Origin of the sequence: Streptomyces siamensis, assembly GCF_039543605.1 — a bacterium.
Lineage (GTDB): Bacteria > Actinomycetota > Actinomycetes > Streptomycetales > Streptomycetaceae > Streptomyces > Streptomyces siamensis.
Window position 1 is genome coordinate 512,754 of the sequence record NZ_BAABKB010000016.1, and the last position, 57,671, is coordinate 570,424.

General features: G+C 73.2%; 45 protein-coding genes and 1 pseudogene (2 of these 46 cut by a window edge). 28 read left to right on the forward strand and 18 right to left on the reverse strand.

All coding sequences use genetic code 11. From position 1 onward, the window contains the following. Positions 1–126 carry the final stretch of a hypothetical protein gene (locus ABEB03_RS22885; protein ID WP_345652710.1) on the forward strand. The gene continues 225 nt to the left of window position 1, outside the view, so 126 of the gene's 351 nt are visible here — the last part of the coding sequence; its start codon lies beyond the left edge, outside the window; the stop codon is at positions 124–126. On the opposite strand, the gene ABEB03_RS22890 is transcribed toward ABEB03_RS22885, so the two are convergent. Continuing rightward, a complete protein-coding gene (locus ABEB03_RS22890; protein WP_345652357.1) occupies positions 123–1,127 on the reverse strand; it encodes a polyprenyl synthetase family protein in 1,005 nt (334 codons plus the stop codon). The two genes, ABEB03_RS22885 and ABEB03_RS22890, sit on opposite strands and share 4 nt — an antisense overlap. Before the next feature lie 303 nt (positions 1,128–1,430). On the opposite strand from ABEB03_RS22890, the gene ABEB03_RS22895 reads away from it, so the two are divergent. Then, the gene (locus ABEB03_RS22895; RefSeq protein WP_345652713.1) at positions 1,431–2,663 is read left to right on the forward strand and encodes a glycosyltransferase; all 1,233 of its coding nucleotides are present in this window, start codon (positions 1,431–1,433) and stop codon (positions 2,661–2,663) included. Between the two features lie 284 nt (positions 2,664–2,947). Here the strand turns inward: ABEB03_RS22895 and ABEB03_RS22900 are convergent, their stop codons facing one another. Beyond that, positions 2,948–3,607 carry a TetR/AcrR family transcriptional regulator gene (locus ABEB03_RS22900; protein WP_345652360.1) on the reverse strand — a complete coding sequence of 220 codons (660 nt, stop codon included), beginning with the start codon at positions 3,605–3,607 and terminating at the stop codon, positions 2,948–2,950. Between the two features lie 239 nt (positions 3,608–3,846). On the opposite strand from ABEB03_RS22900, the gene ABEB03_RS22905 reads away from it, so the two are divergent. Beyond that, a complete protein-coding gene (locus ABEB03_RS22905) occupies positions 3,847–5,112 on the forward strand; it encodes a YncE family protein (RefSeq protein WP_345652363.1) in 1,266 nt (421 codons plus the stop codon). 61 nt (positions 5,113–5,173) lie between these two features. Here ABEB03_RS22905 and ABEB03_RS22910 read toward each other — a convergent pair whose 3' ends face one another. Then, positions 5,174–7,156: a translation factor GTPase family protein gene (locus ABEB03_RS22910; RefSeq protein ID WP_345652366.1), complete on the reverse strand. Its 1,983-nt coding sequence runs from the start codon at positions 7,154–7,156 to the stop codon at positions 5,174–5,176. A 276-nt stretch (positions 7,157–7,432) separates the two neighbouring features. Here ABEB03_RS22910 and ABEB03_RS22915 point away from each other — a divergent pair, with 276 nt between their 5' ends. From ABEB03_RS22915 to ABEB03_RS22945, 7 genes are read left to right on the forward strand one after another with little or no spacing between them, the layout of a single operon-like run. After that, positions 7,433–7,903, forward strand: a complete 471-nt coding sequence (locus ABEB03_RS22915) for a (2Fe-2S)-binding protein (protein WP_095938229.1) — start codon at positions 7,433–7,435, stop codon at positions 7,901–7,903. Continuing rightward, positions 7,900–10,314: a xanthine dehydrogenase family protein molybdopterin-binding subunit gene (locus ABEB03_RS22920; protein ID WP_345652371.1), complete on the forward strand. Its 2,415-nt coding sequence runs from the start codon at positions 7,900–7,902 to the stop codon at positions 10,312–10,314. The genes ABEB03_RS22915 and ABEB03_RS22920 overlap by 4 nt, the downstream gene beginning before the upstream one ends. Further along, positions 10,311–11,165, forward strand: a complete 855-nt coding sequence (locus ABEB03_RS22925; protein WP_345652374.1) for an FAD binding domain-containing protein — start codon at positions 10,311–10,313, stop codon at positions 11,163–11,165. Before ABEB03_RS22920 ends, ABEB03_RS22925 begins: the two co-directional genes overlap by 4 nt. 16 nt (positions 11,166–11,181) lie before the next feature. Continuing rightward, a complete protein-coding gene (locus ABEB03_RS22930) occupies positions 11,182–12,072 on the forward strand; it encodes an AAA family ATPase (RefSeq protein WP_345652377.1) in 891 nt (296 codons plus the stop codon). Between the two features lie 6 nt (positions 12,073–12,078). Further along, a complete protein-coding gene (locus ABEB03_RS22935; RefSeq protein ID WP_425589282.1) occupies positions 12,079–13,326 on the forward strand; it encodes a vWA domain-containing protein in 1,248 nt (415 codons plus the stop codon). Positions 13,327–13,359: 33 nt separating this feature from the next. After that, entirely contained in the window at positions 13,360–14,745 is a 1,386-nt protein-coding gene (locus ABEB03_RS22940; RefSeq protein WP_345652380.1) for an XdhC family protein, read from the forward strand. Between the two features lie 45 nt (positions 14,746–14,790). Continuing rightward, positions 14,791–15,486, forward strand: a complete 696-nt coding sequence (locus ABEB03_RS22945; RefSeq protein WP_345652384.1) for an SRPBCC family protein — start codon at positions 14,791–14,793, stop codon at positions 15,484–15,486. Between the two features lie 59 nt (positions 15,487–15,545). Here the strand turns inward: ABEB03_RS22945 and ABEB03_RS22950 are convergent, their stop codons facing one another. Continuing rightward, positions 15,546–16,064 carry a metallophosphoesterase family protein gene (locus ABEB03_RS22950; protein WP_345652388.1) on the reverse strand — a complete coding sequence of 173 codons (519 nt, stop codon included), beginning with the start codon at positions 16,062–16,064 and terminating at the stop codon, positions 15,546–15,548. A 212-nt stretch (positions 16,065–16,276) separates the two neighbouring features. Next, positions 16,277–18,721 carry a SpoIIE family protein phosphatase gene (locus ABEB03_RS22955; RefSeq protein WP_345652391.1) on the reverse strand — a complete coding sequence of 815 codons (2,445 nt, stop codon included), beginning with the start codon at positions 18,719–18,721 and terminating at the stop codon, positions 16,277–16,279. 198 nt (positions 18,722–18,919) lie between these two features. On the opposite strand from ABEB03_RS22955, the gene lanKC reads away from it, so the two are divergent. The 4 genes and pseudogenes from lanKC to ABEB03_RS22975 form a co-directional block, all read left to right on the forward strand. Further along, positions 18,920–21,688: a class III lanthionine synthetase LanKC gene (lanKC, locus tag ABEB03_RS22960; protein ID WP_345652394.1), complete on the forward strand. Its 2,769-nt coding sequence runs from the start codon at positions 18,920–18,922 to the stop codon at positions 21,686–21,688. A 73-nt stretch (positions 21,689–21,761) separates the two neighbouring features. Further along, on the forward strand, positions 21,762–21,878 hold the full coding sequence (locus tag ABEB03_RS22965) for a SapB/AmfS family lanthipeptide (protein ID WP_010988897.1): 117 nt from the start codon (positions 21,762–21,764) through the stop codon (positions 21,876–21,878). A 100-nt stretch (positions 21,879–21,978) separates the two neighbouring features. Next, positions 21,979–23,751 (forward strand): ABC transporter ATP-binding protein, encoded by a 1,773-nt coding sequence (locus ABEB03_RS22970; RefSeq protein WP_345652407.1) that lies wholly within the window; start codon positions 21,979–21,981, stop codon positions 23,749–23,751. 377 nt (positions 23,752–24,128) lie between these two features. After that, positions 24,129–25,376: pseudogene (locus ABEB03_RS22975) on the forward strand (ATP-binding cassette domain-containing protein); the annotation flags it as partial. A gap of 228 nt (positions 25,377–25,604) precedes the next feature. Here the strand turns inward: ABEB03_RS22975 and ABEB03_RS22980 are convergent. Next, positions 25,605–26,213, reverse strand: a complete 609-nt coding sequence (locus ABEB03_RS22980; protein WP_345652410.1) for a response regulator transcription factor — start codon at positions 26,211–26,213, stop codon at positions 25,605–25,607. A 275-nt stretch (positions 26,214–26,488) separates the two neighbouring features. Here ABEB03_RS22980 and ABEB03_RS22985 point away from each other — a divergent pair, with 275 nt between their 5' ends. Further along, positions 26,489–28,642, forward strand: coding sequence for a SpoIIE family protein phosphatase (locus ABEB03_RS22985; protein WP_345652721.1), 2,154 nt, complete (start codon positions 26,489–26,491; stop codon positions 28,640–28,642). Positions 28,643–28,876: 234 nt separating this feature from the next. Here ABEB03_RS22985 and ABEB03_RS22990 read toward each other — a convergent pair whose 3' ends face one another. Then, complete coding sequence (locus tag ABEB03_RS22990) at positions 28,877–30,271, reverse strand: S1 family peptidase (RefSeq protein ID WP_345652413.1); 1,395 nt, start codon at positions 30,269–30,271, stop codon at positions 28,877–28,879. 195 nt (positions 30,272–30,466) lie between these two features. Here ABEB03_RS22990 and ABEB03_RS22995 point away from each other — a divergent pair, with 195 nt between their 5' ends. The 5 genes from ABEB03_RS22995 (at position 30,467) to ABEB03_RS23015 (ending at position 37,772) form a co-directional block, all read left to right on the forward strand. Further along, on the forward strand, positions 30,467–30,880 hold the full coding sequence (locus tag ABEB03_RS22995; protein WP_028798595.1) for a PaaI family thioesterase: 414 nt from the start codon (positions 30,467–30,469) through the stop codon (positions 30,878–30,880). Positions 30,881–31,592: 712 nt separating this feature from the next. Next, positions 31,593–31,808, forward strand: a complete 216-nt coding sequence (locus tag ABEB03_RS23000) for a type A2 lantipeptide (RefSeq protein ID WP_345652421.1) — start codon at positions 31,593–31,595, stop codon at positions 31,806–31,808. A 90-nt stretch (positions 31,809–31,898) separates the two neighbouring features. Further along, positions 31,899–32,708, forward strand: a complete 810-nt coding sequence (locus ABEB03_RS23005) for an HlyD family efflux transporter periplasmic adaptor subunit (RefSeq protein WP_345652424.1) — start codon at positions 31,899–31,901, stop codon at positions 32,706–32,708. Continuing rightward, entirely contained in the window at positions 32,705–34,942 is a 2,238-nt protein-coding gene (locus ABEB03_RS23010) for an NHLP family bacteriocin export ABC transporter peptidase/permease/ATPase subunit (protein WP_425589283.1), read from the forward strand. The genes ABEB03_RS23005 and ABEB03_RS23010 overlap by 4 nt, the downstream gene beginning before the upstream one ends. A 1-nt stretch (position 34,943) precedes the next feature. Further along, the gene (locus tag ABEB03_RS23015; protein WP_345652427.1) at positions 34,944–37,772 is read left to right on the forward strand and encodes an NHLP bacteriocin export ABC transporter permease/ATPase subunit; all 2,829 of its coding nucleotides are present in this window, start codon (positions 34,944–34,946) and stop codon (positions 37,770–37,772) included. Positions 37,773–37,807: 35 nt separating this feature from the next. Here the strand turns inward: ABEB03_RS23015 and ABEB03_RS23020 are convergent, their stop codons facing one another. Together ABEB03_RS23020 and ABEB03_RS23025 are read right to left on the reverse strand one after the other, a co-directional pair. Continuing rightward, the gene (locus ABEB03_RS23020) at positions 37,808–38,344 is read right to left on the reverse strand and encodes an SRPBCC family protein (RefSeq protein WP_345652430.1); all 537 of its coding nucleotides are present in this window, start codon (positions 38,342–38,344) and stop codon (positions 37,808–37,810) included. A gap of 5 nt (positions 38,345–38,349) precedes the next feature. Continuing rightward, positions 38,350–38,703, reverse strand: coding sequence for an ArsR/SmtB family transcription factor (locus ABEB03_RS23025; RefSeq protein ID WP_345652433.1), 354 nt, complete (start codon positions 38,701–38,703; stop codon positions 38,350–38,352). A gap of 176 nt (positions 38,704–38,879) precedes the next feature. On the opposite strand from ABEB03_RS23025, the gene ABEB03_RS23030 reads away from it, so the two are divergent. Next, positions 38,880–40,382, forward strand: a complete 1,503-nt coding sequence (locus ABEB03_RS23030) for an MFS transporter (RefSeq protein ID WP_345652436.1) — start codon at positions 38,880–38,882, stop codon at positions 40,380–40,382. Between the two features lie 15 nt (positions 40,383–40,397). Here ABEB03_RS23030 and ABEB03_RS23035 read toward each other — a convergent pair whose 3' ends face one another. Then, positions 40,398–41,981 carry a bifunctional phosphatase PAP2/diacylglycerol kinase family protein gene (locus ABEB03_RS23035; protein WP_345652439.1) on the reverse strand — a complete coding sequence of 528 codons (1,584 nt, stop codon included), beginning with the start codon at positions 41,979–41,981 and terminating at the stop codon, positions 40,398–40,400. Between the two features lie 119 nt (positions 41,982–42,100). Here ABEB03_RS23035 and ABEB03_RS23040 point away from each other — a divergent pair, with 119 nt between their 5' ends. After that, entirely contained in the window at positions 42,101–42,598 is a 498-nt protein-coding gene (locus tag ABEB03_RS23040) for a methyltransferase family protein (RefSeq protein ID WP_345652442.1), read from the forward strand. Positions 42,599–42,830: 232 nt separating this feature from the next. Here the strand turns inward: ABEB03_RS23040 and ABEB03_RS23045 are convergent, their stop codons facing one another. After that, a complete protein-coding gene (locus tag ABEB03_RS23045) occupies positions 42,831–43,265 on the reverse strand; it encodes a protease inhibitor (protein WP_345652445.1) in 435 nt (144 codons plus the stop codon). A gap of 389 nt (positions 43,266–43,654) precedes the next feature. Here ABEB03_RS23045 and ABEB03_RS23050 point away from each other — a divergent pair, with 389 nt between their 5' ends. From ABEB03_RS23050 to ABEB03_RS23065, 4 genes are all read left to right on the forward strand, one after another. Further along, positions 43,655–44,206, forward strand: a complete 552-nt coding sequence (locus ABEB03_RS23050; RefSeq protein WP_345652448.1) for a hypothetical protein — start codon at positions 43,655–43,657, stop codon at positions 44,204–44,206. A gap of 264 nt (positions 44,207–44,470) precedes the next feature. Next, on the forward strand, positions 44,471–44,932 hold the full coding sequence (locus ABEB03_RS23055) for a TIGR03668 family PPOX class F420-dependent oxidoreductase (RefSeq protein WP_425589284.1): 462 nt from the start codon (positions 44,471–44,473) through the stop codon (positions 44,930–44,932). Positions 44,933–45,189: 257 nt separating this feature from the next. After that, positions 45,190–46,773, forward strand: coding sequence for a purine-cytosine permease family protein (locus ABEB03_RS23060; protein ID WP_345652454.1), 1,584 nt, complete (start codon positions 45,190–45,192; stop codon positions 46,771–46,773). Further along, positions 46,773–47,444, forward strand: a complete 672-nt coding sequence (locus tag ABEB03_RS23065; protein ID WP_345652457.1) for a cyclase family protein — start codon at positions 46,773–46,775, stop codon at positions 47,442–47,444. Before ABEB03_RS23060 ends, ABEB03_RS23065 begins: the two co-directional genes overlap by 1 nt. Before the next feature lie 51 nt (positions 47,445–47,495). Here ABEB03_RS23065 and ABEB03_RS23070 read toward each other — a convergent pair whose 3' ends face one another. Then, positions 47,496–48,746 (reverse strand): PucR family transcriptional regulator, encoded by a 1,251-nt coding sequence (locus ABEB03_RS23070; RefSeq protein WP_345652461.1) that lies wholly within the window; start codon positions 48,744–48,746, stop codon positions 47,496–47,498. A gap of 113 nt (positions 48,747–48,859) precedes the next feature. Here ABEB03_RS23070 and ABEB03_RS23075 point away from each other — a divergent pair, with 113 nt between their 5' ends. After that, on the forward strand, positions 48,860–50,029 hold the full coding sequence (locus ABEB03_RS23075; RefSeq protein ID WP_345652464.1) for a lactate 2-monooxygenase: 1,170 nt from the start codon (positions 48,860–48,862) through the stop codon (positions 50,027–50,029). Beyond that, positions 50,026–51,003 carry a 2-hydroxyacid dehydrogenase gene (locus ABEB03_RS23080; protein ID WP_345652467.1) on the forward strand — a complete coding sequence of 326 codons (978 nt, stop codon included), beginning with the start codon at positions 50,026–50,028 and terminating at the stop codon, positions 51,001–51,003. Before ABEB03_RS23075 ends, ABEB03_RS23080 begins: the two co-directional genes overlap by 4 nt. A 137-nt stretch (positions 51,004–51,140) precedes the next feature. On the opposite strand, the gene ABEB03_RS23085 is transcribed toward ABEB03_RS23080, so the two are convergent. The 6 genes from ABEB03_RS23085 to ABEB03_RS23110 all read right to left on the reverse strand — a co-directional run. After that, positions 51,141–53,096, reverse strand: coding sequence for an RICIN domain-containing protein (locus ABEB03_RS23085; RefSeq protein WP_345652470.1), 1,956 nt, complete (start codon positions 53,094–53,096; stop codon positions 51,141–51,143). Between the two features lie 561 nt (positions 53,097–53,657). Beyond that, the gene (locus ABEB03_RS23090) at positions 53,658–54,035 is read right to left on the reverse strand and encodes a toxin Doc (protein ID WP_345652473.1); all 378 of its coding nucleotides are present in this window, start codon (positions 54,033–54,035) and stop codon (positions 53,658–53,660) included. A gap of 3 nt (positions 54,036–54,038) precedes the next feature. Beyond that, on the reverse strand, positions 54,039–54,284 hold the full coding sequence (locus ABEB03_RS23095) for a hypothetical protein (protein ID WP_345652476.1): 246 nt from the start codon (positions 54,282–54,284) through the stop codon (positions 54,039–54,041). Positions 54,285–54,488: 204 nt separating this feature from the next. Next, positions 54,489–55,061: a TIGR03086 family metal-binding protein gene (locus tag ABEB03_RS23100; protein ID WP_345652479.1), complete on the reverse strand. Its 573-nt coding sequence runs from the start codon at positions 55,059–55,061 to the stop codon at positions 54,489–54,491. An 879-nt stretch (positions 55,062–55,940) separates the two neighbouring features. Then, entirely contained in the window at positions 55,941–56,549 is a 609-nt protein-coding gene (locus tag ABEB03_RS23105; RefSeq protein WP_345652482.1) for a hemerythrin domain-containing protein, read from the reverse strand. After that, positions 56,546–57,671 carry the 3' portion of an MFS transporter gene (locus ABEB03_RS23110; RefSeq protein ID WP_345652485.1) on the reverse strand. 488 nt of this gene lie beyond the right edge of the window, so 1,126 of the gene's 1,614 nt are visible here — the last part of the coding sequence; its start codon lies beyond the right edge, outside the window; it ends in the stop codon at positions 56,546–56,548. The genes ABEB03_RS23105 and ABEB03_RS23110 overlap by 4 nt, the downstream gene beginning before the upstream one ends.

Consider the following 57,671-nt stretch of genomic DNA (forward strand, 5'->3'; position numbering starts at 1 on the left):
CTGCGGGCCGAGTACGAGGACAGGTACCGCCGCCTGCGGCGGCGCTGGTGCGCCGGCGTCCTGATCTGCACGGCCCTCGCCCTGGTGTCGCCGGCCGTGCTGCTGCTGACGGGGACGAGAGGTTAGAGCGCCATCGCGGTCTCGGTGACGGCACGCGGCTGGAGATGCATGACGGACGACCGGTCCACGAGGTCGCGCAGAACGGGCACGAAGGCCTGGTCGCCGCCGAGTTCGTCCAGAATGCGCTGGGCCCGGTGGCGGAACTCGTCGATGTCCTGCGCGAAGCGACGCAGCACGGCGGGCGCGAGCAGCACGTCGGTCAGTTCCGTCCGGGCCTGCGGCGATGTCCGCGCGGCGGTGTGCAACCCGAGGACGCCGGCGGTGGAATGCGGGGCGGTCTCCTCCAGCGCGCAGGCGAGCAGATACGTCACGGTGCCGTTCAGGAGGTCCTCGTCGCGACCGGACAGGATGTCCTCCTGGTCGTTGAAGATCTGCCAGAGGACCCCGAACACGTCACCGAATTCGCGCCAGAGCTCCACACGCGGCTTCGCGGCACCGGCCAGCTCCGCGGCCATGGTGGTGATCATGCTGTACGGGGCGCCGGACTTCCCCAGGTACGCGGCGGCCACCGACGCGCGGGTGGCGGTGGCCGCGTCTCCGTGGAGGTCTCTCAACTGGCCCTCGGTCGCGCCGATCCAGCACCGCACGACCTCCGCCGACAGGGCGGCGCGCACCTGCTCCGGGATCCGCTCCGACTGGACGACCAGCAGGGGCAGGGGCGTTCCGCCGATGACGGTGGCGAGCAGCGCGTCGCTCTCGTCGAGGTCGCCGACGGCGAAGGTTCCCTGACCGTCGGCGAGGTCGTCGAGGCAGCAGGCCGAGGTCCACCACAGGTCATGGACGACGGTCAGCGGAAGGGCCGGTTCGAGAGCGCCGGTCTCGGCGGCGTGGACGATCAACGGCAGCACCGACAGGGGGTACTTGAAGGTGCGGTGCCGCAGGAGCGCGGCCACGACGGCCCGGACGGACGGGGCCGACGCGCCGAGCAGGCCGAGCGCGGCCTCCCGCTCGGCCTCGATCGCCGCGGCCATCTGCCGATGCACATCCACGTACGACACCGCAGTCACGCAAGCCCACCCCACCACTCTGTTCAATCGAGGACCGATTCGATCACCCGGTTCACAGGGGAGCTAGAGCGATTTTGCGCCATGGCCGAATCAATTCATCATGCGATGGGCCGACCGGACCCGGCCGGCGGGCCGCACCGAGGCCCTCCCGTTCGGCGTGCGTCGCGCTCGGACAGCCGCGCGCCGGGGCGCGTCGGGCGGCGCGCGGCGCCGCATCGGGCGGGAAACGCCGCATAGCGGCCGGGAAGTGAGGGTCCATCGGTCTCGGACCCCGCCATACTGGCCGTCGTGCGAGTAGCGATCATGACCGCGGGGTCGCGGGGCGACGTGGCACCGTACACCGGGCTCGGGCACGGACTGGCGCGCGCCGGACACGAGGTCACCTTGGTGACGCACGGGTGCTTCGAGTATCTGGTGGCCGGCTCCGGTGTGGGCTTCCACGCCCTGCCCGTCGATCCCCGCGCCGAACTGGAGTCCACCCGCGGACGGGGGCTGCACCGCAGCGCCACGGGGGCCGGAAAGCTGATCCGGCTCGTCGGGATGGCGCGGGCGCTGGTCGGGCGGATGGCCGACGACCTCGTAGAGGCGGCCCACGCCAGCGACGTGCTCCTGCTGTCCGGTTCGCTGGGTCCGCTCGGACACACCGTCGCCGAGGGGCTGTCTCTGCCGAGCATGGGTGTCTACCTCCAGCCGCTGGCCCCCACCGGCGACTTCGCGCCTCCCGTGACCGGGGTCCGCTCGTGGGGCCCCGCGGTGAACCGGGCCGCGGGACACGGGGTGAACATGGCCGTGGAACGGGTCTTCGCCGAGACCGTGCGCACCCTGCGGGGCCGGCTCGGCCTGCCGCCCCTCGGCCCCGGCGCCGTGCGCCGCGCCCGCGAACGGCAGAGCTGGCCCGTGCACCACGGTTTCAGCCCACACGTGGTGCGCCGCCCGCGCGACTGGCGGGCCGGGCTCGACGTCGCCGGATACTGGTGGCCGTACGACGGCGCCGACGCGCAACTGCCCGCCGCGCTGCGGGACTTCCTGGACGCCGGCCCTCCGCCGGTCTTCGTCGGCCTCGGCAGCGCGACGGTGCCCGACCCCGGCCGGCTGAGCGCACACGTCGTCCGCGCCCTGCGGGCGGCCGGGCTGCGCGGGGTGATCCAGCGGGGCTGGGGCGAACTGCACGCCACGGGCGACGACATGTTCACGGTCGGAGAGGTCCCGCACTCACGGCTCTTCCCCCGGATGGCCGCGGTGGTGCATCACGCCGGGGCGGGCACGACGGCGGCCGGTCTGCGGGCCGGGGTCCCGGCCGTGCCCGTGCCGATCCAGTTCGACGAGGGGTTCTGGGCCACGCGGCTCGTCTCGCTCGGCGTGTCACCGGGCGCCGTGCCGCTGCGCGGTTTCAGCGCGGCCCGGCTCACGGCCGCGTTGGTGCGGGCCACCGGTGACCCGTCGTACCGGCGGCGCGCCACCGCGCTGGCCGCGCGCATCGGCGCGGAGGACGGGGTGAGGCCGGTCGCCGACGCGATCGGCCGGTTGGCGGACTGAACGCCGGGTACGGCGACCGGCCCGCCTTCTCTTTCGACCGGCGGGTTCCTGGGGCCCGCCCCGGGGACGACGGGCCGCGCGCAAGCGGCCTCCGGCACGGAAGGGACGCCCAGCGCCTGTCTGACAATGCGCGGCGTCGCCCGAAGGGCGGCTCGGCGACTTCAGGTACGTGTGCTCGGCGCGCCGGACGCAGCCTCTCGTGCTGGATGCACTTGGGGCTGTGTCCGGTGCGGCGAGCGTGCGTGCATGGTGTCGCCGGGCAGGCGGGAATGGTCAGACAGGGCCTATGGGGTCGGCGGCCAGCCCGCCGGACGCAGGATGGCGAGGAGCTGTCGGACCAGTTCCTCGACCACCTCGTCGAGCGTCGCGTCCACCCAGCCCGCGCGCCAGTCGTGGAGCAGGCCGTTGACGCTTCCGATGAAGGCGGTGGCGGCGATGCGGTAGTCCCGCGCGGCCGCCTCCCCGCGGGCCGCGGCGCCGGCGGCCTCCGCGCAGATGAAGTCCACCCAGCGGGCGCGGCGGGCCAGCCGCTGCTCCTCCAGCCGCGGGCTCACACCGATGATCTCGACGAAGGTGATGCGGATGCGGCGCGGATCGCCCGTCACGTTCGCCGCGTACGCACGGAAGATCGCGGTGGCCCGCTCGGCGAGCGGCAGGTCCCGGGCCTCGGCCAGCGCGGCCAGCGCCGCTTCCTCCGCCCAGTCGTTGACCTGGAGATGCAGAGCCGCCAGCACGTCCTCCAGGGTGCGGAACTCCTCGTAGAACTGGCGCGTGGACAGTCCCGCCGCCTCGCTCAGCGCGGCGACGGTGGTGGACCGGAAGCCGGGGCTGTCACCGAACAGCCGAAGCGCGGCGTCCATGAAGCGGAGGCGCCGCTCGGCCTGCCGCTCCGCGGCGGTCCTGCCCCCGTAGCGGCCGGTCGGCGCTCTGAGCCTGCCCGTCATGCCCGCCTCCCCAGCCGCTGCGGCACTCACCGCTCCAGCGTCCCCGCTCTCCGGCGCGCGGGTGCTCCTCTGTGCCGACGCGTCGTTCACTCTTGACGATTTTGTCGTGTACGGACCCTTGTGGAGAGACCCACCCCCTCCTTACTTTCCAGTAAGTCAACTCTGAACGCGGGCGTGTTCAGATTTTCCCTTGTCATGCCCAAGCCACCCGCACTCCCCACAACGACAAGGACCCACCCATGTCTGTCCTCAGACCCGGACACCTCTGTTCTCTGGCCGCCGCCCTCACACTCACCTTCACGCTCGGCGGCACGGCGACCGCCGCCGGCACGGACTCGGCGCGAACGTCGGCCGCCGACCTGCGTGAGGTGATGTTCGTCGGCAACAACTGGGACGGCACCGCCGACGTCATCCGCTCCACCGGCGACTTCGCGAAGATCGGACGTGTCGACGTCATCCCGGACAAGGCCGAGCGGCTCGCGGCGATCAACGCCGACCCCATCAGGTGGATCTACTTCATGGCGATCCGCAACGGCGTCGGCGAGGGCCACGACCAGTTCGTCGACGACATGTACTCGACGCCCGACGGCAGGTCCGTGGTGGTCTCCCGCCCGAGCTTCGCCGACGTCGTCTCGATCGACCTGTCCAGCGGCCGGATCAACTGGCGTTTCCCCGTGGCCGGTTACCGCTCCGACCACATGGCCGTCTCCCCCGACGGCACGCGCGTGGCGGTCTCGGCGTCGACCGCGAACACCGTGCACGTCCTCGACATCACCACCGGCAGACAGCTCGGCTCCTTCGCCACCGGGGACAAGCCGCACGAGAACATCTTCACGCGCGACGGCAAGTACATCTGGAACATGGCCATCGGCGACGTCAACACCGCTCTCGACGACCCGTGGCTGGACTGGACGAAGGGCGACCGGCGGATCACCGTCGTCGACGCGACCACGTTCCGGCAGGTCAAGGTGATCGACATGCGCGAGCGGCTCGACGCGATCGGGCTCAAGGACTACTCGGACGCGGTCCGCCCCGCCGTCTTCTCGCCCGACGAGTCCAAGCTCTACTTCCAGGTGTCGTTCTTCAACGGCTTCCTGGAGTACGACGTCGCCTCCGACCGGATCACCCGGGTGAAGACCCTCCCCAAGAACCCCGCCACCAGCGCCGACCGTACGACGTGGGTGAACGACTCCCGCCACCACGGCATCTCGATGAACCCCTCCGGCACCAAGCTGTGCGTCGCGGGCACGATGGACGACTACGCCACCGTCGTCGACCGCGACACCCTCCAGGAGGGCCCGCTCGTCACCGCGTCCAAGCCGTACTGGGCGACCGTCAGCGGCGACGGCAAGGACTGTGTCGTCTCCGAGAGCGGTGCCGATCAGGTCACCGCCATCGACTTCGCCACCGGACAGAAGAGGGTGTCGGTAGCGGTCGGCGACCACCCGCAGCGCGTGCGCCTCGGCCATGTGGAGGTGAACTGGACGGGGCCATCGGCCGGTTGACCGATCCGCCGGCCCGGTGCGGGGCACGGCCGGCCGCGTGACCGGCCGCGCCCCGCACACCTCATCCACCGACCCGGCGCGTCAGGTTCAGCAGGTACTCCTTCCGGTCCAGCGGGTTGAGGTCGATGCGCGGCCGGTCCGGGACCGCGCCGCGGGCGACGGGCGCGTAGTGGTCGAAGGCTGCTTCCAGCTCGCCCTCGCCCCGTGTCAGCCCCGGCAGTTGCTGCTCCAGTCCATGCACCCGGGCGGCCGGGACCACGCCCTCCAGGACGCAGGCCGTGCCGCGCACCTCCGTGGTCCGCGGCACGGCACGCCCGCTCGCCAACAGGGGCAGCACCGCCGCGAGCGTGTCCGCCGGGACCTCCAGGACGAACCGGTGCATCGGCTCGTACACCTGACTGCCGGCCCGGCGCAGCGCGTTCATCACCACCAGCGGGGTCACCCCGCGGAAGTCGGCGCCCGTGCTGGACATGCTCTTGTCGAAGCCCTGGTGGGCGTGGCTCTGCCGGGGCGAGTAGCCGCAGTGCGTCATGGTCACCGTGCAGTCGGTGACCTCCCAGCCGTGCAGTCCCTGCCCCAGCGTCTCGCGGACGGTGTCCTCGACCGCCTTGAAGAACGCGTAGGGCATGGCGCCGAGCTCGACCTCCAGGCCGAACGAGACGCCGGAACCGACCGGCGCGGCGTCGATGCGCAGTCCGACGGTCGCGAGGAACGGATTGGGGTCCTTCTTGTTGAACTCGACCGCCGTGCCCGAGCCCACGGGCCGTTCGATGCACAGCGGCGTGGTCTCACGGAATGTGACGTCGAGACCGAACTCGTCGGCCAGCGTGGCCTGGACGACCTCCTTCTGCACCTCCCCGTAGAGCGACACGGAGACCTCTGATCGCACCTCGTCGTGCCGCACGTCGATCAGCGGGTCCTGTTCGGCCAGCCGAGTGAGGGCGAGATGCAGTGCGCCGCGGTCGGCCGGGCTCGCCGGGACGACGACGGTCTCGAGCGTCGGCGGCGAGAAGTGGTGTCCGGCCGCCGTAGTGCGCGGCACACCGATGGCGTCGCCGATCCGGACGCCACCGAGCCCCCACAGTTTGCCGATCCGGCCGGCGGCCACGGCGTCCTCACGGACGGCGGTCCCGTGGTCGAAGACGCTGATGGCGGTGACCTTCGCCTCCTCGCCGCCGCCGATGGTCAGCCGGTCGCGGGTGCGCAGCGTCCCGGAGAACATCCGCGCGTACGCGATCTTCTCCCCGGCCGCTCCGCGTTCGACCTTGAAGACGGTCCCCGAGACCGGGCCCCCGCCGTCGGCTTCGGCGGCGGGCAGCAACTCCTTGATCCCGCTGATCAGTTCGCCGATTCCCGCGCCCGTCACGGCCGAGCCGAGGAACACCGGGTGGACCTGGGCCCGCCCGGTCTGCCGAACGAGGTCGTCGCGCAGCCGACCGGCCGTGACGTCGCCCTCGACGTAGGCCGCGAGCAGTTCGTCGTCGTGCCGCGCCAGCAGGTCGAGCAGCGGGGTGCGCAGCCGGTCGTCGTCGAAAGGGGTGAAGCGAGCCGCGCGCGTGCCCGGGGCGACGGCCTCGCCCATCGGGACGATCGCCGGGGTGAGCCGCTCGGCGATCTGCTCCAGGACGTGGGCGCACCGTGCGCCGCTCCGGTCGATCTTGTTCACGAGGATCAGCGTCGGGATGCGCAGCCGCCGCAGCGTCCGCATCAGGACACGGGTCTGCGCCTGGACGCCCTCCACCGCCGAGACGACGAGGACGGCGCCGTCGAGGACGCCGAGCACCCGCTCCACCTCGGCGATGAAGTCCGGGTGACCCGGGGTGTCGATGAGATTGACGGTGACGTCGTCGATCGCGAAGGAGACGACGGCGGATCTGATGGTGATGCCGCGCTGTCGCTCCAGCGCGAGGGAATCGGTCTGGGTGCTGCCGTCGTCGACGCTGCCGATCTCGTCGATGACTCCGACCGAGTGCAGCAGCCGCTCGGTCAGGCTCGTCTTACCGGCGTCTACGTGCGCCAGAATTCCCAGGTTCAGCAAGTGCACCGGGTGTCATGTCCTTCGAAGTGGGAGTGGTTCCTTCCTGGGTGGACATGAACGGTGTGCGCATTGCTGCTCCTCGATCCTGTGGACGCGTCCCGAGCAGTGCAGCAGGCGGCCGTGTGCGACGGCAACGGATTAACGCTCAACAAATGCCTGCCGCGACACTCCCCCGACCCGGAACACGGCCCTAGAGTGACGCCCATCACGTCGGCGGCCGCTGTCCGCTCGGGCGGCTGCCGCCCCGTACCCATTCCCTCGCACGGTTCCCTGGGAGGGCACATGACCCGTATCTCGGTGAAGGTGGACGGCACGACGTACGAGGACGAGGTGGAACCCCGTCTCCTGCTGATCCACTATCTGCGTGACCGGCTGGGCCTCACCGGCACCCCGATCGGCTGCGACACCTCCAACTGCGGGGCGTGCACGGTGGACCTCGACGGGGAGACGGTGAAGAGCTGCTCCGTGCTCGCGGTCCAGGCCGACTCGGGCGAGGTGACCACCGTCCAGGGCCTGGCCCGGGACGGTGAGTGGCATCCGCTGCAGAAGGCGTTCCACGAGCGGCACGCGCTCCAGTGCGGCTACTGCACCCCCGGGATGATCATGGCCGCCCGCGATCTCCTGCGCGAGAACCCGGCGCCGGACCCGCAGGAGGTGCGGGAGGCCCTGGAGGGCAACCTCTGCCGGTGCACCGGCTACCAGAACATCGTGCGCGCGGTCCTCGCCGCCTCCGGACAGGAGGCAACGACATGAGCGACCAGGTCACCGAACGCGAGGTCGGCCGGTCCCGGCCGCGCAAGGAGGACGCCCACCTCGTCACCGGCCAGACCACCTGGACCGACAACATCGACGTCCACGGGCTGCTGCACCTGGCGATCCTGCGCAGCCCGATGGCACACGCCCGCATCCGACGGATCGACGTGTCCCCCGCGCTCGAACAGCCCGGCGTCGTGGCCGCGTTCAGCGGCCGCGACCTCGCCGCGGGCCTCGGCTCGCTGCCCTGCGCCTGGCCCGTCACCGAGGACATGGTGCTGCCCGACCACCCGCCGATCGCGGTCGACGAGGTCCGCTACGCCGGTGACCCGGTGGCGGTCGTCGTGGCCCGGGACCGGTACGCCGCCGCCGACGCGTTGGAGGCCGTCGAGGTCGACTACGAGCAACTGCCGCCCGTCCTCGACCTGGAGGCCGCGCTCGCCGACGACGCGCCGCTGGTCCACTCCGACAAGGGCACCAACCGCTGCTACGTGTGGCCGCTGGCCACCGGCGAGGAGTACCCGGCGGTGCGGCACCGCGCCGACGTCGTCCTTCGCCGGCGCTATGTGCAGCAGCGGCTCATCCCCAACGCGATGGAACCGCGGTCGGTCGTCGTCACGCCGCTCGCCGCGTCCGGCGAGTACACCGTCCACTCCGCCACCCAGATCCCGCACATTCTGCGGATCATGCTGGCCACGGTCACCGGGGTCCCCGAGCACAAGCTGCGCGTGATCGCCCCGGACGTGGGCGGCGGCTTCGGCTCCAAACTCCAGGTGTACGGCGAGGAGGCGCTCGCCCTCGCCGTCGCCCGTCGTCTCGGACGGCCGGTGAAGTGGACCGAGTCGCGATCCGAGGGCTATCTCGCGACCCACCACGGCCGCGGCATGATCCAGGACGTGGAGATCGCCGCCACCCGGGAGGGCAGGCTGCTCGGCCTCAAGGTCGACCTGCTCGCCGACATGGGCGCCTACCTGATGCTCGTCACCCCTGGCATCCCGATCCTCGGCGCGTTCATGTACCCCGCCATCTACAAGATGGACGCGTACGACTTCACGTGCACCGGCGTGTTCACCACCCGCACGCCGACGGACGCCTACCGCGGCGCGGGACGCCCCGAGGCGACGTACGCCATCGAACGGATCATGGACGAGCTGGCCGTGGAACTCGGCCTGGACCCGGTCGAGTTGCGGCGCCGCAACTGGATCGGCCACGAGGAGTTCCCCTACACGGCGATCGCGGGGCTGACGTACGACAGCGGCAACTACGAAGCGGCCACGGACAAGGCACTCGCGCTCTTCGGGTACGACGAGCTGCGCGCCGAGCAGCGCAAGCGCAACGAGAGCGGCGAGACGGTGCGGCTGGGCATCGGAGTGTCCACCTACACCGAGATGTGCGGGCTCGCGCCGAGCCGGGTGCTCCGCGATCTGCGGTACGCGGCCGGGGGCTGGGAGGCGGCGAGCATCCGTATGCTGCCGACCGGCAAGGTCGAGGTGGTCACCGGCACCAGCCCGCACGGGCAGGGGCACGTGACCTGCTGGAGCCAGATCGCCTCCGACGTGCTGGGGGTGCCCTTCGAGGACGTCGAGGTGGTGCACGGCGACACCAGGGCGGCTCCGCAGGGCATGGACACCTACGGATCGCGATCGCTCGTGGTGGGCGGGGCCGCCGTCCACCACGCCGCCGAGAAGGTGGTGGAGAAGGCGCGGAAGGTGGCAGCGCACCTGCTCGAGGCGAGCGAGGACGACCTCGATTTCACGCACGGCGTGTTCTCGGTGAAGGGATCGCCCGAGGCGCGCAGGTCCATCCAGGAGATCGCCTTCGAGACGTTCTCCTCGCACGACCTGCCCGACGGCATGGAACCCACCATCAACGCCGAGCACCTCGTCGACCCGGACAACTTCTCCTACCCGCACGGCACGCACCTGTGCGCCGTAGAGGTCGACACCGAGACCGGGCGGACCACCATCCGCTCGTACGTCAGCGTCGACGACGTCGGGCGGGTCGTCAACCCGATGATCGTCGAAGGCCAGGTGCACGGAGGGGTCGCGCAGGGCATCGCGCAGGCCCTGTACGAGGAGGCCGTCTACGACGACGAGGGCAACCTCGTCTCCGGCACGATGGCCGACTACCTCGTGCCCTCCGCGGCCGACCTGCCCGCCTTCGTGACGGACCGGACGGAGACGCCCGCGACGTCCAACCCCCTGGGCGCCAAGGGAGTCGGCGAGGCGGGCACCATCGCCTCGACGCCCGCCGTCGTCAACGCGATCGTGGACGCGCTGCGTCCGCTCGGGGTGAGCGAGGTGGCCATGCCCTGCACCCCGCAGCGGGTCTGGGAGGCCCTTCGCGCCGCACGGTCCGACGGGCACTCCTCCGGAGGTCCCACAGCGTCCGCGAAGGAGGCGTCGGCATGATTCCCCCGGCATTCGAGTACACGAGGCCCACGAGCGTCGACGAGGCGGTGCGCACGCTCGCCGACGCGGGCGAGGACGCCAAGGTGCTGGCCGGCGGGCAGAGCCTGCTGCCGCTGCTGCGTCTGCGGCTGGCGTTCCCCGAACTCGTCGTCGACGTGGGGCGGATACCGGAACTGCGCGGGATCCGCGAGGACGAGGGCACCCTGGTCATCGGAGCGATGACCACCCACCACGACGTCGTCCGCCACCCCCTGGTGCGCCGGCACGCCGGGCTGCTCGCCGCGGCCACCGCCACCGTCGCGGACCCGGCCGTACGCCATCGCGGCACGCTCGGCGGATCCCTCGCGCACGCCGACCCGGCCGGCGACCTGCCCGCCGTGATCCTCGCGCTGGACGCGACCCTCGTCGCCGTGGGACCGGACGGGCAGCGGTCCATCCCGGCCCGCGAGTTCTTCGTCGACTACCTCCAGACCGCGCTGCGACCCGACGAACTGCTGGTGCAGGTGGAGATTCCGGCCCGCGACGGCTGGGGCTTCCACTACGAGAAGTTCCAGCGCGTCGCGCAGGCGTGGGCGGTCGTCGGGGTGGCGGCACTCGTGCGGCGCGACGACGGGCGGATCGCCGAGGCGCGGATCGGCCTCACCAACATGGGCTCGACTCCGCTGCGCGCCGAGGCCGCCGAGGAGGCGCTGGAGGGCGCCACCGCGGTGGGTGCGGTGCGTCGGGCGGCCGAGACGGCGGCGGACGGCACCCGTCCCTCGTCCGACCCGTCGGCGTCCCCCGAGTACCGTGCGCACCTCGCCCGGGTGCTCACCCGGCGCGCGGTGCTCGCCGCCGCCGGGATGGGGTGAGGAGCCCATCGCCGCCATGACCACGGACGGCCCGAGCGGTCCGGACGAGGTGCGGGCCCGCCTGGAGAAGACGGGGTACCTCGTCGACGACGGGCTGGCCGTGGCCTGCTTCCTGGCACTGCGGCTGCACCGGCCGCTGTTCTGCGAGGGCGACGCGGGCGTGGGCAAGACCGCGCTCGCGTCCGCCCTCGCCGAGGCGACCGGCGCCCCACTGATCCGGCTCCAGTGCTACGAGGGCATCGACGCGTCCCAGGCGCTGTACGACTGGGACTTCCCGCGCCAGCTCCTGCATCTGCGGGCCGCCGAGACGGCGGGTGTCACGGACGCGGACCGGCTCGAAGCCGAGCTGTACGACCGGCGGTTCCTCCTCGCGCGGCCCCTCCTGCGGGCGCTGGAGACACAGCCGTCCGTGCTGCTCGTCGACGAAGTCGACCGCGCGGACGACGAGTTCGAGGCGTTCCTGCTGGAGCTGCTGTCCGAGTACACGGTCACCATCCCCGAACTGGGCACGCTGCGCGCCGAGTCGCCGCCCGTCGTGGTCCTGACCTCCAACCGCACCCGCGAGGTGCACGACGCCCTGAAACGACGGTGCCTGTACCACTGGTTCGACCATCCCGGGTTCGCCCGCGAACTCTCCATCGTCAGGAGGAGACTGCCGGAGGTCACCGACCGGCTCGCCGAGCAGGTCACCGCGCTGGTGCAGGCGCTGCGCTCCGAGGATCTCGTCAAACCGCCCGGGGTCGCGGAGACGATCGACTGGGCACGGGCCCTGCACGCGCTCGGCGCGACCGAGGTGGACGCCGAACTGGCGGTCGTCACACTGGGCTCCGCCCTCAAGTACCGCGAGGACGCGGACCGGGCCCGGGGACTGGACCTCTCGGCGATCCTCGCGGCACGGGAGGGGTGAGACGGCGTGGACGGCACCGACCCGCGCGCCGGCCGCGCCGGGACCTGGCGGCAGGCCGTACCGGGCGGCGATGCGGGCCCGCGGCGTCCGTCCGTTCCCGGAGGCGGCGCCGGTGCCCCGCCGCCGGGCGCACCGGTCGGCGCTGCCGACGGCACCGCGGTGCTCGTGGGCTTCGCACGGGCTCTGCGCGCGGCCGGGGTCGACGCGGGACCCGACCGTGTGCAGGCCCTGCTCGGCGCGCTCGCCCTCCTCGACCCGGCCGGACGGTTCGACGTGTACTGGGCGGGACGGCTCACCCTGTGCGGAAGCCGGGACGACCTGGAGCGCTACGACCGGGTCTTCGCCGCGTACTTCGCCGAGCGGGACACCAGCGGCCGGCCGCCGCGCCCCGTCCCGCCGCCCCGGCGACGGACGGTCGTCCGGGCCGCCGGGGCCCTCTCGCGCGGGGCGACGCGGTCCGGCCCGGACGCCGCCGTGCCCACGCCCGTGCGGGCCGACCCGGCCGATGTACTGCGCCATCGTGACATCGCCGGGCTGACGGCGGCCGAGCGGGAGCAACTGCGCAGGCTGCTGGCCGCGTTCCGGCCGCGCGGCGAGACGCGGCGCTCCGCCCGGCGGCACCCGTCACGGCGCGGCGACGTGGATCCGCGGCGCACGGTCCGGGAGCTGCTGCGGCGCGGCGGTGAACCGGCCCGGCTGCTGCGGCACACCCGGGTGGAGCGGCCGCGGCGGATCGTCCTGCTCGTGGACGTCAGCGGTTCGATGGGCCCCTACGCGGACGCGCTGCTGAGGTTCGCGCACGCCGCCTCGCGCGGCACCCGCACCGAGGTGTTCACGATCGGCACCCGGCTGACCCGGGTGACACGGGAACTCGGGCACCGCGATCCCGACACGGCGATGGCGGCCCTCGCCACGGCCGTGCCCGACTGGCGCGGCGGCACCCGGCTCGGCGAACTGCTGCGGGGCTTCCTCGATCGCTGGGGTGGCCGCGGCATGGCGCGCGGGGCGGTGGTGGTGCTGCTCTCGGACGGCTGGGAGCGTGGCGATCCGGCCCTGCTCGCGGGGCAGATGCGACGCTTGCACCGGCTCGCGCACCGGGTGATCTGGGCCAATCCGCGCAAGGCCCGCCCCGGTTACGCACCCCTGGCCGCCGGGATGGCGGCCGCGCTGCCGAGCGTGGACGCGTTCGTCGAGGGGCACAGCCTGGCCGCGCTGGAGCGTCTGGCGGCGGTGGTGAGAGGAGCGGACCCTTGAGGGAGACGTGTCCCACGGCGGAGGGAGCGCACGATGCGTGAGATCCTCCCGGCGCTGCACGAGTGGTACGCGGCCGGGTCCCCCTTCGGACTCGCCACGGTGGTCGCGGTCAGCCGGAGCGCGCCCCGCGATCCCGGCGCGGCCATGGCGGTCGGTCCCGGCGACGAGGTCGTGGGCAGTGTGTCCGGCGGATGTGTGGAGGGCGCGGTCTTCGAACTCGCGCGGGAGGTCGTCGCGTCGGGCGAGGCGCGGCTGGAGACCTTCGGATACAGCGACGAGGACGCGTTCGCCGTCGGGCTCACCTGCGGCGGCGAGATCACGGTGCTCGTACGCCGGGTCTCGCCGGCCGACGACCCGGCCTTCGCGGCGGTGGCCGAGTCGGTGGCCGCGGGCCGCCCGGTGACCGTCGCGACGGTGATCGACGGACCGGCGCCGCGCGGCGCCACGCTCGCCGTGTGGCCGGACACCGAATCCGAACCGGGCCCGGCGTCGGACTCGGGGGCGGGGACGAGTACGACGCAGGACTCGGGCGCGGGTGCGGGCAGTGTGTCAGGGATCGACACGGCGGCGGGCACCGGCACCGTGTCCGGGCGCGGCCCGGCGGTCACACCCGGCACGGCCGCGGCGGCGGGTACGGCCGCGACGACGGGTACGGCCGCGACGACGGGCGCGGACGCGACGACAGGCGCCGGCGGGGCAGCGGACGCTGCTACGCGGTCCGGCGCGGCGACAGCGGGGGCCGTCGGGGTGGCCGGGGTGGCCGGCTCGCTCGGCACGACCGGCCTGGACGTCGCCGTCACCGCCGACGCGCGGGGCGAACTGGCCCTCGGCGCCACCGGACAGCGGCACTACGGCCCGCACGGCGAGCGCCGCGAGGACGCGGTGAGCGTCTTCCTCCACTCCTTCGCGCCGCCGCCGCGCATGCTGGTCTTCGGCGCGATCGACTACGCGGCGGCGGTCGCCCGCATCGGTGACTTCCTCGGCTACCGCGTCACCGTGTGCGACGCCCGCCCGGTCTTCGCCACGCCGAAGCGGTTCCCGCCGGGGGTCGAGGTCGTGGTCGACTGGCCGCACCGCTATCTGGGCGGGACGACGACCGACGCACGCACCGTGATCTGTGTCCTCACCCACGACCCGAAGTTCGACGTGCCCCTGCTGGAGGTGGCCCTGCGCAGGCCGGCCGCGTACATCGGCGCGATGGGCAGCCGTCGTACGCACGACGAACGCATGGAACGGCTGGCCGAGGCGGGCCTGACCGAGCGTGAACTGTCCCGGCTGCGCTCACCCGTCGGTCTCGACCTCGGCGCGCGCACGCCCGAGGAAGTGGCCGTGTCCGTCGCCGCGGAGATCGTCGCGCTGCGCTGGGGCGGCACCGGGACGCCCCTCACGGCGACGGCCGGGGCGATTCATCCGAGGTAGCCGGCTCCCGGCGGGCTCCGCGCGATTCCGGTCCAGGAGGAAATGATGGATCTGCACCACGAGTTCACGGTCCCCGTTCCGGTCGAGGAGGCGTGGCACGTGCTCCTCGACATCGAGCGCGTCGCCCCCTGCATGCCGGGCACGACGGTGGAGGAGTACGACGGCAAGACCGTGACCGGCTCGGTGAAGGTCAAGGTCGGGCCGATCACCCTGACGTACCGGGGCAGCGCGGTCTTCGAGGAACAGGACGAGGAGGCCCACCGGTTGGTGCTGGTCGCCACCGGCAAGGAGACCCGCGGCCAGGGCACGGCACGGGCCCGGGTCACGGGCACGCTCGACGGACGGGCGGACGGCACGCTCGTGTCGGTCCGTACCGATCTCACGGTGACGGGACGGCCTGCGCAGTTCGGGCGGGGTGTGATGGCGGACGTGGGCGACAGGCTGGTCGGGCGGTTCGCCGACTGTCTCGCGGAACGGCTGGGCGGTGCGCAGCGATCGCCGAGCCCGCGGCCGGCGGCATCGGAGGCCGGGCACGGCGCCGACGCCGGATCCGGGGTCGAGCCGCCCGCCGAGGCCGGACGGCTCGACGGGCCGGCGGTGACGGCGCGTCCGGAGGCGGAGCCGATCGACCTGTTCGGCACGGCCGGGGTACCGGTCGTCAAACGTCTCGCGCCCGTCGCCGCTGCCGTCGTGGCGGTCCTGGTGCTCCTGCGCATACGACGGCGGGTGCGGCGCCGCTGACCGGTTGCCGTGCCGGCCCAGGGCGGTGCCGTCGATCGCGCCACGCTCCCCCGGACCGCTCAGCTCCCGGAGCCCGGCGTGCGCGGCGGCAGCCGGTGCAGGGTCACCTCGGACAGCCGCCCGTCCGTGACCGTCGCGGTCATGTACGTGCAGTCGGGCTGGCGGCGGCGGTCGGTCGGGGAGCCCGGGTTGAGCAGGCGCAGACCCGTCGCCGCGGTCGTGTCCCAGGGGATGTGGCTGTGCCCGAAGACCAGGACGTCGAGGTCGGGAAAGCGGTCCGCGCAGCGCTGCTCGCGGCCCTTGGCGGCGCCGGTCTCGTGGACCACTCCGAGGCGCAGGCCGCCCAGATCGGCGCGGGCGACCTCGGGGAGGCGGGCGCGCAGGGCGGGTCCGTCGTTGTTGCCGTACACGCCGATGAGGGTGCGGGAGCGGTCCTCCAGCAGGTCCAGGGTGGCGGTGTCCACCCAGTCGCCCGCGTGCACGACGACGTCGGCGCGCGGGAGTTCGGCCAGGAGCGCGGCGGGAAGCTGTCTCGCCCGCTTGGGGAGGTGGGTGTCGGACATCAGCAGGAGGCGCACGCGGCCAGGGTGTCACCCGCGGCAGGCAGGCGCACCGTCCGCGGGCCACCGCGCCCGCGTCGGACGGCGGACCCGCCGAACGGCAGGCGCACGCCCGCCACGTGTCCCCACCAGGCATCAGGCGCACGCCCGCCACATGCCCCCACCAGGAATCAGGCGCACACCGTCCGCGGGCCACCCGCCCACAGACAGGCGCACTCCCTCCGCGCCCGTCACTCGCCGAGCAGGATCTCGCTCCACACCTGCTTGCCGCCGCTCACCGGCACCGTCCCCCACGCCGCCGACATCGCCTCGACCAGGAGGATGCCGCGGCCTCCGGTGGCCTCCCAGCCGATGCTGGTGGGCTTGATCGGGGTACGCGGCGAGTTGTCGGCGACGGCGATCCGCAGCCGGTGGTTGATGAGGGTGAGGTCGAGTCTGACCTGACCGCCGGTGTGGACGAGCGCGTTGGTGACGAGTTCGGAGACGACGAGGAGCACGGCGTCGACCTCGTCGTCGACGCCCCACGACCGCAGCGTCCGCTTGGTGAAGCGCCGGGCGTGCCGGACGGCTTCGGGGACGCGCCAGATGGTCCAGCTCTCGCGGAGCGGGCGCCGGGCCATGCCGTCGTAGCGCATCAGGAGCAGGGCGACGTCGTCGCTGCGGTTGGCGTGGGCCAGCAGTCCGTCGGCGACGAGCCCGAGGTGGCCGGGGTCGGACGCCGCGAGGCCCCTGGCCAGTCGGTCGAGGCCGTCCTCGATGTCGATCTCGACGGACTCCACGAGCCCGTCGGTGGTCAGCGCGACGATCGTGCCGGGCTGGAAGCGCAGCGGGCTCATCGGGAAGTCGGCCTGCGCGACGACGCCCAGCGGGGGCCCGGTCTCCGATTCGGGGACCTCGGTGCTGCCGTCCGGGTGACGCAGCACCGGCGGGAGGTGCCCGGCGCGGACGTACCAGGCGGAGCCCTCCTCCATGTCGACGTCGACGTAGCAGCAGGTGGCGAAGAGGTCGGTCTCCAGGTCCATCAGGAGCCGGTTGGCGTGCGAGACCACCACGTCGGGGGGATGGCCCTCGACGGCGTAGGCGCGCAGGGCCGTGCGCATCTGGCCCATCAGGGTCGCGGCGGACGCGTTGTGCCCCTGGACGTCGCCGATGACCAGGGCGACGTGGTTGTCGGGCAGCGGGATCACGTCGTACCAGTCGCCGCCCACCTCCAGGCCCGCCGTGGTCGGCAGGTAGCGGGCGACGGCGACCGCGCCCGGAAGCCGTGGCAGACGACGCGGGAGCAGGGTGCGCTGGAGCATGCCGATCAGTTCGTGCTCGGCGTCGAAGGCGTGGGCGCGCACCAGGGCCTGGCCGGCGAGGCCCGCGGACGCGGTGAGCAGGGCGCGCTCCTCGGGGCTGAACTCGTGCGGGGTGTCCCAGCCGATGAGGCAGGCTCCGGCCATGCGGCCGCCCGCGGGGAGCGGCAGCACGGCGAGGCCGCCGGGTCCGACCTCGGCGAGCGCGGGTTCCAGGGGTGCCCCGGCGGGCCAGACGGCGGGCCGGCCCTCGTTGAGGGCGGTCGCGAGCGTCGGCATCGCGCGGACCGGGGCGTCGGGCCACTCCGTGCGCCATTCGGTTCGCCACAGCTCGGGCCAGTACTCGGGCTCGGGCGGGTCCAGGACGGTGACGACTAGGCGGTCGCCCTCCAGCTCCGCGAGGGCGATCCGGTCGGCCTGGAGGGGTTTGCGCAGGGCCGCGACCACGGCCTTGCCGACGTCCCGGACGGTGCCGGCGGTCGCCAGGGCGGCGGCGAGCCGCTGGACGCGCGTCACGTCGTTGACGCCGGCCCGCAGTTTCGAGGCGTCGGAGACGGTGCCGACGAGGCGGGCGGAGCCGCCCTCGGCCGCGGGCAGGAGCCGTGCGCGCATCCGGAGCCACTTGTGCCCGCCGGAGGGCTGGAGGATGCGGAACTCCAGCTCCCGGTCGCCGATGGACATGTGGTCCGCCTCCACCGTGGACATCAGTGAGGGCAGGTCCTCGGGCACGGTCATCGACAGGAGTGTCTCGACCTTGCCGTCGAAGTCGGCGGGGTCCAGTCCGAACAGGTGCAGTACGTCGTCGTCGACCTCGACGTGCCCGGTGTCCATGGAGAGGCTGAACTGGCTGGCCTGCAGTTCCTCGGCGCCCTCGGCCTCGGCGGGCGGCGGACAGACGGCGGCGTCCGCGACCAGGCCCAGGCAGTCGCGGTCCTCGCCGCCGAAGCCGTCCTGGTCCTCGGTGACGGCGATCAGACAGCCGCCGCCCCGCAGGGGGTGCGCGGCGAGCGAGACGTCCTGGGACGACAGCCGCGGGGCGTCGGCGCAGCGGGCGAGTTCCCCGGGCCCGAGGAGACGGGGCCGCCCCGAGCGCAGTGCCTCGGCGGCCGGGGATCCGCCGGACAGGGGATAGCGGTCGCGCAGCCCGTACAGCGTTCTGGGCACTCCGGCGGACTCGGCGAGGTGCAGTTCGTCACCGCCCGGCCCTGGCGCGTAGACGGCGACGAAGGTCGCGGGGGTGAAGACGAGCGCCTGTTCGAGGACGCGGCGCAGCCGCTCCCGCGGGTCCAGGTCGGCGGCGAGCGTCTTGAGGGCAAGTTCGGCACGCGGCGTTCGCGTTCTGCGTCCCGTAGCGCCCTCACTGACCACGTCCGTCATTACAGCGCTTCCGGAGCGCTCGCGCAGCCCCTGTGACCGTTCCGGACCTGTCGGGCCTGCACGGGAACCCGGATGTCCGAACGCAGTCGAACAGATCTTGACGCGTGCGTTCCGCACGGTGATCTGGTGACAGGCGTGACTGTCGGTGCCCCCGGACGGCTGGAAGGCTCGGTGACACACGGCCGAGGGGGACATGGCATGGACAAGCGGTACGAGGTCTACGCGCTGGCCGACAGACACTTCTATGAGACTCCGGACCGGATGGCCGGCGGTGTCGGGAGCGCTCCTCCCGCCTACCGGACGGCGCTGCGCGAGGTGCCGGAGGGCTGGCGCGCGGCGCGGATCGGCGACTGGCTGACGCTGACGCCCGTCGACCGGGACGGCGTTCCGCTGCCGGGGCCGGCCCAGGGCTGGAAGGTCCACGTCTCGGCCACCCGGGACAACGCGGAGAAGATCGCCCGGATCGTGTGGGACTACTGCGTGCCCCGGCTGATCCCCTTCAAGTTCGTGCCGGGTCCGCATCTGCTGCATCTGCGCAACGCCAAGTACGCCGCCCGCGACACGAGCGGGAAGTTCGTGACGGTCTATCCGGCGGACGACGAGCAGCTCCACCGGGTGCTGCGCGAACTCGGCGACCTGCTGGAGGGCTTCGAGGGGCCGTACGTCCTGACCGATCTGCGCTGGAACGAGGGGCCGCTCTACGTGCGGTACGGCGCCTTCGCGCGCTCCTTCGTCGTCGACGAGCGCGGCACGCTCGTCCCGGCCGTGCGCGACGGCGGGGGACGGCTCGTGCCGGACCGGCGGCAGCCCTCGTTCCAGGTACCGGAGTGGGTGACCCTGCCCGCCTTCCTGGAGCCGCAGCTGGCGGCCCGGAACACGACGACCGTCGGCGAACTGCCGTACCGCATCGAGAAGGCACTGCACTTCTCCAACGGCGGCGGGGTGTACGCCGGCACGGACACCCGTGACGGGCGCAGGGTCGTCCTGAAGGAGGGCCGGCCGCACGCCGGGCTCGCCTCGGACGGCGCCGACGCGATCGCCCGCCTGGAGCGGGAGAAGTACGCGCTGGAGCGGGTGTCCGGGCTGGGCGTGGTGCCGGAGGTACGGGACTGGTTCACGCTGGGCGACCACCGCTTCCTCGTCATGGACTTCGTCGAGGGGCGCCCCCTCAACGCGTACTTCGCCGAGCGGCACCCGCTGCTCACCCCGGAACCCGATCCGACGGCCGTCGCCTCGTACACCGCGTGGGCGCTGCGCATCCACCGTGCCGTCGAGGAGGCCGTCGAGGCGGTGCACGGGCGCGGGATCGTCTTCAACGACCTGCACGTCTTCAACATCATGGTCGCGCCCGACGAGGAGTCCGTGTGCCTGCTGGACTTCGAGGCCGCGGCGCCCGTCGAGGAGAACGGCCGTCAGGTGGTCGCGCACCCGGGCTTCTTCGCGCCGCCGGACCGGACGGGCGCCGCCGTCGACCGGTACGCGCTGGCGTGCCTGCGGCTCGCGCTGTTCATGCCGGTCACCACGCTCTTCGTGGTCGACCGTCACAAGGCCGCCCATCTGGCGGAGGTGATCGCCGGGCAGTTCCCGGACGTGCCCGAGGAGTTCCTGGCCGAGGCCGTCCGCGAGATCACGGGCGACGGTCGCGGCCGTCGGGTCCCCGCGGAGGCCGTCTCCGGGACGACGGACGACGATCGTGGCCGGCGCGCGCCGGGCGCGGGGAGCGGCGGTGACCACGCCGGCCTGTCCACGCCGGTCCCCGGGGAGCGAGGGGCGGGCGCGCCTCCGTCCGCGGCTTCCCTCCGGGGACCGGTCTCCTCGCTTCCCGACCCCGGCGACTGGCCCCGCAGCCGTGACTCGATGGCCGCGGCGATCCTGGCGTCGGCCACTCCGGAGCGCGACGACCGGCTCTTCCCCGGGGACATCGCACAGTTCTCCGACGGCGGCGGGCTGGGGCTCGCGCACGGGGCCGCGGGCGTGCTGTACGCGCTGGCCGTGACAGGGGCAGGCCGCTACGAGGCGGGCGAGCGCTGGCTGCTCGACCACACCGATCCCCCGCCGGTCGGCACACCACTCGGCCTGTACGACGGGCTCGCGGGCGTCGCGTACGTCCTCGATGAGCTCGGCCACCGGCGGCGCGCGCTCGACCTGGTCGAGCGGATCCTCGCGGAGCGGTGGCAGAACCTGTCGTCCGGCCTGCACGGCGGACTCGCCGGACTCGGCCTGGTCCTCGGCCGTCTGGCCCGCACGGCCGGCGAACCGGAGCTGGAACGGCACGCCGCCACGGCCGCGGACCTGCTCGTCGGACGGCTCGCCGAGGCACGGCCCGACGCTCCCCGTCGGCGCGCCGGACTGCTGCGCGGCGCGAGCGGCCCCGCGCTGTTCCTGTTGCGGCGCTACGAGGCCACCGGCGACCCCGGGCTCCTCGATGCGGCCGCCGCTGCGCTGCGGCTCGACCTGGACTGCTGTGTCGTCCAGAAGGGCGGCGGCCTGGAGGTCGACGAGGGCTGGCGCACGCTCCCCTATCTCGGGGACGGCAGCGCCGGATTGGGGATGGTCCTCGACGACTACGCGACGCTCGCGCCCGGCGGCGCGCCGCCGGAGTTCGAGCGGGCGCGCGCCGCCGTCCTGACCACCGCGACCTCGCGGTTCTACGCGCAGCCGGGTCTCTTCCAGGGCCGCGCCGGGATGATCCTGCACCTCAGCCGCACCGGCGTTCCGGGAGCCCGCCCCGAGCGGCTCGCCGAACAGGTGGCCGGGCTCGGCTGGTTCGCGATGGCGTACCGAGACCGGCTGGCCTTCCCCGGACACCAGATGATGCGGCTCTCCATGGACCTGGGCACCGGAACGGCAGGGTGCCTGCTCGCACTGGGCGCGGCCCTGGGCGACGAGGTCCCCTCCGGACTGCCGTTCCTGCCGCCGCTCGACGGCGGCCCCCGCACGCGGCTCCGCGACACGACGGAGTCGTGAACCACACACGGCTGCGCGACGTGGCGGAGCCGTGGCCCGACACCCCGTCCCCGACCAAGGGAAAGGACACGAGATGGCACTTCTCGACCTGCAGACGATGGAGTCCGACGAGCACACGGGCGGCGGCGGCGCGAGCACGGTGAGCCTGCTCTCCTGCGTCTCCGCCGCGAGCGTGCTGCTCTGTCTCTGACGTCACTGCGCGGGCACGGCCCCGGGCGGCGCTCTCCCCTCTGCGGGGAGGGCCCGTCCGGGGTCCTTCGCCGCGCCGGGAATGCGAGGGGCTCCGCCGCGTGACCACTCCGGACGACATCCGCACGACTCCCCCGGCCCGGCTGCCGCGCGCGACGGTCCGGCAGAGCCGAGCCCGCTGCACGGTCCTCTTCCTCACGACCACGGCCGCCGCGGCCGCGAGCCTGCTGCTGCCGGCCGCGCTGGGCCGGGCCGTCGATCTCCTGCTCGCCGGACCCGGCGGCGGCCGACCCACCCCGTGGGTACTCGCGTGTGCCGCCCTCGTCCTGCTGCTCGCCGTGCTCGACGCCGTCGAGACGGTCCTCTCGGCGACCACGAACGCCCGCGGCACCGCATGGCTGCGCAAACTGCTCGCAGGGCACGTGCTGGCCGTCGGACCACGGGCCGCGGGCCGGTTCGGTACGGGTGACCTCGTGGCACGCCTGGTCGGCAACGCCGCCCACGCCGGGACGGCGCCCGCCACCGCCGCCGCGCTGCTGGCCGCACTGGCCGCCCCCCTCGGTGCCGTCGTGGCGCTCTGGCTCGTCGATCCCCTGCTCGCCGCGGTGTTCCTCGCGGGAGCCCCGCTGCTCACGCTGCTCCTGCGCGCCTTCGCCCGCGACGCGTCGCGCTGTGTGGCGCGTTACCAGGAGGCCCAGGGCCGGATCGCGACGGGCCTGGCCGAGGCGCTCGGCGGGTTCCGTACGATCGCCGCCGGCGGGACCGCCGGCCGGGAGACGGACCGGATCCTGCGCCCGCTGCCCGAACTCGCCCGGGAGGGCCGCCGGATGTGGCAGGTCCAGGGGCGCGCCGCCGCACAGGCGGTCGCCGTCGCCCCGCTCCTGCAGATCGGGGTGCTGGCCGTCGCCGGTGTCCTGCTCGTACGCCATCGGCTGTCGGTCGGTGACGTCCTCGCCGCGTCCCGGTACGCGGTGCTCGCCACCGGAGTGGGCGTGCTGGTCGGGCAGTTGTCCGGGCTGGTCCGTGCGCGCGCGGCCGCGCGGCGGCTCGGTGAGCTGCTGGAGGAGCCGCCGATCCCGTACGGAGGCGGTGAACTGCCTCCAGGAGAAGGCAGGTTGGAGCTTCGGGGGGTGAGCGTCCGGCGTGCCGGGCGTGTCGTGCTCGACCGGATCGACCTGGTCGTCCCCGGCGGGTCCACGCTGGCCGTGGTCGGTCGGTCCGGGTCCGGCAAGTCGCTGCTCGCGGCGCTGGCGGGCCGGCTGGCCGATCCGGACGACGGCGAGGTCCTGCTCGACGGGGTGCCCCTGCGCGAACTGACCCGGGACGAGCTGCGCGGAGCGGTCGGCCACGCCTTCGAACGCCCCGCCCTGCTCGGTGACACCGTCGCGGACACGATCGGCCTCGCCCTCACCGCGCCGTCCCGGGACCGGGTGGTGGCGGCGGCCCGCACGGCCCGCGCGGACAATTTCGTGCGCCGGCTGCCCGAGGGGTACGCCACGCCGTGCGCCGATGCCCCGCTCTCCGGCGGCGAGGCCCAACGCCTCGGCCTGGCCAGGGCGTTCGCCCAGGACGCCCGCCTGATGATCCTCGACGACGCCCTGTCGAGCCTCGACACGGTCACCGAGCACCACATCGCCGAGGCCCTGTTCCGGCCCGCTCCCGGGAGCAGCAGGCTGATCGTCGCGCACCGGGTGTCCACGGCCGCGCGGGCCGACGCGGTGGTGTGGCTGGACGGTGGCCGGGTCCGCGCGTGCGGGCCGCACGAACGGCTGTGGCGACTGGCCGGATACCGCGACCTGTTCGCCGCCGGACGGCAGCGGGACGACGGCGTGCGCCGAACGGCGGCGGCACGGGACGTGGAGGAGCGGCCGTGACCCACCACTACCGGCGCGGACTGCGGTTCCTGGGCGCCCGGTGGCCCGTGGTCGTGCGGCTGGCCGCCTGGTCGGTGGTGGAGACCGGCCAGACCTTCCTCATGGGGTACGCGCCCGCGCGGGCCCTGGACGACGGTTTCCTGGTGGGGCGTTCGGACGTCGGGCTCGGCTGGCTCGCGCTCGCCGCACTCGCCGTACTGGCCGGGGCGTACGGCACGAGCCGGGTGTACCGGGCCGTCGCCGCGCTCGTCGAACCCCTCCGGGACGGGCTCGTACGGAACGTCGTGGGGCGGGGCGTGCGGGACGGGGACGGCGCGGCGCTGTCGGGGCTGACCCAGCAGGTGGAGATCGCCCGGGACACCTTCGCCGGTCTGGTGATGGTCTCGCGCTCGTTCCTGTTCACGTCCGCGGGGGCGCTGGTCGGGCTGTGCTCGCTCGACCCGTTGCTCCTGCTGGTCGTCGCTCCTCCGCTGGCGGCCGGAGTGGCCCTGTTCGTGGTGACGCTGCGTCCGCTGGCGCGCCGGCAGCGGACGTTCCTCCTCGCGGACGAGGAGCTCGCCTCCCGGCTGGGCGTCGTGTGCGCGGGGCTGCGGGACGTCACGGCGGCAGGCGCGGAGGACCGGGTGGGCGCCGAGCTGGGTGCGCGCGTCGACTCCGAGACGCGGGCGGCCCGTTCGCTGGCCCGCTGGGGCGTGCTGCGCGTGGCGTCCCTGACCGTCGGCGGGCAGCTCCCCCTCGTCCTGCTGCTCGTCACCGCCCCGTGGCTGCTGGCGCACGGTGTCACCACGGGCGCGCTCGTCGGCGCCCTCTCCTACGTCGCCCAGTCACTGCTCCCGGCACTGCAGAATCTGGTCCACGGCCTGGGCACCAGCGGTTCCCGCCTGGTCGTCGTCCTCCAGCGCCTGGCCCCGCCGGCCGTGTCGGCGCAGCCCGAGGGTCCGGCCGCCCCGGCACCACCGGCCACCCCGTCCGCACCGGCGGCGCTCCCGCGGCCCCGCCGGCCCCGACCGGACCCCGCCGAACCCGCCGGGCCCGCGCGGCGGCACCCGAGCCGCGCCGAGCCCGCGCGAAAGGACACAGGCCGCGCCGAGCCCGCGCGAAAGGACAGGAGTCGCGCCGGGTCCGCGCCGGAGGACACCAACGGGGCCGCCGCCCTCCACCTCGCCGGGGTCACCTTCGCGTACGGTCCCGGCAGCGACCCCGTCATCGAGAACCTCGATCTGCGACTCCCCCACGGAACACATCTGGCCGTCGTGGGTCCCAGCGGAATCGGTAAGTCGACACTCGCCGGCCTCGTCGCGGGGCTCCTGGAGCCGGTGCGCGGCGAGATCCGGGTGCACGGGCACCCGGTGCCGGGCGAGGCGGCCGCCGGGCGACGCGTCCTCATCCCCCAGGAGGCGTACGTCTTCACGGGCACACTGGCCGAGAACCTGGGGTACCTGCGGCCGGACCCGGTACCTGAGGCGGAGCTGCGGGCGGCGGCCCGGACGGTCGGGCTGGACGAGCTGCTGGACCGGCTGGGCGGCCCGTCGGCCGAGGTCGACCCGGCCGCCCTGTCCGCGGGCGAACGCCAACTGATCGCGCTGACCAGGGCGTATCTCTCGTACGCACCGCTCGCGCTGCTCGACGAGGCGACCTGCCACCTCGATCCGTCGGCGGAGGAACGCGCGGAGCGTGCCTTCGCCGCGCGTCCAGGCGGCACGCTCGTGGTCGTCGCCCACCGTGCCGGCTCGGCCCGTCGCGCCGGGCGCGTGCTGGTCATGGACGGACGGTGCGTGGACCTCGGGGTTCACGAGGACCTGCTGGATCGCTCGTCGCTCTACCGCGACCTGATCGGCGGCGGGCCCGCGGGCTCACAGCCATCCCTCGCCCCGCGAGATCCTGATGGCGTCGATGCGGTTGCGGGCCCCGGTCTTGCGCGTGATCGCCGCCATGTAGTTGCGCACGGTCCCGTGGGACAGATGGAGGCTTCCCGCGATCTCGGCGATGGAGGCTCCGGCGGCGGCGAGGGAGAGCACGCTCAGCTCGCGCCGGGTCAGCGGCATCTGGGCCGCCTTGAGGAACCCGAAGCCCAGTGAGTCGTCGACGAAACGTTCCCCCTCGGCGACGCGGCGTATCCCCGACACCAGCCGCTCCGGAGATCCCTCCTTGTCGACATAGCCGAGGGCGCCCGCCTCGGCGGCCCGCCTGAGCAGGCCGGGCCTGTTCGCACGGGCAAGCACGAGAAGCCGCGGCGCCGCGGCCCCCGCTCCCCGCCCGCACAGTTCGGCGAGCGGCGGTATGCCGTACGTGTCGGCGCAGTCCAGATCGGCGGCGCAGACGTCCGGCCCGAGCGAGCGGACGTGGCCGGGCGCGCTGCGCCACGGGGTGTCGTACACCCCGAGGTCGGGCGTTCGGCGCAGCCATTCCGCGAGTACCTGCCGCACCAGACACGCGTCGTGCACGAGTAGTACCCGGATCACGTCGGCTCCTCCAGGTGACCGATCGACGGCATTGTCGTCCTGAGCGCGTGCCCATTGTTGGCGTTCGCGACCGTTCATGGGCGCGGAGAACCGGCCAAGAGGGTGCGCGGGGGCGCATGGGGAGCACCCACGCGCCGCCTCTGCTTCGAAGCAGGAGGCATGGCCGTGGCCGTCGTGGGTAGTGCCGCGCCGGCCCGCCGGGCACGCTCGCCGTGCGCGATACGGCCCCAGGAGGGAGCCTTGTGCCCTGAGCAGTCGTGCGGCCCCGCGAGGAGGTGGTCGGCGTGTCCGACTGGCAGGGGGCCAAGCAGGCACCGGCGAGCCGGCCGGCGCCGGTCGGACGCCCGCTGCTGTCGCTGACGCTGACCTCGATGCTGGACGACGTCCACGCGCACTCCGGAGCGGTGTACCTGCTCGCGGACCACGAGCCGGTACTGGAGATGGCCGTGATGGCGGGGCTGCCCCGGGCGTTCGCGGCACCGTGGGAGCGGGTGGGGCTGAGCGCGCCGATCCCGGTGGCCGAGGCCGTGCGCAACCGGCGGCTGATCTGGGTGAGCGGCGAGGAGGAGATGGCCCGCCGCTATCCCCGGATCGCCGTGGTGCTTCCCTATCCCTTCGCGCTCGCGGCGATGCCGGTGGTGACCGAGCACACGGCGTACGGCGCGGTCTTCGTGACCTGGCCCGGCTCGCATCCGCCGGACCTGTCCGACCGTGAGCGCGTCCAGCTCACCGCCGCCTGCGACCGGCTCGCGCTGCGCCTGGAGCGCGCCGCCGAGGAACGCCGGCCGGTGCCCCCCGAACCGGACCTGCTGACACCGTCCGCGGGAACCACGGCCGGCACCCTCGGCACGCTGGAGGCGACCCGCATGGTGGCCCGGCTGCCGTACGGGCTGTGCGCGCTCGACCTGCACGGACGGGTCAGCTACGCCAACCCGGCGACGGCGGAGCTGCTCGGCCTGCCGGTCGGCCGGCTGCTGGGCACCCAGCTGTGGGCGTCCGTGCCGTGGCTCAACGACCCCGTGTACGAGGACCGTTACCGTGCCGCGCTGCTCAGCCAGCACGTGACCTCGTTCGTGGCGCTGCGACCTCCGGGCGAATGGCTGTCGTTCCGGCTGTATCCGAGCACGACCGGTCTGAGCGTGCGGATCTCGCGGGCCCGCGCGGTGTCCGAGATGACCCGGGCGGGACCGCAGCCCGGCGACGGCACGCCACGCCTGGTGACCATCTCCCACGTGCTGAGCCTGGCGAGCGCGCTCACCCAGGCGGCGGGCGTGCAGGACGTGGTGCAGCTGGTCGCGGACGAGATCGCGCCCGCGGTCGGCAGCCAGGCGCTGGTCGTCCTCGCCGCACGGGCCGGGCGGCTGCATGTGCTCGGGCACCGGGGATACCCGGACCCGCAGGTCGTGGACCATCTCGACGGGGTGCCGCTCACCGCCCCGACGCCGGGAACGCAGGCGCTGAAGACCGGGGCTCCCGCGTTCTTCGGCTCGCGGGCGCAGCTGGAGCGCCTCTACCCGGCCCGGAGCAGGTCGCCCGACGGCATGGCCGCGTGGGCGTACCTGCCGCTGGTGGCCTCGGGTCGGCCGGTGGGCACCTGTGTCCTGGCGTACGCGCAGCCGCACCCCTTCCCCGCGGACGAGCGCGCCGTCCTGACCAGTCTGGGCGGTCTCGTCGCGCAGGCGCTGGAGCGTGCGCTGCTGTACGACGCCAAGCACCAGTTGGCCCATGGTCTGCAGGAGGCGCTGCTGCCGCACTCCCTGCCCGTGCTGCCCTCGATCGACGCGGCGGCCCGCTACCTCCCGGCGGCCCGGGGCATGGACATCGGCGGGGACTTCTACGACCTGGTGCCCTCCCAGGGGCGGGCCGCGGCGGTGATCGGTGACGTCCAGGGGCACAACGTGACCGCGGCGGGCCTGATGGGGCAGATCCGTACGGCCGTGCGCGCGTACACGACGGTGGGCCAGCCGCCGGAGGAGGTGATGCGCAGCACCAACCGGCTGCTGATCGACCTGGGCGTCGACCTCTTCGCCAGCTGTCTCTACCTGAGCCTCGACCCCGCTCACGAGGTGGCCGTCATGGCGCGCGCGGGTCATCCGCCGCCCCTGCTGCGGCGGCCGGACGGGAATGTCCGGGTGCTGGACCTGGCCGGCGGGCCCCTGCTCGGGATCGACGCCGACGCCAGGTACCCGACGACGGAGGTCCCCCTCGCACCCGGCTCGCTGCTCACGCTCTACACCGACGGACTGATCGAGTCGCCCGGCGTCGACATCGAGGACTCCCTCGCCGACCTGGGCCGGCGGCTCGGCGAGATCGGTGACCTGCCGCTCGACGCGCTCGCGGACAGCCTCGTGGGGCACGGCGGGACGGAGTCCCGGGAGCGACTCGACGACGTGGCGCTGCTCCTGTTGCGGGCACGGGCCCACGACTGAGGCGGCAGGCCCCGCGGGGTGACCGCACACGCAGCGGTCCGGCCCTCCCGCCGGAGGGCCGGACCGCTGTCACCGCCGGCCGGGACGGCTGTTCCCGGCCGGTCAGTGGTTCCCGTGTCCCGGACGGTCAGGGGTTCCCGTGTCCCCGGACGGTCGGTGGCGCGTGTGTTCCACGACCTTCAACCGCCAGGGCTTCCCGTGTTCCCCAGCCGTCGGGGGTGCTCGGCGTCCGGGTCAGGGCTGCGAGCTCACCAGACCCGAGCCGTCGTCCATGCCGGTGCCGCTCTGGTCGGCGGCCCCGCCGGCGTGGTCACCCGCACCGGCCTGCTCGCCGCCGCCCATCTGGTCGGCCGCGCCGCCGGCCTCGTCACCGGCACCCGCCTGATCGCCGGCGCCCGCGCTCGGGTCCACCGCGCCGGCACCCGCGTCGCCCGCTCCGGCGTCACCGGCCCCGGCATCGCCCGCACCCGCGTCACCGGCCCCGGCATCGCCCGCACCCGCGTCGCCCGCTCCGGCGCCGCCGGCGCCGAGGGTGGCGCCGACCGCCTGGAGCGCGGTCGTGACCGGCTGGAAGAAGGTCTCGCCGCCGCTGGTGCAGTCGCCGCTGCCGCCCGAGGTCAGACCGATCGCGCTGCCGTCCTGGGTGAACAGGGAGCCGCCGCTGTCGCCCGGTTCGGCGCAGACGTCGGTCTGGATGAGGCCGGTGACCGTGCCCTCCGGGTAGTTCACGGTGGCGTCCAGCCCCGTGACGCTGCCGTCGTTGAGACCGGTCGTGCTGCCCATCCGGAGGACCTGCTGCCCGACGGTGGCGTCCGCGGCCTGGGTGATCTCGACGGACTGGCCGTTGCCGACGTTGACCACACTGTTGGCCTGCGTGTTGGGGTCGTCGTACTTGACGAGGGCGAAGTCGCCGTCGCCCGGGAACGTGGCCTGGTCCACTGTGGCGATCGGCGCACCGTCCTGGGAGTCCGACCACTGGGCCGCGGCCACACCGCAGTGGCCCGCGGTCAGGAAGGCCGGGCTGCCGTCGCCCGCGGTGACGTTGAAGCCCAGGGAGCAGCGCGCACCGCCGCCGAAGATGGCGTCGCCGCCGTCGACGAACGTCTTGAAGGTGCCCGCGGACTTCTTGATGGTGGCGACGCCGGAGCCGAGACCCTTGACGGTCGACTCCAGGGTGTCCCACTTGCCGCCCGTGACGGTCGAGTCGGCGGTGACGCGGATCTCGTTGGTCTTCGGGTCGACGGCCCACGCGGTGCCGGGGATCGTCGCGTCGGCCTTGAGCGTTCTGGCGGCGGCCTTCAGTTCGGCGGTGCTGTTCTGCACCTCGTTCGCGACCGCGCCGGCCTTCTCGATCCGGTTGACGACGTTGCTGTCGTTACCGACGACGTTGATGATGAGCTGCTGCTTGCCCGCGTCGTAGTAGGAGCCCGCGAAGGACTGGCCCAGCTGCGAGGCGAGCTGGGAGGCGACGTCCGCGACGTCCCCCGCCTTGAACGTCTTCGGGGTGGCGTCGTCCCCGTTCGACTGGGACGCGTTGGCGTTGGGCAGCAGAAGGGCCGCAGCTCCGAGCGCCGCCACGCTTCCCGCCGCGATGGCGGCCTTGCGCTTGGGTATCCGTTTGTGACTCAACTCTTGACCTCCTGGGGACGGGGTCGATGCCGCCGTCCGGCAGCTGACTTGGGGGCGCCTGGATGGTGGTTGATACGCGTGTGCCACCGGTGGCGTTCAACTGCCTTTGCAAATGGCAGGATCCAGGCGACTCGAAGGCGCGGAATGCCAGGCAAAGGGCCACTTCGGCCAGCGAGTCGGGGAACAATGCCCCGTATGACGCTGAACCTTGCCGAAGCCGACAAGATCCTCGACGACAACTTCGCCCCCTGGGTCCTGGATCTGGGCCTGTCCGTGGCGGAGCTGGGCGACCGCCGCGCCGTCCTGCGGCTGCCGTGGTCCGCACGACTGTCCCGGGAGGGCGGTTCCCTGTCGGGGCAGGCGCTGATGGCCGCCGCCGACACGGCGACCGTGATCGCGGTGTCGGCGGCACGCGGCGCGTTCGTCCCGATGACGACGGTGCAGCAGTCCACGAGCTTCCAGCGGGCGGTGACGGACGCCGACGTCCTGGTCGAGGCGGTCCTCACCAAGCTCGGCCGCCGTATGGCCTTCGCCGACATCACGATGGCCGCGGAGGGGTCCGGGGAGGTCGCCGCGCGCGCGAGCACGGTGTACGCGCTGCTGGGCTGACACGCCGGCGGCCGGGAGCCCCCGTCCGACACTCCGTCACGGGGCTGCCCGGCCGCCCTTGCAGAGCCATGGGCCCCTCAATAGGTCCCGCTCGCCGTTCTCTCTCGCAGAGCCGGCCGCACGGCCCCCTTCACAGAGCCGCCCCCGTCCGCCCTCTCAGGGCCGCGTGGCACCCGGCAGAGGCCCGCGCGGCAACCCGTCGCGAGGCCGCGCGACACACGCCCGTTCGCCCGGCCGAACGCGTCCGCGAACCCGCTGACACGTTCCGCTACCGATCAGTAACGGATCGTCTTCGAGCACGAGCGGAATCCTGGCTTCAGCGAATCTGCACATCCATTACGCAACCAAGTCACCGCGTGCGAGGGATCTGCACAGCCGCGCGCCCCCCTCCGCGCCATTGCGGCGGGACTGTCCCATTCGGTCCGCGGACGGCAAGCGCGTGCGCGAATGGATGCCGCGCAGCATGTGAAGAAGTCGCCGCAAAGACGTGCGCACACCTGCACGGTTCAAGCTGTCGCGCACTCAAGTTCCCAGGTGAGAGCCCTGGTTGATTGGAAGCGTGCCCCGCGACCGTGCTTTGATCCGTTGCACCGCGGAGGTCGCACCACACACCTGGAAACGGGTGTCGCAGCCCCGCGGCGGCGGCCGTCATCTGTCCCCAGAGGGGGCCGCTCCCCCCTTATGAAATATCCATACGAAGGGAAGTTCCATCATGAACTCCACCCCCCGTGTTGAGACCGCCGAGATCTCGGACGCCGACCTCGACAACGTCTCCGGCGGCCTGGCGCTGAACGCTGTCGGCACCGTGACCGGCCTGGTCGACGGCGTTGCCCCGGTCTCCGGCCTCGTGGGCACGGCCGTCGGCACCGTCGAGGGCGTGACCGGCCTGAACACCGCCCCGGTCACCGGCCTGGTCGCGGGTCTCTGATCCCGTTTCACACCGTTGAGTCCCGGAACCGCTTCCCGGTTCCGGGACTCTCGGATGCCGTGAACCTCTCGAACAGGTGAGGGAAGTCCCGTGCAGTTCCGCCAACAGGCCCTCGCCAAGCTGCAGTCGCCGGAGGAGCTCGACCTTCCGGTGCGCTTCGCCCGCCCGCAGGGCTGGCTCGTCCTTTCCGTGACCCTCGTCGCCATGGCGGCGGCCTCGGTCTGGGCCGTCACGGGCACCGTCACCTCCACGGTCGGCGCACCGGCCGTCCTCACGCACGGGCAGGGCAGTTACGTGCTGCAGAGCCCCGTCGCCGGCCAGGTCACCGCGGTCCTCGCCAAGGAGGGCGAACGGCTCCCCGCGAACGCCCCCGTGCTGAAGGTGCGGACCGCCCAGGGCGAGACGGCCGTCGTCCGTACCGTCGCCGCGGGCCGGATCACCGCGCTCGTCGCCACCATCGGCGCCATCATCTCGACCGGCGCGAACGTCGCGGCCGTCGAGAAGGTCGCCCACGCGGACGACCCGCTCTACGCGACGGTCTACGTCCCCGCCGAGAACGCCGCCACCATTCCCGCGGACGCCGCCGTCGACCTCAGCGTCCAGTCGGTGCCGACCCAGCAGTACGGAGTGCTGCGCGGCCATGTGAAGTCCGTCGGCCGGACGGTGCAGACCCGGCAGCAGATCGCCGCCTACCTCGGCGACAGCCAGCTCGGCGAGCAGTTCACCAAGAAGGGCCGCCCGGTGGCCGTCCTGGTGCGCCTCGACCGTTCGTCCGCCACGAAGAGCGGCCTGAAGTGGTCCTCGGCGGACGGACCGCCGTACGCGCTCACCTCCATGACCCTGGCCACGGGTTCGATCCGCATGGCCGATCAGCGACCCGTCGATTGGCTCCTGCCGTGACCGCTCCCCAGGACACGCTCCCCCCGCCGGTGCGGGGCAGACGCCGCGCGCCCGCGCCCAAGCGGCCGGTCCCCAAGGGGCGGCGCAGGACGGTGCGCACCCCCACCGTGCTCCAGATGGAGGCCGTGGAGTGCGGTGCGGCCTCCCTCGCCATGGTGCTCGGCCACTACGGCCGGCACATCCCGCTCGAAGAACTGCGCATCGCGTGCGGTGTCTCGCGGGACGGCTCGCGCGCCAGCAACCTCCTCAAGGCGGCCCGTAGTTACGGCCTCACGGCCAAGGGCATGCAGATGGACACGGTCGCCCTCGCCGAGGTGAAGGCGCCGGCGATCCTGTTCTGGGAGTTCAACCACTACGTCGTGTTCGACGGCATGGGGCGACGCTTCGGCCGGCGCGGCGTGCACATCAACGACCCCGGCAAGGGACGGCGTTTCGTCCCCATGGAGGACTTCGACACCAGCTTCACCGGTGTCGTCCTGGTCATGGAGCCGGGGCCCGACTTCCGCAGGGGCGGGCGCAGGCCCGGGGTGCTGGGCGCCATGCCGGCCCGGCTGCGGGGCACCTCGGGCACGATGCCGGCGGCCGTGCTGGCCAGCCTCCTGCTGGTGGCGGTCGGCGCGGCGCTGCCCGCGCTCAGCCGGACCTACATCGACACGTATCTGATCGGCGGCCAGACCTCGCTGCTGGGCGTGCTGTTCGCGTCGATGGGCGCCTCGGTACTGCTCACGGTGGTGCTGACCTGGCTGCAGCAGGCGAATCTGCTGCGCGGGCGCATCATCTCCTCCACGCTGAGCAGCGCCCGATTCCTGCGGCACCTGCTGCGGCTGCCCGTCACCTTCTTCTCCCAGCGCAGTCCGGCCGACCTGGTGCAGCGGCTCCAGTCGAACGACGCGGTGTCCGAGACGCTGGCCCGTGACCTCGCCGCGGCCGGCGTGGACGCGATCGTGGTCGTGCTCTACGCGGTGCTGCTCTACACGTACGACCCGCAGCTCACGGCCGTCGGGATCGGTGTCGCGCTGCTCAACGTGGTGGCGATGCGCGTGGTGGTCCGGATGCGGGCGACGCGTACCGCGAAGCTGCGCGCCGACACCGCGCGGCTGACCAACACGGCCTACACCGGGCTCCAGCTCATCGAGACGATGAAGGCGACCGGCGGCGAGGACGGCTACTTCCGCAAGTGGGCCGGGCAGCACGCCACCACGCTGGAGGAGCAGCAGCGTCTCGGTGTGCCGAGCGCGTGGCTGGGTGTGGTCGCGCCGACGCTCGCGACGCTGAACTCCGCGCTGATCCTGTGGATCGGCGGGCTGCGCGCCGTCGAGGGACACATCTCCGTCGGCCTGCTCGTCGCCTTCCAGGCCCTGGTGACCCGGTTCACGGCGCCGATCACGCGGCTCAACGGTGTCGCGGGCCGCATCCAGGACTTCGCGGCCGACGTCGCCCGGCTCAAGGACGTGGAGAACTTCCAGGCCGACCCGCTCTACGCACGCCCCGGCACCGGCGAGTCCACCCGCCGGCTGCACGGCCATGTCGAACTGGAGAACATCACGTTCGGCTACAGCCCGCTCGACAAGCCGCTGCTCAGCGGATTCTCGCTGACGGTGGGGCCGGGCCAGCAGGTCGCGCTGGTCGGCGGCTCCGGGAGCGGCAAGTCGACGGTCTCCCGGCTGATCTCGGGCCTGTACGCCCCCTGGGAGGGCACGATCCGCATCGACGGGCAGTTGCTGGAGGACATCCCGCGCGGCGCACTCGCCGCCTCCGTCTCCTTCGTCGACCAGGACGTCTTCCTCTTCGAGGGCACCGTGCGCGACAACATCGCGCTGTGGGACCCGTCGATCCCGGACGACGCGGTGGTGTCCGCCCTTCAGGACGCGGCGCTGTACGACGTCGTGACGCGCCGGCCGGGCGGCATCCACAGCCGGGTCGAGCAGGACGGGCACAACTTCTCCGGTGGCCAGCGCCAGCGTCTGGAGATCGCGCGGGCGCTGGTGCGCAGGCCCAGCATCCTCGTGCTCGACGAGGTGACCAGCGCCCTCGACGCGGAGACCGAGCAGCTCGTCATCGACAACCTGCGCAAGCGCGGCTGCGCCTGTGTGGTGATCGCGCACCGGCTGAGCACCGTGCGCGACAGTGACGAGATCGTGGTCCTCCAGCACGGCACGATCGTGGAACGCGGGCGGCACGACGCCCTGGTGACGGCAGGCGGCCCGTACGCCGAGCTGGTCAAGGAGCGATGAGATGACCACGGTTCACGAGGGCGTCCACGAGGGGGACCTCGTCCTCGGGGCACTCGGCGGCATGGGCACGCCGGTCGACTGCTCCGGTCTCAACCGGCTGGACCTGGAGGGTCCGCAGGTGCTGTGGCTGGTCGCCGCGGGCGCCATGGACCTGTTCGCGGTCGACGCGGTGCAGCAGGGTCACTGGCACCATCTGGGCCGGCTCGAAGCGGGCTCGCTGCTGCTCGGCCCGGTCGCGGGTCCCCAGCACACGCTCGTCGGGCGGCCGTTGCGCGACTGCGTGGTGCACCGGATCGTGCTGCGCGAGCTGTACCAGCCCGTCAACACGGAGACCTGGTCCTACGACGAGTACGGCAACCCGCAGTACGTGCCTCCGACCTCCAGCCCGCTGGAGTACGCCCTCGCCCTGGGTGTCGGCCGCAGTCTGTCCATTCTCTTCCAGGCCCCGATGGCCACGGAGAACGCCGCCGCGCTCACGGACGAGGACGTCTTCTGGATGCAGGTGCCGCCCGGCAGCGTCCAGTACGGCTCGCTGTACGGCGCCGAGGCCGCGGCCGATCTGCTGATGGACCCCGGCGTGTGGCAGGGCATGGTCGACCAGCAGTACCGGCTGCTGGCCACGCTCGACCGCTGGATCGAGCAGCTGGAGGCCAGCCACGAGGACCGTACGGCGGCCGGCATCAAGGCCGGTGAGGCGGTCCGTGCCCAGGCGGACCGGACCCTGCTGGCCTCCATCGGCAAGTCGTCGGCGAAGCGTCCGACCGCCGCCGACGCGGACGCCACGTACGCGGCGTGCAAGCTGGTAGCCCGCACCGCGGGCATCGACCTCGCGGAGCCCGCGCAGAGCGGCACCGAGAGCGACCGGCTCGACCCGGTCGAGCGGATCGCGCTCGCCTCGCGGATCCGCACGCGTGCGGTGCGCCTGCACGGGCGCTGGTGGCGCGACAACATCGGCCCGCTGGTGGGCCACCGGGCCGTGTCCGGCGCGCCGGTCGCCCTGCTGTGGCGGCGCGGCGGCTATGTGGCCGTGCAGCCGTCCTCCGGGCGGGAGACCCCGGTCGAGAAGGCCAACGCGGCGGAGTTCGAGCCGCGGGCGGTGATGTTCTACCGGCCGCTGCCGGAGCGGACGCCGAGCCCGTTCGGGCTGTTGCGGTTCTGTCTCCGCGGGACCGGCGGGGATCTGCGCGGGCTCGCGGTCAGCGGCCTGGTGACCGTCGCGATCGGTGCCCTGGTGCCTATCGCGACCGGCAAGGTGCTCGGCGAGTACGTGCCGAAGGCACAGCACGACCTCATCGTGCAGGTGTGTCTGGCCCTGATGCTCACCAGCGTCGTGTCGGCGGCGTTCATGCTGCTGCAGAACCTCACGATCCTGCGGCTTGAGGGGCGGATCGAGGCGACGCTCCAACCGGCGGTGTGGGACCGGCTGCTGCGCCTGCCGACGAAGTTCTTCACGTCCCGGTCGACCGGTGAACTCGCCAGCGCCGCCATGGGGATCAGCGGCATCCGCCGCCTGCTCGCGGGTGTCGGCCCGACGCTCATGCAGGCGGGCACGGTCGGCGCGATGAATCTGGGGCTGCTGCTCTGGTACAGCGTTCCCATGGCGCTGGCGGCGATCGCCATGCTGGTCGTCATCGCGGCCGGGTTCCTGGGCCTCGGACTGTGGCAGGTGCGCTGGCAGCGCCGCCTGGTCGTGCTCGGCAACAAGCTCAACAACCAGGCGTTCCAGACCCTGCGGGGGCTGCCCAAGCTGCGCGTCGCGGCGGCGGAGAACTACGCGTACGCCGCCTGGGCGGGCGAGTTCGCGCGCAGCCGCGAGCTCCAGCAGAAGGTGGGCCGCATCAAGAACCTGAACACGGTGATGGGCGCGGTCTATCTGCCGCTGTGCACTCTGCTGATGTTCATGCTGCTCGCCGGCCCGGCCCGCGGCTCGCTGTCGGCGGCGGACTTCCTCACCTTCAGCACGTCGGTGACGATGCTGCTGACCTCGGTCACCCAGATCACCGGCGCGTTCGTCTCGGCGGCTGCCGCGCTGCCGATGTTCGAGGAGATCAAGCCGGTGCTCGAAGCGGCACCGGAAGTGCGCGCGGCGAACACACGCCCGGGCGTCCTGTCCGGGGGCCTGGAGGCGCGGCGGCTCTCCTTCCGCTACGCCGACGACGGTCCGCTGGTCCTCGACGACGTGTCCTTCGAGATCCGCCCGGGCGAGTTCGTGGCGATCGTCGGCCCGAGCGGCTGTGGCAAGTCCACGCTGCTGCGCCTGCTCATCGGCTTCGACAGGCCGGTCTCGGGCAGCGTCCTGTACGACGGGCAGGACCTGGCGGCTCTCGACCAGTCGGCCGTGCGCCGTCAGTGCGGTGTCGTGCTCCAGCACGCGCAGCCGTTCACCGGGTCGATCCTGGACTGCATCTGCGGCACCGAGCCGTACACGCCCGAGGAGGCGATGGCGGCGGCCGAGATGGCGGGTCTGGCCGAGGACATCAAGCGGATGCCCATGGGGCTGCACACGATCGTCTCCGGCGGCGGTGCGATCTCCGGCGGTCAGCGCCAACGGCTGATGATCGCCCAGGCGTTGATCCGGCGGCCCAGGATCCTCTTCTTCGACGAGGCGACGAGCGCTCTCGACAACGAGACGCAGCGCACGGTCATCGAGAGCACACGTGCTCTGCAGGCCACCCGTGTCGTGATCGCGCACCGTCTGTCGACCGTGATGGACGCCGACCGCGTCATCGTGATGGAGGACGGCCGGGTCGCCCAGCAGGGCCCGCCCGCGCAGTTGCTGGCGGACACCGGCGGGCGGCTGCACGAACTGGTGCGACGGCAGATGCAGTAGGCCGGGGACGGACGCGGCTGCGGCGGCCCGCCGGTTCAGTCGAGCCCCGGAACGGGCGCGCCGGAGGGGACCCCGGCCTCGAGGTAGCCGCGGTAGAACTCCTTCCAGGGTGCTCCGGCCCCGGCGTGCGGGCCCTCGGGGTGTTCGCCGCGGGCCTTCGTGTCGAGGGCGGCGAGACACACCTCCCAGCCGGCGCCGTTGCGCGCGGCGGTGTCCGCGGCTGCGAGGACGTCGGTGAGCGTGAAGCGGGTGCGCTTGTCGTCCAGGGCTTCGAGATCGAAGTGCAGTTCGTCGCCGCCCCAGGCGAAGGAGAGGTGCCGGGGCGGGTCGACGGCGAGGACGCGTCCCTGCGAGTCCGCCATGTTGGGGTCGCCGCTGAAGGTGACGGTGCCGCCCGGCCGCAGCTCGAACTCGGCACGGGAGGGGAACCACCGGGCCAGTTCGTCGGGGTCGGTCACGAACTGCCAGACCCGGTCGACGGGGTGGTCGTAGGTCCGGCTGAAGCGGACGGCGGGGCGCCCGTCGTCCAGGGTGAGGTAGGTGCCGGTGAGGTCGGTGCGTTCGGCGGACATGGCGGTCAGTCCTTCGGGGAGGGTGTGGCGTGGTCGTCCGGTGGCTCCCCCGCCGCGGCGTCCAGGCGTCGGCCCAGAGCGTCGAGGCGCTCGTTCCACAGGGTGCGGTACGGGGCGAGCCAGGCGTCGAGTTCGGCGATCGGGGCGGGGTCGAGGGCGTAGACACGGCGTTGCGCGTCCTGGCGCGCCCGTACGAGCCCGGCGTCGCGGAGCACCCGAAGGTGCTTGGAGGTGCTGGGCTGGCTCAGACCGCAGGCCTCGACGATCTCACCGACGGCGCGCGGGCGCTCCAGGAGGAGCGCCACGATGGCGCGCCGGTGCGGGTCGGCGAGCGCGGCCCACAGGGATGCCTCGGACATGGGCTCAATATGCCCCCTTGGTTATATGCCGGTCAAGGCATACGAGGGCGATCCAGGTCACTTAGCGAAACGTTGCCGTTTCGCTCGACGGGGTCTAGTCTCGGGATGTCGATGTGTACGAAACCGTTTCGTTTAGTGCACTCATCCCTGAGCGACCTTCCCCGGAGTGTTCTCCCATGTCTCAGACCGTGGCCCACGGCACCCGCGCGGGTGCCGTGGAAGCACCACCCGCGCCCGCCTCGAACCGGCGCTGGTGGATCCTCGCGATCATCGGCATCGCGCAGCTGATGGTGGTCCTCGACGCGACCATCGTGAACATCGCCCTGCCGTCGGCCCAGGCCGACCTGGGCTTCTCGGACGGCAACCGGCAGTGGATCGTCACCGCCTACTCCCTGGCCTTCGCCTCCCTGCTGCTGCTCGGCGGACGCATCGCGGACCTCTTCGGCCGCAAGCCCGCCTTCCTCATCGGCGTCGCCGGCTTCGCCGCCGCCTCCGTGCTCGGCGGCGCGGCGACCAGCTTCGGGATGCTCGTCACCGCCCGCGCCCTGCAGGGTGTCTTCGGCGCACTCCTCGCGCCCGCCGCGCTCTCGCTGCTGAACACGACGTTCACCGACGCCAAGGAGCGCGCCAAGGCGTTCAGCGTGTACGGCGCCATCGCCGGCGCCGGCGGCGCGGTGGGCCTGCTGCTCGGCGGCGTCCTCACCGACACGCTCGACTGGCGCTGGACCCTGTTCGTCAACCTCGTCTTCGCGGTCGTCGCCTTCGCCGGCGGCTGGGTGCTGCTGGGCAACCACCGCGACGCGGCCGGATCCAAGCTCGACCTGCCGGGCACCCTGCTGGTCTCCTCCGGTCTCTTCTCACTGGTCTACGGCTTCTCCAACGCCGAGACGCACGACTGGAGCTCGCCCGCCACCTGGGGCTTCCTGGCCGCGGGCGTGGTCCTGCTGGCCGCGTTCGTCCGCCGGCAGAACGTCGCCGAGCACCCGCTGCTGCCGATGCGCGTCCTGCTCGACCGCAACCGTGCCGCCTCGTTCATCACCGTGCTCATCACCGGTGCCGGCATGTTCGGCGTGTTCCTCTTCCTCACCTACTACCTCCAGCTGAACCTGGGCTTCAGCCCGACGAAGACCGGTGTCGCGTTCCTGCCGATGATGGCGGCCCTGATGGTCATGGCCCAGGTCTCCACGACGGTGCTGGTGCCGCGCATCGGCCCGAAGGCCGTCATCCCCGCCGGCTTCGCGCTCGCCGCGCTCGGCATGGCCTGGCTGACCGGCATCGGCATCGGCTCGTCCTTCTCGACCGCGGTCCTGCCGCAGCTGCTGCTGATCGGCGCGGGCCTCGGCATGGTGATGCCGCCCGCCATGTCGCTGGCCACCAGCGGGATCGCCCCGGAGGACGCGGGAGTCGCCTCCGCCACGGTCAACACCATGCAGCAGGTGGGCGGTTCGATCGGCACGGCCCTGCTGAACACGCTCGCCGCGAGCGCCGCGACGAACTACCTGTCCGGCAAGGACGCCACCGACAAGCTGGTCCAGGCCCGGTCGACGATCGAGAGCTACACCACCGCCTTCTGGTGGTCGGCCGGATTCTTCGTCGCGGGCGCCGTCATCGCCTTCCTGCTCTACCGGCGCGGCACGCCGGCGCAGGACCCGGACGCCGCACCGGTCGTCCACATGTGATCGGTCGCGGACCGATCACCTCTGGTCCGAGGGGCCGCCGTCAGCAGGGAGACGGCGGCCCCTCGCCCGTCCGTCCCGGCCCGCCGTCCCGGCGGCCGGCCGCGCCTGCCGCGCCGCTTCGTCGTGCGGCACCGCGGGCCGGTACACCACGAGCGCACCGGGTTCCTTCTCCAGCGTCAACGACGCCTCGGCCGACGCGATTTCACCGTCGTACGCGAGGGAGTCCGTACCCGTGACGTTCTCCAGCCGCACCCAGGGGACCTGCTCCGCGCCGTAGACCCGGGAGCGGTGCAGGGCCCCGGCGAGCGCGGAGACGACGACCCGGGTGCGGGCGAGACGGTGGTCGGCGTCCACCACGCGCAGGTCGAGCAGTCCGTCGTCGAGCCGCGGCCTGTAGGACGGGGCGAAGCCCTCGGGGACGTAGCGTCCGTTGCCCGCGAACAGCAGCCACAGACGGCGCGGACGGCCGTTGAGGCTCAGCTCGACGGGGGTCGCGGTGCGCACCACCCTGACCAGGGCGAACGCCGCGGCGGGCCACTTGCCCCAGCGTTCCTGCGCACGCTCACGCCTCCGGACGAGTTCGGGGTACAGGCCGATGCTGAAGGTGTTGAGGAACCGCACGTCCTCGCCGCCGTCCGCGCGCGCCACACCGATGTCCGCGGACACCGCCTCGCCCCGGACGACGGCGTCCGCGGTGTCCTCGTAGTCCCGCACCCCCAGGTCCTGGGCGAAGTGGTTGAGGGTGCCGCCGGGGAACACCGCCAGCGCGAGGCCCCGTTCGGCCGCCGCGCGGGCGGCGGCGTTGACGCTGCCGTCCCCGCCGCAGACGCCGAGGGCTCCCCCGCTCTCCGCCGCCCGGCCGACGGCCTCGGCGAGCAGTGCGGCGAAATCGTCGTCGGGACCCCGCTCGATCAGCTCGGCCCCGGGTAGCAGCGCGCGCAGCCGTTCGGCCGAGGGCAGGGAGGTATCGGGGGCACCGGCGCCGGACTCGCTGTTGACGAACACGACCAGTCCCTCGCCCCGGGCCAGCGCGGGTGCGTCGGCGACGGGCCGTTGTCTCCCCGGGACGGCCTGTCGAGGCGGCCACCACCGGCAGGTGAGCGCCGCGGCGCCGACGCCGATCGCCACCCCGGCCAACACGTCCCCCGGGTAGTGCACGCCCACGTAGACGCGGGAGAAGGCGACCGCGGCGGCGAAGGGCGCGACCAGGGCGCCGTACCGCGTGGACTCCAGGGCGACCCCGGTGGCGAAGGCCGCGGCGGAGGCGGAGTGCCCGGACGGGAAGGACGTGGTGTGCGGCTGGATGCGCAGGTGACGGACCGTCGGCACCAGGTCGAGCAGCGGCCGGGGCCGGCGGGTGCTCCACTTCACGACCGTGTTGACGGTGAGCGAGGCGAGCGCGAGCGCGCCGACGCCCCGCAGGGCCGCACGCCGGGCGGTGCGTCCGCCGGCGGCCGTGAGCCCGGCCGCCGTGCCGAACCAGAGCGCTCCGTGGTCGGCGAAGTGGCTCAGCCACCGCAGCGCCGGATCGGCTCCGGGCACCCGCGCCCCCGCCACCCGTGTGAACAGCCGCTCGTCCAGCTCGCCCAGTGCCCGCATGCTCCACCGCTACGGTGTCGCGGCCGGGCCGGCATCCCGGGGGACTCGGACCGGTGACGGGGCTGCGCCGTGCGGCGCAGCGGGTTCCCGGCGCGGGCCGCCGGGGCCATGGTGGGTGCATGCGCAGATCCGCGGCGGCGGCCGGCAGTTCGCTCTTCCTGGCACTCGCGCCGGGCACCGTGGCCGTCCTGATCCCCTGGTGGCTGACCGGCTGGCGGCCCGGTCACTGGTGGCCCCCGGTGCGCGCGCTCGGTCTGCTGCCGCTGGTCGCAGGCGCGTACGTACTGCTGACCGCCTTCGCCCGGTTCGTCCGCGAGGGCCTCGGCACCCCGGCGCCGGTCGCGCCTCCCGAGCATCTGGTCGTGGGCGGGCTGTACCGGTACGTCCGCAATCCGATGTACGTGGCGGTCGTCGCGGTGATCCTCGGGCAGGCCCTGCTGCTCGCGCGACCGCTCCTCCTGGCGTACGGGGCGATCGCTTGGCTGGTGATGGCGGCCTTCGCCCGGTGGTACGAGGAGCCGGAGCTGGTGGCGCGGTTCGGCGCGGACTACGAGCGATACCGGCGGGCGGTGCCCGGCTGGTGGCCCCGGCCCGGTGCGTGGCACGACCCTGGGTGAGCACGCGTCACGGGCATGGCGCCGACGTGATGTCGGAGGCGGGGCGCGAGGAGGTCCGGCTCGCGAGCCGGGGGGAAGACCCTGGGCATGCAAATGCCGAGGGCCGGCCGACGGCCCCACTCCGTCCGGCCGACCCTCGGTGCGAAATCGCGTGGTGTCCCCGCGACGTGGCCCGCACTCCCCAGTCACGGACCTCGGTCGCTCTTCACGGGGACTTCGCGATCCCGGTCTCTCAGAACGTGAAGACGGTCGTCCCGTAGGAGTTCTTCACGCACTCGTTGGCGAAGGTGCGTTCGTAGGAAACGCGCTTGCCCTGCCAGACACCCTCGACCGTGACCACCACGGGGTCGTATTGCCTGGTACAGAAGACGCCGTCTCTGAGCGTCAGCGCGCCCGGATCGCCGCCGGCGCCGCGCAGTTCGGCGCAGGCCTGCACGGCGGCGGGGTGGGTGCCGGAGGCCGTCGGGGCGCAGTTCAGGGTGACGGCCCGCTCCGGTGTGACGGTGGCCGCGGTGGCGCCGTGGCCCGTGGTGAGCACCAGGGCCGAGGGGGCGTAGAGCCCGGACGGGCCGGCGGCGGGGGCGGCGTGGGCGGAACCGACGACGGGTCCGCAGACGGCGGTGGCCGTCAAAGTGAGAGTCGCTGCCCAACGCGCGGTGTTCGGCATTGTGTGCATCCTTCCGCTCGATCGAATGCGAAACCGGCTCGGTCGGGTGCCGGTTCGGCGAGCGCGAGTCTGCCGAGTCCTCACGAGAAACACACATCGACCCCATGCGTTTCAGTAACTTTGAGTGTTGAAGCAGTGGCGTGAAGTTACGGAATTCGAACGCCTGGGCCCCGGAATTGAGCCACCGTTGATCGCCCGCCGGGCCCTCATGGCCAGATTTCCGTGGCTCGGCAATAGGCCTGAAACATTCCGCTTCAGCCCGCGCCGGACCCCCGCGGCGCCCCCGTGCGCGCCCTCGGCGGAGTCACGCACCGGGCGCGCCTTCAGCCCACAGCGGACTTCGACCGGACCCTCTTGCCCAATTTTGGCCGCAGAGTAATGGTGATTACATGATTACATCGGAGCAACGCGACAAGCTGCGCGGCTGGTTCGCCGGCCGCCTGCCCGACGATCTCTTCGAGAGCCTCGTGGAGGTCACGGTCGACCGTGAGGAGATCACGGTCGTCGGCCGCATCCCCGAACCCCGGCTCGGCGAGGGCGCGTCGGACGCCGAGAAGGAGGCGGCCGTCGAGGCACGCGTCCAGGAATTCAGGGAGCGCACCCGCGAGGAACGGATCGCGGTGGCGCGCGAGGCGGAGCACCGGTTCCGCAAGAAGGTGTCCTGGGGCGTGGAGTGCGGCACCGTGCGCGCCCTGTTCACGCACGTCGCGGCACCGGTCATGACGCGGCTGCGCCAGCCCGAGCGCCAGGTCCTGGACACCCTGGTCGCCGCCGGGGTCGCCCGCAGCCGCAGCGACGCTCTCGCCTGGTGCGTGCGCCTGGTGCAGCGCCACACCGACGACTGGCTCGCGGAACTGCGCGAGTCGCTGGAGCACGTGCAGCGCGTGCGGGCGCAGGGTCCGGACACCGAACCGGGGGACACCGCCACCGACGAGGAGTGACCGGTTCTCCCTCCTCCGGCGCACCGACGGCCCCGCCTCCCGGCCGTCGCGCCACACTGGGAGCGGACACAACCGGACGGCGGCGTTCCGGCTGTTCGGCTGTTCGGCCGTTCCGGCTGTTCGGCTGTTCGGCCGTTCCGGCCGAGGGCTCGACCGGACGCCGACGGCACGGCGGGTGGCGACGGCACCCCGGGGATCGCCGGCACGGCGGGCCTTCGCCGCGGCGCCGGGCCTTCGCCCGGCAGGAAGGACCGGAGGCTCACCGTGCCGGACATGGACGAGACGGAGGCGCGACGCCGCTTCCTCACCGCGCGGGTGGCGCGACTGGCGACCGTGGACGCCGACGGGCGCCCGCACCTGGTGCCGGTCGTGTTCGCCCTACTGGGCGACGAGATCGTCACCGCGGTCGACGGGAAGCCCAAGCGGTCCCGGCGGCTGAAGCGGCTGCGCAACATCGCGGCGCACCCGGCCGTCTGCCTGCTCGTGGACGCGTTCGACGAGGACTGGAGCCGCCTGTGGTGGGTCCGGGCGGACGGCGACGCACGCGTCGTGCCGCCCGCCGCGCCGCAGGAAAGTGCGCGGGAGACATACGGAACGGCGATCGCCGCGCTGCGGGAGAAGTACGCCCAGTACCGCGACCGGCCGCCGGACGGCCCGGTGATCGCGGTCGCCGTCCACCGCTGGCACGGCTGGCTCGCCGCGCACGGCGAAGACCCGCCCGGCTGACCCGGACCCCACGCCCCTCCCTCTCCCCCTCCCGTCGGCGGCCGGCACGCAATGGACGAATGCTCCAGAGCGTCCGCGAGGGATGGATGGTTCGCCCACTGGTGTGTACTTGACAGGCCGCCGTAGCGTCGGCACACCCCTTCAAGGAAGGCGTCCCCTCACGCCGCACACCCCGGCGGCGGCCACCGGCCTTCCTCCCACCGCGCCACAACGCGCTCCACCGCTCGTCCGGGTACAGGCACTTCGCTGGAGCACTCTTGTCCGACAACTCCCCGACCACTCCCCCGCCGTCCCTCACCGAGGTCGAGACCTACGGTGTCGAGCGCATCCCCGACGCGGACCGCACCGCGACGCCGCTCGACCTGTTCCGGGTCGCCTTCGGCGGTGCTAACACCTTCTCCACCTGCGTCCTCGGGGCCTTCCCCATCCTCTTCGGGCTCTCCTTCTGGCAAGGGCTCGCCGCGACGATTCTCGGTGTGGTCGTCGGTGCGCTGATCCTCTGCCCGATGGCGGTGTTCGGGCCGGCGAACGGCACGAACAACGCGGTCGCCTCGTCCGCCCACCTCGGCGTCCACGGGCGCGTCGTCGGCTCGTTCCTGTCGCTGCTGACCGCCGTCGCGTTCTTCTCCATCTCCGTGTGGAGCTCCGGCGACGCCCTGGTCGGCGGCGCGCACCGGCTGTTCGGCATGGAGCGCAGCACCCTCTCGTACTGCGTCGCCTACGCGCTCTTCGGCGGTCTGGTGCTCGCGGTGTGCGTGTACGGCTTCCGCTTCATGCTGTTCGTCAACAAGATCGCGGTGACCTCGGCGACCGTGCTGTTCCTCGTCGGTGCGATCGCCTTCGCCGGGGACTTCGATCCGTCGTACGCGGGTGTGTTCACGTCCTCGGCCGACTCGGCGACGCAGGCCCTGTTCTGGCCCTCCTTCATCGGCGCGGCGCTGATCGTGCTGTCGAACCCGGTGTCGTTCGGCGCCTTCCTCGGCGACTGGTCGCGCTACATCCCGGCGGACACCCCGCGCCGCAAGGTCATAGGTGCCGCCTTCCTCTCCCAGCTCGCGACCCTGCTGCCGTTCGTCTTCGGACTCGCCACCGCCTCCATCATCGCGACCAAGGCGCCCAAGTACGTCGACCCGGCCGCCCCGGACTTCGTGGGCGGACTGCTCGCCATCTCGCCGAGCTGGTTCTTCCTGCCGGTCTGTCTGCTCGCGCTGATCGGCGGCATGTCGACGGGCACGACGTCCCTGTACGGCACCGGGCTCGACTTCTCGTCGGTCTTCCCCCGGCTGTCCCGGGTCCAGGCGACGTTCCTGGTCGGCGCGCTGTCCATCGCCTTCATCTTCATCGGCCGCTTCGGGTTCGACCTGGTGCAGTCGATCTCGACCTTCGCCACGATGATCATCACCTGCACCACCCCGTGGATGGTCGTGATGATCCTCGGCTTCCACACCCGGCGGGGCTGGTACGACCCCGACGCGCTCCAGGTCTTCAACCGCCGTCAGCGCGGCGGCCGCTACTGGTTCGCGCACGGCTGGAACTGGCGCGGCATGACGGCCTGGTGGGTCGCCGCGGTGATCGGCGTGCTCTTCACCAACATCCCCGGCCAGTTCGTCGGCCCCCTCGGCGACCTGGCGAACGGCGTCGACATCAGCCTGCCGCTGTCGCTGGCCGTGGCCGCGGTGCTCTTCCTGGCCCTGCTGCGGATCTTCCCCGAGCCCAGGGCCGCGTACGGGCCCGAGGGCGCGCGGTTCGCCCGCACCGTCGACGCCCCGGTGCCGCCCATCACGGGGCCCGGCGCGGAGGCCGCCGACCCGGCGCCCGCCCTCGCCGGCGAGGGCCGCTGATGGGGAGCTGGCTGGACCTGTCCGTCCCTCTGGCCACCGGGATGCCCGTGTATCCCGGTGACCCGGAGGTCGAGATCTCGCAGGCCCTGCACGCCTCGCGGGACGGGGTCAACGTCCAGCGCCTGCACATGGGTTCGCAGTCCGGGACGCACGTGGACGCGCCGTACCACGTCGACGACGCCTGGCACACGCTCGACGCCCTGCCGCTGGACCGCTTCGCGGGCCGCGCCGTCGTGGCCGACGTCCGGGGCCTTCCGGCCCGGTCACCGATCACCCCGGAGCTGCTCACACCCGCCCTCAGCCGGCTGCGCCTGGAGCCCGGCTCGATCCTGCTGCTCGTCACCGGATGGTCGGCGCACTGGGGCACGGCCGGGTACCTGGACCATCCGTGGCTGACCCCGGCGGCGGCCGAGGCGATGGTGGAGGCGGGCGTCCGCACCGTGGCCGTCGACGCGCTCAGCGTCGACGCCACACCCCGGCCCGGCGATCCCCACGCGGACTTCGGGCTCCCGGCCCATCGCGTCCTGTGCGGTGCGGGAGGCGTCATCGCGGAGAACCTCACCGGCCTGGAGCAGCTGGTGGGCGCGCGGGAGGTCGAGGTCTTCCTCTTTCCGCTGCGGCTGCCCGCGGCCGACGGGGCGCCGGTGCGAGCGGTCGCCCGCGTCGGCTGACCGCACCGCCCCGCTCGCCGGCCGCGCTCGCCGGCGCGCCGCTCCCCCGGCTCAGGTCCTCGGCGCCGCGACGGTGCGCGCGACGTCGAGGGTCAGCCGGTGCCAGGGGTCCCGGGGGTCACGGCCCGTCAGTTCCCGGACGCGCCGCAGGCGGTAGCGCAGGGACTGCGGGTGCAGGTGCAGGGCGCGGGCCGCGGCGCTCGCCGAACCCGCGTCGATGTACGCGGTGAGCGCCTCCAGGAGGTGGCGCTGGTCCGGGTCCGTGAGCGGACCGAGGACCAGGCGGGCGATGTGGTCGGGGGCGGCCGCGGGATGGCCGGCGAACAGGGCGAGGACCTGCGCGTCGGCGTCCGTGAGGAGGCCGCCGGGACGGTGGGCGTGGGCGGGCGCGGTGTCCAGGGCGTCGGCTGCCAGACGGTGGGCGACGGCGACCCGGTCCAGGCCCTCACCGGTGACGGCGCAGCCGCGCCAGGCCCGGCGCGCCAGCAGCGCGCCCGCCCGGCCGACGGCCGCGGCGGAGAACATCAGTACGGCGCGGGAGCCGCGGATCGTGGACAGCGAGGTGCCCGTGCCGCCGAGTTCGTCGAGCAGTCCCGTCGCCGCCTCGTACGACAGGTCCGGGCCGCCCGGCTCCTGTGTCTCGGCCACCAGCAGGCAGTAGGGCTCGGGGAGCTGGACGCCGAGCCGGGCCGACCGGTCCGTCAGTGCGCCCGCCGAGGCGTGCCGTCCCGCGATCAGGTCGTCGAGCAGCAGCCGCAGGGCCCGGTCGCGGTCCCCCGCGAGGTCCTCGCTGGTCACGGCGTAGGCCGTGGCCATCTCCTCGGAGAGTGTGTCCAGAGCGGTCAGCAGCATGCGGGCGAGCGCGAACGCGTCGGCCGCCGCCAGTCCCGGAGCGCGGGCCGCGATCTCGTCCGTGAGGACCGTCGCCGCGACACGGTAGGCACGCAGCACCGCCTGGACGGGACGCCCGTCCGCCGCGCGGGCCGCCGCGATGCCGCGAAAGCGCCGCAGGTCGGCGGGTTCCAGCGCGCCGTCGGTCACCCACAGGTGGAGCAGTCTGTCCACGCCCCAGGCCGCGATGGCGCGGACCTCCGGAAGCCGGCTGTCGTCCAGCGCCGCGTACACCGGGACCTGCGCGTGAACGGCCGCGACGACCGCCTCCACGACCTTCGGGTCGGCGACCATGTCGCGCCGGACCCGGGCCCGGGCCGCCGGGGACCCGCCCGTCGCGGCGTCCGGCCGCCCTTCGGACCCGCCCCTCGGCGCGGAACGGGAGCCGACGTTCGTCCTCCTGTTTGTCACCTGGTGATAATCCCAGTCGCGCGATGTGCGCACCATGGTGGACGGACCTTGTCACAGTCGCAAGGATCGTCGGCGTACAGCGCGGTCTCAGGGACGAGAGGCGGGACGTACGGATGGCGAAGCATTGGGCCGACTTCCAGTACGAGATCTATCTGAACGGAATGACGGGTGCCGTACCCAGGCTGCCCACCGATCTGACCCGGCTGGAGGAGCTCACCGAGCAGCGCCTCGGTCCCGGTCCGGTCGGCTATGTGGCGGGCAGCGCGGGCAGCGGCAGTACCGCACGCGCCAACCGGGAGGCCCTGGACCGGCGCCGGATCGTGCCGCGCATGCTGCGCGACGTGCACGAGCGCGACCTGTCCGTGGAGGTGCTGGGCCGCGCGCTGCCCGCGCCGCTCGCGCTCGCGCCGGTGGGCGTCCTGTCGATCATGCATCCGGGCGCCGAGCCGGCCGCCGCGCGTGCCGCCGCGGCGCAGGGCGTCCCGTACATCCTGTCGTCGGCCTCCAGCACCCCCATGGAGCAGGTCGCGGAGGCGATGGGCGACGGGGAGCGCTGGTTCCAGCTGTACTGGGCGAAGGACCGGGAGGTCACCCGGAGCTTCCTGGACCGGGCCAAGGCCTCGGGGTTCACGGCGCTGCTCGTCACCCTGGACACTCCCCTGCTGGCCTGGCGGCCGCGCGACCTCGATCAGGCGTACCTGCCGTTCCTGCACGGCGTGGGCACCGCCAACTACTTCTCCGACCCGGCGTTCCAGGCGGGCCTGGCGAAGCCGGTCCACGAGGACCCGAACGCGGCCGTGATGCACTTCGTGGGCATGTTCGCGGACCCCGGCAAGACCTGGCCCGACCTGGCCTTCCTGCGTGAGAACTGGGACGGGCCGATCGTCCTCAAGGGCATCCTGCACCCGGACGACGCGCGCCTCGCCGCCGATGCGGGGATGGACGGCGTGGTCGTGTCCAACCACGGTGGCCGGCAGGTGGCGGGGTCGGTGGCCGCCGCCGACGCGCTGCCCCGTGTCGTCGAAGCGGTGGGCGACCGGCTGACCGTCCTGTTCGACAGCGGCGTCCGCACGGGCGACGACGTCTTCAAGGCGCTCGCGCTCGGCGCGCGGGCCGTGCTCGTCGGCCGCCCGTACGCCTACGGGCTGGGCCTCGACGGGCAGGCGGGCGTGGAGCACGTCATCCGCTGCCTGCTCGCGGAGTTCGACCTGACACTCGCCCTGTCCGGGCACGCCCGCCCGGACACCATCGGCCCCGACGACCTGACCGAGGACAGCGCATGACCGACCCGAAGAACGTCCTCGCCGTCGTCTCGCCGCACGTGGGCGGACGGACGGCGGGCGCCGCGCTCGCCGGCGTCTTCCCCGGCGAGGCCCGGGTGACCGTGGTCGAGGCCACCGACGAGGACCCCGTCGCGCTCCGCGAGGCGCATGTCGTCATCACCGGTCTGGCCCCGGTGACCGCCGAGCACATCGCCGCCGCGCCGGCCCTGGAGCTGATCCAGTGCGCCAGTCACGGCTTCGACTACGTCGACCTGGACGCGGCGCGCGCCAAGGGCGTCCCGGTCTGCAACATCGGCTCCAGCGGTGCCGAGAAGCAGAACGTGGCCGAGCAGACCTTCGCCCTGATGCTCGCCCTCGCCAAGCAGCTCGTCCCCGCGCACACCGCCCTCGTCGACGCCGACTGGGCCCTGCCGCGGCTCCAGCAGTCGATCACCGAGCTGTCCGGGAAGACCCTCGGCATCGTCGGGCTCGGGCACATCGGCGAGGAGGTCGCCCGCCGCGCGGTCGCCTTCGACATGAGCATCGTGTACGCGGGTCCGCGGCCGATCGACGGGGAGACGGCGGCCCGGCTCGGCGGGGCCCGCCATGTCGGGCTCGACGAACTGCTGCGGACCTCGGACTACGTCACGCTGCACGCACCTCTGACCGACGAGACCCGGCATCTGCTGAACGCCGAGCGGCTCGCGCTGCTCAAGCCGACGGCGTTCGTCGTGAACACCGCGCGGGGCGCCCTGATCGACCAGGACGCCCTCGCGGACGCGCTGGAGGCGGGCGCCCTGGCCGGCGCGGGTCTCGACGTGTTCGACCCCGAACCGCCCACCCCGGCCCTGCGGTTGCTGAAGGCGCCGAACGTGGTGCTCTCCCCGCACGTCGCCGGTGTCACGCGCGAGACGCTGGTGCGGATCGCGCTGGCGGCCGTCCAGAACGCGGCCGACTTCGTGGGGGGCAAGCCGCCCCGGGACGTCGTCTCGTAGAGGTGTCGCCCCGGCGCCGTGGGGCCGCGGCGCGGGATCCGACACGAGGCCGGCGCGCCACGGCGTGACGCCGGGGTCAGGCCGCGACTCACGCCGGCGTCGCGCCGCGCCCTCGCGGTGCCGTCACGCCGTCGCTCTCACGGCGCGGTCGTGGCCGCGGCCTCCCGGCCCTGGAGCCCTGCGTCGTCGACGAGTCCGGACAGGCCGATGGGCAGCATGGACTGCGGGTCCGCGTCGTCGTGGCCGTCGCCGACGGCCACCGCGCGCGGCTCCTGGTAGGGCTCCGCCGCGGTGGGCCCGGGGTCGGCCGGCACCTCTGCGGACGGTTCGCCGTGTTCCGCGCCCGGCCGCGTGGGAGCGTCCTCGGCGGTGGGTTCGTCGCTCGCGGGCGGGGCCGACGGGCCGGACGTGCCCGCGACCGACAGCGACTTGGGGCGGTCCGACGAGGGGTCGGTGCGCCAGCGCTGCTCGTCGGAGCCGTCGCGGACCTTGACGACGACATCGGCGTCGGGGTCGTCCGACGCCGGCGTGACGGCGAGTCCCTCGCGTCGGCGGGGCAGCAACTCGCCCTGCACGGTGAGGTCGTAGCGCATGTCCTTGCCGCGCGCCGCGTTCTCGGCGACACAGCGCTGCAGCAGGACGACACCGTTGTCGGCGTGCGAGTCCAGGCACAGCCCGGGATCGGCGATGCTGCGCAGCAGTCCGTCGTACTCGTACGACCACTGCTGGGTCCAGGCCGACGAGCACGCCGCGAGCTCTGTCTCGGCGCCGGGCTTCGCGTTGCCGCCCCTTACGTCCAGGCACAGGTCGGCGGCGAGGTTGCGCAGCCGGGTCCGCTCGGTGCCCGTCGGCAGTCCCGCCGAGGTGGGGGGCGACGAGGCGGCCGGCGGGGTCCCGGCGCCGGGGGCCTCGGACAGGCTGTGACTGCTGCCGGCGCCCGTGGAGGCCGTGGGGTCGGCGCCTCCCTCGTCGTGCGGCCACAGACCGGCCGCGAGGACGGTCGCGAGGAGGACGGCCGACAGTCCGGCGCCGGTCAGCAGGGCCTTGGGAGGGGCCTCACCCTGCCGGGCCGCCCCGCGGCCCGGGGCGGGGAACTGTCCCAGCAGGCGGTGCCGCCCGCCGCCGCCCTGACGCCCGCCGGTTCCCGGCCGTCCGTCCGCGCCGTACCCGTCGCCGTGGCGGCCTCCGCCAGCGGCACGCCCGCCGCTCCCCGGAAGCCGTCCACCGAAGGAGGTACCACCACGGGGGCGCAAGCGCTGTCCCGCACGCCCGGGGCGTGAGTCGAGATAGCGCTGTGCGCCCCAGCCGAGCACGGCCTCGGCGATCAGCGTTCCCAACCCGCTCTCGAAATGGCCGAGTTGTTCTGCCGCGTGCCGACAGTACGAGCACTCCGCCAGATGCTGCCGGACATCGGGAAGCAAGGCGCCGCCGCGGCGGATCGGCACGTCGAGGAGGCGGTTGTAGAAGCCGCATTCCTTGCTGGGCGCGAGTTCCCGGTGGGCGCGTACACAGCCCTCACGGAATTGCTCGCGGGCCTGCTCCAGGGCGGCCGACGCGATGTCGGCGTCCATGCCCGACAGACCGGCCGGTACGGATATGGGCTCCGCCTCGACCTCGGTATGCCACAGAAGGCACCGGGACAGTCCCGGCAGGGTATGGAAAGCACGCTCCGCCAGCTTGCGATTTTCGGCTGTCATGGACTTCGCGGCGCGCATGCCCCGGCCGCCCGCGGGTTTCCCCAGGTCCGGCAGAACACCGGTTGTCCGGTCGTCCGCGGACCACTCCCTGACGGTGTCGCGTACGTCCACGAGGAGTTCGGGCCGCAGGGAGATCGCGGAGTCGCCTTCCCCGAGGCGGTCGAGCGCCCGGTGGAAGGAGGCCGCCGCCACCATGGAGGCGGCTGGGGCCGAGGAGGCGAGGCAGATGACCGCGTAGTCGTACGCCGACTGCCAGTGCCGGGCCATCAGCAGAGCGACGGGATGGGCGGCGTCGTCCTGCGCCGAGCCTCTCAGCCGGGCGGCGAGGCTCTCGTCGGATTCACCGGGAACGCCGCCGGGCGGATAAGGGGGACGAGGGGGGTGGGGGGTGCGCACGGAGCGGGTTCCTTCCGAGGTGCAAGGTGGCACACAGAATTCCTGACCGCCGAAAAAGGAGGGCCGGTCGGTGCATACCTTTTTGACGGTGCGTCGGGAAAACGGCGAGGACGAAGGCCGTACGACGACCGCCGGTCAGGGGCCTTTTGAGCCCGCGACTCGGAATGGCGAACAGCGGTTCAGACCCGGCCATTGGCCCGGCGCAGGGAGTTCACCCTCGCACAACACGCTCACGGCCAACAAGGCACTTGGGCAACATCAGGCCCATTGAAATAAAGTCAGATCCTGCCGCAACTCGCCCCGCTCGCACCGGCTTTCGAAATTCGACGCGCCCCGTGTGAACCGGGCGCACGCGCCGGTGCCCCTCGCACGCTCCCGGCGCGCGGAACTCCGTAGTCCACTGGTATCGGCCCTTCTCGGAGGCCCCGCGCAGGACGGCGGCTCTCCCGCGCGAAACCGGCCGCCGGCCCCGATCCTCCCGCCCTCGGTCGGCGGCCCCGAGGGCGGGGCCCGGACCGGGCGGCGGCACCGGCCCCGCGGCCCCCCTTGGGCGCCGGCGTCTCAGATCTGCCAGGAGCGGAGGCGGTCGGCCGCGCCGTAGACGTCGGCCTTGCCGGAGATGAGGTCACGGGTGAGATCGACGAGCGCGCCGTAGGGCGGGTCGATGCCGACGCCACTGACGAACATGTACGCCACCGCCGCCGAGCACGCGAAGCGGGCGTTGGCGGCCGGCAGCGGCTTGAGCAGCGCCAGGGTGTGCAGCAAAGCTGCGGCCCGCCAGGCCGGGTCGGAGTCGACGCCGAGGCGGGGCGGGTCCACGCGGTGCCGGGCGACGGCGGCGACGAGCGCGGAGAAGTCGTTGACCGTGGGCTGGTCGGGCAGCACCTCTTCGTGACGCTGGAGCAGCCAGGGCACGTCGATGTGGATGACGGGTGCCATGGGTCAGGCGACCCGTCCCTCACGCCGGGCGGGCGGCTCGTCCTCGGGGAAGGCAGCGGCGAACTCGTCCGCGTGCGCGGCGAAGAAGCGGCGGAACACCTCCGCACCCTCCTGGAGCGCCCGGTGCCGCACGATGTCGGCCGCGGCGGCCTCCCGGACGAGGGCCTTCATCGACGTACCGCGTTCCTTGGCGATCTGCCGCAGGTCCTCTAGCTCGCGGTCGCTGAACTCCACGTTGAGAGCTGGCATGCCATCACGGTACCGCGCGGGTACTTACTCGTAAATATCCACTGGTCAGAAGCTATGAGCGGCGGTACCCGCAGGATACCGAAGCAGCGGGGAGCGGGCCGTCCTCGCGTGCCCCGTCCACGGCGTCGATGTGACTGCCGGCCGACCGCCCCGGCGACCGTCGGGCGCCCGCCCGTGAGGTCGTCGGGGCGGGCGCCGGGTCGGTCAGACGGCCTTCCGCCCCGTGAGGGCGAGCAGCCGCTCCAGTGGCGTCGCGTCGGGGGCGGCCTCGACCTCGGGGCCGAAGGCCCCGCCGGCGCGGGCGCCGTCGGCGATCCGCGTGGCGACGGCCGTCGCGGTGGCGATCACGTCGTCGTCCGCGGCGAAGGGCTGACCGGTGGCGGTCGCCAGGTCCCAGCCGTGCACCGTCAGCTCCATGATGGTGATCATCCCGGCGAGCGGGGCGGGGCAGGTGTCCGGGCCGAAGGATGTGTCGCCCTGCCAGGCGTCCGGGTCGCTCCAGGCGGCGACGAGCCGGTCGACGAGCGGCGGGAACACCACCCAGGGCGGCTGGTTCAGCGTCGTCGGCGCGTCGGCGGGCACCGGCTGCTTCACCGCCGCGTGCTCGCCCATGACGAGCGTGCCGAGGAGGTGTTCGCCGAGCCGGTGGACATCGAAGTCGGCGCAGGGCGTGGGCAGTTCGCGCTTTCCGTCGAGTGCGGGCCGCCCGGCGTGGGCCAGCAGCCCGCGGGCGGCGCGGGCGAGCTGGTCGCCGAGTACGGCGGGGTTCGCGTTCATGGGGTTGCTCCTGTTCGAAGGGCCGGCCCGTCGGCGGGCTCGGCTCCGTCCTGATGACGGACCCGGGGCCGACGGCCGGACCGCCGGGAACCCGGACGGTCCTGCACAGACGGACCGGGCTCGACCGCGAAAGGAATCGGACCCTCGGGAACGGGGCCAACGGGGCGTGGGGCCACCCGGGCGGGGGCGTGTCGAGAGCGGACCCGCCGCGGCACGGGCCACCCGGACGCGGGCCTGTGGAGTACGGGCCCGCCGCGGCACGGGCCACCCGGACGCGGGGCGAGTCCGGGGCCAGGCAGGCACCGGCCACCCGGACACGCGGCACCGCAGGCAGGGACCCGCCCAGGCACTCACCCGGACACAGGGCCTGTCGAGTGCGGAGCGCCCCGGGTGCGGGGCGTGCAGGCAAGGGCTCCCCGAGCATGGACCCACCCGAGCATGGAGCACCCAGGCTCGGACCTCCCGACCACGGGCCCGTCGGGCAGGTGGCCACCCGGACCCGCGGCCCGCGGGCCATGGGCCCACCCGGACACCCGGCCCGCCGGCCATGGGCCCAGCCGGACCCGGGATGCCCGTCGAGCACGGACCCTGCCCGCCGCGCGGCCATCCGGCGCGGGGCTCCGCCGACGCTCGCGACCACCCGGCCCGCCGCGTCGCCCGCGACCTCTGCCTCTGCCTCTGCCTCTGCCTCTGCCTCTGCCGCGGCAGAGGCTCGGCGCGCGGCCCGTGCCCGGCAGCGACCCCGCGCCCGGCGGTCGGAGGGAGCCGGCGTTCGCCCGGGCTCCGGCGGTCGGAGGGAGCCGGCATCCGCCCGGAGCCCGACAGCTCGGGCAGCCAGGGCCCGTCCACCCCGTGGCCAGCGGTCGGCACACGGTCCGGTCAGGCCTGCCACAGCCCGCGCCTGCGGTAACCGGCCTCCCAGAACAGGCGGTTGAGGACACGCACCGGTGGCGGCATGGTGCCGAAGAAGGCGGCGCGGTCGGCGGGCGCGGCGCCGTCGACGATCCAGGGCACGAAGAGGGCCGCCCCGCGCAGACCCTGCGTCTCGCGGATGCGCCCGGTGAAGGCGCTCCAGTCGGCGGGGGTCAGCACCTCCTGGACGAGGGGCAGAGCACTCCTCTCCTCGTGGGCCAGGTGATCGTCGAGGGTGATGGTCAACGCCCTTACAAGTCCGGGGAGTTCGTCCAGCCGGTCCGTCAGGGCGGCGTCCACGGCGGCGAGCTGCGGGTCCAGCCGGCCGTGCTCCGCCTCCATCTCCGCGAGGAGCGCGAGGTCCTCGGGGCGCCCCTCGACCCTGCGCTGCACGCGCGGCCACAGGTCGCTGTCCTCGGCCGTGTGGTGGATGTGCAGCTGCTTCCTGAAGTTCTCCCAACCGGCCCGGACCGGCGGCGAGAAGGCGGAGCCGTCCGCGGCCGCCTTGCCGAGCCGCTCCAGGTCGCGCCGGAAGGCGTCGTGCGCGGCGTACATCACGGTGAGGTCGATGCTCATGAGGTGGCTTCCTCCAGTTCGGGTTCGTACACGGGAAGGGCGTGCGGGTTGGCCGACGGTCCGCGATGCCGGCGTACGGCCAGGCAGGCGAGCGCACCCGTCAGCAGGACTCCGGCGGAGACCAGGAGCGCCGGGCCCATCGCGTCGACGAATCCGTGGCCGAAGACCTGACCGCCGAGCGCCCGCATGCGGTCGGCGACGTCGTGCGGCACACCGGACGGGGCAGCGGCCGACCGCCGGGCGCCGACGTCGGACTCCGCCTCGGAGAAGGCGGCGACGAAGCCGTCCCGGTAGGAGGCGGGGAGCTGTCCGGCGCGCTGCCGGGCCTGGTCGGTGAGCGAGGCGGCGAGCTGCGCCTGGAGCACGGCACCGACGACGGCGCCCGCGAGCACGGAACCCACCTGGCGCAGCGCGTTGTTGACGCCCGAGGCGGCTCCGGACAACCGGACCGGGACGTTGCGCATGACCTCCGTGGCCATCGGCGTGAAGGTGCAGCCCGCCCCCAGCCCGGCCAGGAGGAGCGGAAAGGCGACCGTCGTCCAGCCGGACCCGGCGTCCGCCACGACCGCGATCCACAGCAGCGCGGCGGCCCAGGCCAGCAGGCCCGCCATCAGGATGAACTTGCCGCCGATCCTGTCGGCGAGGACACCGGCGGGGCCGGCCGTCACGAACGAACCGAGGGCCAGGGGCAGCAGCACGAGGCCGGACTTGAGCGCGCTGAAGCCCAGCACCGACTGGAGGTAGATCGTCAGCGGCAGGAACAACCCGATGACGCCGAAGGACACCGTGATGCCCACCAGGTTGACGAGCGTGAAGTTGCGGTCCCTGAAGAGCGAGAACGGCACGAGCGGGTCACGGGTCTGCCGGCCGCGCTCATGCAGCAGGAAGCCGGCGAAGAGCACCGCCGCGGCGCCGAACAGTGACCGGATCCAGCCGTTCCAGTCGTAGCGCTGTCCCTCCGTCAGGCCGAAGGCCAGACAGAACAGGGCACTTGAGGCGAGCAGCACGTCGGCGGTGTCGAAGCGGTGGCGCACGGTGCGGCGGGAAGCGGGAACGACCGCGGCGGCGAGGGCCAGGACGAGCACTCCGAGCGGCAGATTGACGAAGAAGATCCACCGCCAG

What these genes read in the sequence shown, in the direction of transcription:
- ABEB03_RS22895 (WP_345652713.1), top strand. Translation starts at nt 1,431, where the DNA reads ATGACCGCGGGGTCGCGGGGCGACGTGGCACCGTACACCGGGCTCGGG.
- ABEB03_RS22900 (WP_345652360.1), bottom strand. Translation starts at nt 3,607, where the DNA reads ATGACGGGCAGGCTCAGAGCGCCGACCGGCCGCTACGGGGGCAGGACC.
- ABEB03_RS22905 (WP_345652363.1), top strand. Translation starts at nt 3,847, where the DNA reads ATGTCTGTCCTCAGACCCGGACACCTCTGTTCTCTGGCCGCCGCCCTC.
- ABEB03_RS22915 (WP_095938229.1), top strand. Translation starts at nt 7,433, where the DNA reads ATGACCCGTATCTCGGTGAAGGTGGACGGCACGACGTACGAGGACGAG.
- ABEB03_RS22920 (WP_345652371.1), top strand. Translation starts at nt 7,900, where the DNA reads ATGAGCGACCAGGTCACCGAACGCGAGGTCGGCCGGTCCCGGCCGCGC.
- ABEB03_RS22925 (WP_345652374.1), top strand. Translation starts at nt 10,311, where the DNA reads ATGATTCCCCCGGCATTCGAGTACACGAGGCCCACGAGCGTCGACGAG.
- ABEB03_RS22930 (WP_345652377.1), top strand. Translation starts at nt 11,182, where the DNA reads ATGACCACGGACGGCCCGAGCGGTCCGGACGAGGTGCGGGCCCGCCTG.
- ABEB03_RS22940 (WP_345652380.1), top strand. Translation starts at nt 13,360, where the DNA reads ATGCGTGAGATCCTCCCGGCGCTGCACGAGTGGTACGCGGCCGGGTCC.
- ABEB03_RS22945 (WP_345652384.1), top strand. Translation starts at nt 14,791, where the DNA reads ATGGATCTGCACCACGAGTTCACGGTCCCCGTTCCGGTCGAGGAGGCG.
- ABEB03_RS22955 (WP_345652391.1), bottom strand. Translation starts at nt 18,721, where the DNA reads ATGACGGACGTGGTCAGTGAGGGCGCTACGGGACGCAGAACGCGAACG.
- lanKC (WP_345652394.1), top strand. Translation starts at nt 18,920, where the DNA reads ATGGACAAGCGGTACGAGGTCTACGCGCTGGCCGACAGACACTTCTAT.
- ABEB03_RS22965 (WP_010988897.1), top strand. Translation starts at nt 21,762, where the DNA reads ATGGCACTTCTCGACCTGCAGACGATGGAGTCCGACGAGCACACGGGC.
- ABEB03_RS22995 (WP_028798595.1), top strand. Translation starts at nt 30,467, where the DNA reads ATGACGCTGAACCTTGCCGAAGCCGACAAGATCCTCGACGACAACTTC.
- ABEB03_RS23000 (WP_345652421.1), top strand. Translation starts at nt 31,593, where the DNA reads ATGAACTCCACCCCCCGTGTTGAGACCGCCGAGATCTCGGACGCCGAC.
- ABEB03_RS23015 (WP_345652427.1), top strand. Translation starts at nt 34,944, where the DNA reads ATGACCACGGTTCACGAGGGCGTCCACGAGGGGGACCTCGTCCTCGGG.
- ABEB03_RS23020 (WP_345652430.1), bottom strand. Translation starts at nt 38,344, where the DNA reads ATGTCCGCCGAACGCACCGACCTCACCGGCACCTACCTCACCCTGGAC.
- ABEB03_RS23025 (WP_345652433.1), bottom strand. Translation starts at nt 38,703, where the DNA reads ATGTCCGAGGCATCCCTGTGGGCCGCGCTCGCCGACCCGCACCGGCGC.
- ABEB03_RS23030 (WP_345652436.1), top strand. Translation starts at nt 38,880, where the DNA reads ATGTCTCAGACCGTGGCCCACGGCACCCGCGCGGGTGCCGTGGAAGCA.
- ABEB03_RS23035 (WP_345652439.1), bottom strand. Translation starts at nt 41,981, where the DNA reads ATGCGGGCACTGGGCGAGCTGGACGAGCGGCTGTTCACACGGGTGGCG.
- ABEB03_RS23040 (WP_345652442.1), top strand. Translation starts at nt 42,101, where the DNA reads ATGCGCAGATCCGCGGCGGCGGCCGGCAGTTCGCTCTTCCTGGCACTC.
- ABEB03_RS23045 (WP_345652445.1), bottom strand. Translation starts at nt 43,265, where the DNA reads ATGCCGAACACCGCGCGTTGGGCAGCGACTCTCACTTTGACGGCCACC.
- ABEB03_RS23050 (WP_345652448.1), top strand. Translation starts at nt 43,655, where the DNA reads ATGATTACATCGGAGCAACGCGACAAGCTGCGCGGCTGGTTCGCCGGC.
- ABEB03_RS23065 (WP_345652457.1), top strand. Translation starts at nt 46,773, where the DNA reads ATGGGGAGCTGGCTGGACCTGTCCGTCCCTCTGGCCACCGGGATGCCC.
- ABEB03_RS23075 (WP_345652464.1), top strand. Translation starts at nt 48,860, where the DNA reads ATGGCGAAGCATTGGGCCGACTTCCAGTACGAGATCTATCTGAACGGA.
- ABEB03_RS23080 (WP_345652467.1), top strand. Translation starts at nt 50,026, where the DNA reads ATGACCGACCCGAAGAACGTCCTCGCCGTCGTCTCGCCGCACGTGGGC.
- ABEB03_RS23090 (WP_345652473.1), bottom strand. Translation starts at nt 54,035, where the DNA reads ATGGCACCCGTCATCCACATCGACGTGCCCTGGCTGCTCCAGCGTCAC.
- ABEB03_RS23095 (WP_345652476.1), bottom strand. Translation starts at nt 54,284, where the DNA reads ATGCCAGCTCTCAACGTGGAGTTCAGCGACCGCGAGCTAGAGGACCTG.
- ABEB03_RS23100 (WP_345652479.1), bottom strand. Translation starts at nt 55,061, where the DNA reads ATGAACGCGAACCCCGCCGTACTCGGCGACCAGCTCGCCCGCGCCGCC.
- ABEB03_RS23105 (WP_345652482.1), bottom strand. Translation starts at nt 56,549, where the DNA reads ATGAGCATCGACCTCACCGTGATGTACGCCGCGCACGACGCCTTCCGG.